The 57,671-nt window shown below is 71.9% G+C and carries 49 protein-coding genes and 4 pseudogenes (2 of these 53 running past the window's edge); 11 read left to right on the top strand and 42 right to left on the bottom strand.

The genetic code is table 11. The features are described from left to right. From Athai_RS13745 to Athai_RS13715, 7 genes and pseudogenes are all read right to left on the bottom strand, one after another. Positions 1-213, bottom strand: the 5' portion of a protein-coding gene (locus tag Athai_RS13745) for a hypothetical protein (protein WP_203961850.1). The gene continues 36 nt to the left of window position 1, outside the view; 213 of the gene's 249 nt are visible here — the first part of the coding sequence; the start codon lies at positions 211-213; the stop codon falls past the left edge of the window. A 140-nt stretch (positions 214-353) separates the two neighbouring features. Then, a pseudogene (locus Athai_RS13740) lies at positions 354-785 on the bottom strand (DUF948 domain-containing protein); the annotation flags it as partial. Positions 786-862: 77 nt separating this feature from the next. Continuing rightward, complete coding sequence (locus Athai_RS13735; RefSeq protein WP_239157403.1) at positions 863-2,350, bottom strand: replication-associated recombination protein A; 1,488 nt, start codon at positions 2,348-2,350, stop codon at positions 863-865. Between the two features lie 89 nt (positions 2,351-2,439). Beyond that, positions 2,440-4,818: a dihydroxyacetone kinase phosphoryl donor subunit DhaM gene (gene dhaM, locus Athai_RS34795; RefSeq protein ID WP_203961848.1), complete on the bottom strand. Its 2,379-nt coding sequence runs from the start codon at positions 4,816-4,818 to the stop codon at positions 2,440-2,442. Further along, entirely contained in the window at positions 4,803-5,435 is a 633-nt protein-coding gene (dhaL, locus tag Athai_RS13725) for a dihydroxyacetone kinase subunit DhaL (protein WP_239157401.1), read from the bottom strand. Before dhaL ends, dhaM begins: the two co-directional genes overlap by 16 nt. 2 nt (positions 5,436-5,437) lie before the next feature. Then, positions 5,438-6,442 (bottom strand): dihydroxyacetone kinase subunit DhaK, encoded by a 1,005-nt coding sequence (dhaK, locus tag Athai_RS13720; protein WP_203961846.1) that lies wholly within the window; start codon positions 6,440-6,442, stop codon positions 5,438-5,440. Positions 6,443-6,577: 135 nt separating this feature from the next. Then, on the bottom strand, positions 6,578-7,639 hold the full coding sequence (locus Athai_RS13715; RefSeq protein WP_203961845.1) for an FAD-dependent monooxygenase: 1,062 nt from the start codon (positions 7,637-7,639) through the stop codon (positions 6,578-6,580). Positions 7,640-7,693: 54 nt separating this feature from the next. Between Athai_RS13715 and Athai_RS13710 the strand changes: the two genes are divergently transcribed. The 3 genes from Athai_RS13710 (at position 7,694) to Athai_RS13700 (ending at position 9,828) form a co-directional block, all read left to right on the top strand. Next, the gene (locus Athai_RS13710; RefSeq protein ID WP_203961844.1) at positions 7,694-8,260 is read left to right on the top strand and encodes a TetR/AcrR family transcriptional regulator; all 567 of its coding nucleotides are present in this window, start codon (positions 7,694-7,696) and stop codon (positions 8,258-8,260) included. Between the two features lie 117 nt (positions 8,261-8,377). Continuing rightward, positions 8,378-9,202: a sulfotransferase family protein gene (locus Athai_RS13705; RefSeq protein WP_203961843.1), complete on the top strand. Its 825-nt coding sequence runs from the start codon at positions 8,378-8,380 to the stop codon at positions 9,200-9,202. 71 nt (positions 9,203-9,273) lie between these two features. Beyond that, positions 9,274-9,828, top strand: coding sequence for a hypothetical protein (locus Athai_RS13700; RefSeq protein ID WP_203961842.1), 555 nt, complete (start codon positions 9,274-9,276; stop codon positions 9,826-9,828). 96 nt (positions 9,829-9,924) lie between these two features. Here the strand turns inward: Athai_RS13700 and Athai_RS13695 are convergent, their stop codons facing one another. From Athai_RS13695 to Athai_RS13665, 7 genes are all read right to left on the bottom strand, one after another. Then, a complete protein-coding gene (locus Athai_RS13695; RefSeq protein WP_203961841.1) occupies positions 9,925-10,770 on the bottom strand; it encodes an SDR family oxidoreductase in 846 nt (281 codons plus the stop codon). Between the two features lie 57 nt (positions 10,771-10,827). Continuing rightward, positions 10,828-11,490, bottom strand: a complete 663-nt coding sequence (locus tag Athai_RS13690; protein WP_275422436.1) for a response regulator — start codon at positions 11,488-11,490, stop codon at positions 10,828-10,830. Positions 11,491-11,503: 13 nt separating this feature from the next. Continuing rightward, on the bottom strand, positions 11,504-12,718 hold the full coding sequence (locus tag Athai_RS13685) for a sensor histidine kinase (RefSeq protein WP_203961839.1): 1,215 nt from the start codon (positions 12,716-12,718) through the stop codon (positions 11,504-11,506). A gap of 54 nt (positions 12,719-12,772) precedes the next feature. Further along, on the bottom strand, positions 12,773-13,264 hold the full coding sequence (locus Athai_RS13680) for a hypothetical protein (protein ID WP_203961838.1): 492 nt from the start codon (positions 13,262-13,264) through the stop codon (positions 12,773-12,775). A gap of 124 nt (positions 13,265-13,388) precedes the next feature. After that, positions 13,389-15,224, bottom strand: coding sequence for an aspartate--tRNA ligase (aspS, locus tag Athai_RS13675; protein ID WP_203961837.1), 1,836 nt, complete (start codon positions 15,222-15,224; stop codon positions 13,389-13,391). A gap of 105 nt (positions 15,225-15,329) precedes the next feature. Then, on the bottom strand, positions 15,330-16,664 hold the full coding sequence (gene hisS, locus Athai_RS13670) for a histidine--tRNA ligase (protein WP_203961836.1): 1,335 nt from the start codon (positions 16,662-16,664) through the stop codon (positions 15,330-15,332). 84 nt (positions 16,665-16,748) lie between these two features. Further along, positions 16,749-17,486, bottom strand: coding sequence for an MBL fold metallo-hydrolase (locus Athai_RS13665; protein WP_203961835.1), 738 nt, complete (start codon positions 17,484-17,486; stop codon positions 16,749-16,751). 392 nt (positions 17,487-17,878) lie between these two features. Here Athai_RS13665 and Athai_RS13660 point away from each other — a divergent pair, with 392 nt between their 5' ends. Continuing rightward, complete coding sequence (locus Athai_RS13660) at positions 17,879-18,748, top strand: peptidylprolyl isomerase (RefSeq protein ID WP_239156918.1); 870 nt, start codon at positions 17,879-17,881, stop codon at positions 18,746-18,748. Between the two features lie 109 nt (positions 18,749-18,857). Here the strand turns inward: Athai_RS13660 and Athai_RS13655 are convergent, their stop codons facing one another. From Athai_RS13655 to pgsA, 16 genes and pseudogenes are all read right to left on the bottom strand, one after another. After that, entirely contained in the window at positions 18,858-19,028 is a 171-nt protein-coding gene (locus Athai_RS13655) for a hypothetical protein (protein ID WP_203961834.1), read from the bottom strand. A 94-nt stretch (positions 19,029-19,122) separates the two neighbouring features. Then, positions 19,123-21,501 carry a RelA/SpoT family protein gene (locus Athai_RS13650; protein WP_203961833.1) on the bottom strand — a complete coding sequence of 793 codons (2,379 nt, stop codon included), beginning with the start codon at positions 21,499-21,501 and terminating at the stop codon, positions 19,123-19,125. Positions 21,502-21,696: 195 nt separating this feature from the next. Continuing rightward, entirely contained in the window at positions 21,697-22,296 is a 600-nt protein-coding gene (locus tag Athai_RS13645; protein WP_203965657.1) for an adenine phosphoribosyltransferase, read from the bottom strand. Positions 22,297-22,346: 50 nt separating this feature from the next. Beyond that, positions 22,347-23,561, bottom strand: a complete 1,215-nt coding sequence (gene secF, locus Athai_RS13640; RefSeq protein WP_203961832.1) for a protein translocase subunit SecF — start codon at positions 23,559-23,561, stop codon at positions 22,347-22,349. 1 nt (position 23,562) lies between these two features. Continuing rightward, positions 23,563-25,464, bottom strand: coding sequence for a protein translocase subunit SecD (secD, locus tag Athai_RS13635; protein WP_203965655.1), 1,902 nt, complete (start codon positions 25,462-25,464; stop codon positions 23,563-23,565). A 398-nt stretch (positions 25,465-25,862) separates the two neighbouring features. Then, positions 25,863-26,147 (bottom strand): annotated as a pseudogene (yajC, locus tag Athai_RS13630) (preprotein translocase subunit YajC); the annotation flags it as partial. Positions 26,148-26,303: 156 nt separating this feature from the next. Further along, positions 26,304-27,377 (bottom strand): Holliday junction branch migration DNA helicase RuvB, encoded by a 1,074-nt coding sequence (ruvB, locus tag Athai_RS13625; protein WP_203961830.1) that lies wholly within the window; start codon positions 27,375-27,377, stop codon positions 26,304-26,306. Between the two features lie 34 nt (positions 27,378-27,411). Then, on the bottom strand, positions 27,412-28,038 hold the full coding sequence (ruvA, locus tag Athai_RS13620; RefSeq protein WP_203961829.1) for a Holliday junction branch migration protein RuvA: 627 nt from the start codon (positions 28,036-28,038) through the stop codon (positions 27,412-27,414). Then, entirely contained in the window at positions 28,035-28,577 is a 543-nt protein-coding gene (gene ruvC, locus Athai_RS13615; protein ID WP_203961828.1) for a crossover junction endodeoxyribonuclease RuvC, read from the bottom strand. The genes ruvA and ruvC overlap by 4 nt, the downstream gene beginning before the upstream one ends. A gap of 91 nt (positions 28,578-28,668) precedes the next feature. Continuing rightward, complete coding sequence (locus Athai_RS13610) at positions 28,669-29,418, bottom strand: YebC/PmpR family DNA-binding transcriptional regulator (RefSeq protein ID WP_203961827.1); 750 nt, start codon at positions 29,416-29,418, stop codon at positions 28,669-28,671. A gap of 135 nt (positions 29,419-29,553) precedes the next feature. Further along, positions 29,554-30,168 carry a pyridoxal 5'-phosphate synthase glutaminase subunit PdxT gene (gene pdxT, locus Athai_RS13605; RefSeq protein ID WP_420829829.1) on the bottom strand — a complete coding sequence of 205 codons (615 nt, stop codon included), beginning with the start codon at positions 30,166-30,168 and terminating at the stop codon, positions 29,554-29,556. Positions 30,169-30,218: 50 nt separating this feature from the next. After that, positions 30,219-31,142, bottom strand: a complete 924-nt coding sequence (gene pdxS / locus Athai_RS13600; RefSeq protein ID WP_203961826.1) for a pyridoxal 5'-phosphate synthase lyase subunit PdxS — start codon at positions 31,140-31,142, stop codon at positions 30,219-30,221. 236 nt (positions 31,143-31,378) lie between these two features. Further along, positions 31,379-31,915: a hypothetical protein gene (locus Athai_RS13595; RefSeq protein WP_203965651.1), complete on the bottom strand. Its 537-nt coding sequence runs from the start codon at positions 31,913-31,915 to the stop codon at positions 31,379-31,381. 259 nt (positions 31,916-32,174) lie between these two features. After that, positions 32,175-33,281: pseudogene (locus tag Athai_RS13590) on the bottom strand (glycosyltransferase family 4 protein); the annotation flags it as partial. A 2-nt stretch (positions 33,282-33,283) separates the two neighbouring features. Continuing rightward, the gene (locus Athai_RS13585; RefSeq protein WP_203961824.1) at positions 33,284-34,318 is read right to left on the bottom strand and encodes a phosphatidylinositol mannoside acyltransferase; all 1,035 of its coding nucleotides are present in this window, start codon (positions 34,316-34,318) and stop codon (positions 33,284-33,286) included. Positions 34,319-34,446: 128 nt separating this feature from the next. Further along, positions 34,447-35,070, bottom strand: a pseudogene (gene pgsA / locus Athai_RS13580) (phosphatidylinositol phosphate synthase); the annotation flags it as partial. 314 nt (positions 35,071-35,384) lie between these two features. Between pgsA and Athai_RS13575 the strand changes: the two are divergent. Further along, the gene (locus tag Athai_RS13575; RefSeq protein ID WP_203961822.1) at positions 35,385-37,580 is read left to right on the top strand and encodes an elongation factor G-like protein EF-G2; all 2,196 of its coding nucleotides are present in this window, start codon (positions 35,385-35,387) and stop codon (positions 37,578-37,580) included. 72 nt (positions 37,581-37,652) lie between these two features. On the opposite strand, the gene Athai_RS13570 is transcribed toward Athai_RS13575, so the two are convergent. Next, the gene (locus Athai_RS13570) at positions 37,653-38,138 is read right to left on the bottom strand and encodes a MarR family winged helix-turn-helix transcriptional regulator (RefSeq protein ID WP_203961821.1); all 486 of its coding nucleotides are present in this window, start codon (positions 38,136-38,138) and stop codon (positions 37,653-37,655) included. A 45-nt stretch (positions 38,139-38,183) separates the two neighbouring features. Beyond that, the gene (locus tag Athai_RS13565; protein ID WP_203961820.1) at positions 38,184-39,920 is read right to left on the bottom strand and encodes an MFS transporter; all 1,737 of its coding nucleotides are present in this window, start codon (positions 39,918-39,920) and stop codon (positions 38,184-38,186) included. A gap of 156 nt (positions 39,921-40,076) precedes the next feature. Here Athai_RS13565 and Athai_RS13560 point away from each other — a divergent pair, with 156 nt between their 5' ends. Beyond that, positions 40,077-40,790 carry a potassium channel family protein gene (locus Athai_RS13560; RefSeq protein WP_203961819.1) on the top strand — a complete coding sequence of 238 codons (714 nt, stop codon included), beginning with the start codon at positions 40,077-40,079 and terminating at the stop codon, positions 40,788-40,790. Between the two features lie 9 nt (positions 40,791-40,799). Here the strand turns inward: Athai_RS13560 and Athai_RS13555 are convergent, their stop codons facing one another. The 3 genes from Athai_RS13555 to Athai_RS13545 all read right to left on the bottom strand — a co-directional run bounded on the left by Athai_RS13555 (position 40,800) and on the right by Athai_RS13545 (position 43,835). Then, positions 40,800-41,282 (bottom strand): HIT family protein, encoded by a 483-nt coding sequence (locus Athai_RS13555; RefSeq protein WP_203965649.1) that lies wholly within the window; start codon positions 41,280-41,282, stop codon positions 40,800-40,802. Positions 41,283-41,349: 67 nt separating this feature from the next. After that, positions 41,350-42,471: a serine hydrolase domain-containing protein gene (locus Athai_RS13550; protein WP_203961818.1), complete on the bottom strand. Its 1,122-nt coding sequence runs from the start codon at positions 42,469-42,471 to the stop codon at positions 41,350-41,352. A gap of 89 nt (positions 42,472-42,560) precedes the next feature. Continuing rightward, a complete protein-coding gene (locus Athai_RS13545) occupies positions 42,561-43,835 on the bottom strand; it encodes a glycoside hydrolase family 18 protein (RefSeq protein ID WP_239156916.1) in 1,275 nt (424 codons plus the stop codon). Positions 43,836-44,345: 510 nt separating this feature from the next. Here Athai_RS13545 and Athai_RS35260 point away from each other — a divergent pair. Then, positions 44,346-45,098 carry an RNHCP domain-containing protein gene (locus Athai_RS35260; RefSeq protein WP_203961817.1) on the top strand — a complete coding sequence of 251 codons (753 nt, stop codon included), beginning with the start codon at positions 44,346-44,348 and terminating at the stop codon, positions 45,096-45,098. On the opposite strand, the gene Athai_RS13535 is transcribed toward Athai_RS35260, so the two are convergent. The 3 genes from Athai_RS13535 to Athai_RS13525 all read right to left on the bottom strand — a co-directional run bounded on the left by Athai_RS13535 (position 44,979) and on the right by Athai_RS13525 (position 47,290). Next, a complete protein-coding gene (locus Athai_RS13535; RefSeq protein ID WP_203961816.1) occupies positions 44,979-45,962 on the bottom strand; it encodes a hypothetical protein in 984 nt (327 codons plus the stop codon). The two genes, Athai_RS35260 and Athai_RS13535, sit on opposite strands and share 120 nt — an antisense overlap. Positions 45,963-46,030: 68 nt before the next feature. Continuing rightward, positions 46,031-46,471, bottom strand: a complete 441-nt coding sequence (locus Athai_RS13530; RefSeq protein ID WP_203961815.1) for a hypothetical protein — start codon at positions 46,469-46,471, stop codon at positions 46,031-46,033. A gap of 15 nt (positions 46,472-46,486) precedes the next feature. Then, positions 46,487-47,290, bottom strand: a complete 804-nt coding sequence (locus Athai_RS13525; protein WP_203961814.1) for a hypothetical protein — start codon at positions 47,288-47,290, stop codon at positions 46,487-46,489. Between the two features lie 307 nt (positions 47,291-47,597). On the opposite strand from Athai_RS13525, the gene Athai_RS13520 reads away from it, so the two are divergent. The 3 genes from Athai_RS13520 to Athai_RS13510 all read left to right on the top strand — a co-directional run bounded on the left by Athai_RS13520 (position 47,598) and on the right by Athai_RS13510 (position 50,918). Beyond that, positions 47,598-48,320, top strand: coding sequence for a hypothetical protein (locus tag Athai_RS13520; protein WP_203961813.1), 723 nt, complete (start codon positions 47,598-47,600; stop codon positions 48,318-48,320). Then, a complete protein-coding gene (locus Athai_RS13515; protein ID WP_203961812.1) occupies positions 48,317-49,540 on the top strand; it encodes a hypothetical protein in 1,224 nt (407 codons plus the stop codon). Before Athai_RS13520 ends, Athai_RS13515 begins: the two co-directional genes overlap by 4 nt. Before the next feature lie 70 nt (positions 49,541-49,610). Then, a complete protein-coding gene (locus tag Athai_RS13510; protein WP_203961811.1) occupies positions 49,611-50,918 on the top strand; it encodes a S8 family serine peptidase in 1,308 nt (435 codons plus the stop codon). Between the two features lie 103 nt (positions 50,919-51,021). Here Athai_RS13510 and Athai_RS13505 read toward each other — a convergent pair whose 3' ends face one another. Further along, the gene (locus Athai_RS13505; protein ID WP_203961810.1) at positions 51,022-51,252 is read right to left on the bottom strand and encodes a winged helix-turn-helix domain-containing protein; all 231 of its coding nucleotides are present in this window, start codon (positions 51,250-51,252) and stop codon (positions 51,022-51,024) included. A gap of 178 nt (positions 51,253-51,430) precedes the next feature. Between Athai_RS13505 and Athai_RS13500 the strand changes: the two genes are divergently transcribed. Beyond that, on the top strand, positions 51,431-51,673 hold the full coding sequence (locus tag Athai_RS13500) for a hypothetical protein (RefSeq protein ID WP_203961809.1): 243 nt from the start codon (positions 51,431-51,433) through the stop codon (positions 51,671-51,673). Between the two features lie 169 nt (positions 51,674-51,842). Here the strand turns inward: Athai_RS13500 and thrS are convergent, their stop codons facing one another. From thrS to Athai_RS13480, 3 genes are all read right to left on the bottom strand, one after another. Next, entirely contained in the window at positions 51,843-53,876 is a 2,034-nt protein-coding gene (gene thrS, locus Athai_RS13495; RefSeq protein WP_203961808.1) for a threonine--tRNA ligase, read from the bottom strand. 326 nt (positions 53,877-54,202) lie between these two features. Then, positions 54,203-56,884, bottom strand: coding sequence for a VIT domain-containing protein (locus tag Athai_RS34115; RefSeq protein WP_239156915.1), 2,682 nt, complete (start codon positions 56,882-56,884; stop codon positions 54,203-54,205). Continuing rightward, positions 56,881-57,671, bottom strand: partial view of a hypothetical protein gene (locus Athai_RS13480; protein ID WP_203961807.1) — the 3' portion only. The gene runs 160 nt beyond the window's last position; only the last 791 of its 951 coding nucleotides appear in the window; its start codon lies off the right edge, out of view; its stop codon occupies positions 56,881-56,883. The genes Athai_RS34115 and Athai_RS13480 overlap by 4 nt, the downstream gene beginning before the upstream one ends.

Below are 57,671 nucleotides of genomic sequence, written 5' to 3'. Positions count from 1 at the left end.
CGCGACGGCGTCGAGGATCTGCTCTTCGCGCTCGGCCATGGAAGCTCGCACGTCGGACACGAACGACCGAACCTCGTCCAGCGCGCCCACCGCCGAGGACTGCAACGACGCGGCGACGCCCTGCGGCGAGTACGCCTGCGCGGTCTGACTGATCTTGCGCACGGCGACGGCACCGACCGCGACGCCCAACCCCAGCCAGAACAGTCGCCGCATCACACGTCCCTTTCCCCGACTCCCGCCCCGACGGCCGGCCGCTTGGCCAGCACCCGCCGGAACAACGCGCGGCCGGCCGACGCCGGGATCGACCCCCGGCCCGTCGGCGCCGCGCTGGCCCTACGCTGCCTCACCAGCCTGCCACGCCCGCCCTGCCGGCCCGCACCGGACCGGGTCCCGCCGGTGCGACGGGCCGCGGTGGTCTTGCGCACGCCGTACCCGAACGCGGCGGCCTTGACCAGCGGGCTGCGGGTGGCGCCGGTGACGATCGTGGAGACCTCGGCGACGTTGCCGGACACCTGCGCCAGATGACCGCTGATCACATCCAACCGGGCCAACTGCGCGTTCACCCCGTCCAGCGAGGTGTGCACCTGCTCGACCGCGGTGCTCATCCCGTCCAGGGTGCGCTGCGCGTCGGACAGGATCGGACCGCTGCGATCGGCCAGCTCGGTCAACGCCCGGGTAGCCGCGTCCACGGTGTGCCGCAGTTTCAGGATCGGCACCAGCAACGCACCCACCAGCAGCACAAACGCCAGCGCCGCGATCAGCGCCGCGAGTTCGGTCCCGGACACCTGTTCCCCCTCGTTGCGATTCTCGCCGGACCGGATCGACCGGCGGCGTCGCCCCGGCGCCTGCGACGGAACAGACCCTACCGCCCGGCGCCGCCGGTATCGGGACTGGCGTCCGGCTTGGGCGAGTCGGCACCGGCCGCCTTCGCGTCGGGCTCGCGCACCTCGCTCAACGACCCGGCGCCGGGCGGCGTCGCGGCACCTCGGACGATCTGCCGGATCTTCGGCAGCCGGTCGGCCACCGCCCGCTCGGCGCCGTGCCGGGTCGGCGTGTAGTAGTCCCGACCCGCCGCCTCGTCCGGCGGGTACTGCTGGGTGACCACGCCGCGCGGATCGTCGTGCGGATAGCGGTAGCCGGTGCCGTGCCCCAGGCCCCGGGCTCCGGAGTAGTGCGCGTCGCGCAGCGCCCGCGGCACCAGCCCGGTGCGACCGGACTGGACGTCGGCGATCGCGGCGCCCACCGCCGCGGTCACCGAGTTCGACTTCGGCGCGGTCGCCAGGTGGACCACCGCCTGGCCGAGGTTGAGCTTCGCCTCCGGCAACCCCACCCGGTCCAGCGCCTCGGCCGCGGCGACCGCCACCGGCAGCGCCTGCGGATCGGCCATCCCGACGTCCTCGCTGGCGAAGATGATCAACCGGCGGGCGATGAACCGCGGATCCTCCCCGGCCACGATCATCCGGGCGAACCAGTGCAGTGCCGCGTCCACGTCCGACCCGCGCAGGCTCTTGATCAGCGCGGACGAGATGTCGTAGTGCCCGTCGCCGTCCCGGTCGTAGCGCACCGCGGCGGTGTCCACCGCCGCCTCGGCGGTGTCCAGATCGATCTCCACCGGCTCGACCGGCTCGGTCCCCGCCGGATCCGTCGTGGCCGGCCCGGACCCGCCCGCCGACGTCGCCAGCGCCGAACCGGCGGCCGCCTCCAACGCGGTCAGCGCCTTGCGCGCGTCGCCGCCGGACAGCCGGACCAGATGGTCCTCCGCCTCCCGCGCGAGCCGGACCCGGCCGGCCAGACCACGCTCGTCGACGACCGCGCGGCGAACCAGCTCGCGCACCGACTCCGAGCCCAGCTGTTGCAGGGTGAGCAGCACGCACCGGGACAGCAGCGGCGAGACGACCGAAAAGTACGGGTTCTCCGTCGTCGCGGCGAGCAGCGTGACCGTACGGTCCTCCACCGCGGCGAGCAGCGAGTCCTGCTGCGTCTTGGTGAAGCGGTGCACCTCGTCGATGAACAGCACCGTCGGATCGCCGCCCCGGCGGCGCGCGGCCCGGGCGGTCGCGATGACCTCCCGCACCTCCTTGACCCCGGACGAGAGCGCCGACAGCGCCACGAACCGCCGGTTGGTCGCCGCCGCCACCAGGTGCGCGATCGTGGTCTTGCCGCTGCCCGGCGGACCCCACAGGATCACCGACAGCGGCGCGTCGCCCTCCACCAGCCGGCGCAACGGCGCCCCCGCCGCGCGCAGGTGATCCTGACCCACCAGCTCGTCGATGTCGCGCGGGCGCATCCGCACCGCCAGCGGCGCGTCCGCCGACGGCTGGGCCGGTTCGGGCTGCGCCGAACCCGGCACCGCGTCAAGATCGAAGAGGCCGGCCGATTCCACACCGCGACCCTACCCGGGCCCACCGACAGTCCCGAAGCAGCGCGAACCGGCACCCGTCAGTCGGCCAGGGCGGCGCGGACGCCGGCCAGCAGCGGCGCGGCCATGCTCAGCTCGGCGACACCGGCGGTGCGCAACAGCGCCGCACACTCCGGGTCGCCGGCCAGATCACCGCACACCGCGACCGGCACCCCGGCCGGACCGGCCGCCGCGACGAGACCGGCCACCAGACCGGGCACCAGCCGCTCGCCCGACCGGTACACCCCCGCCACCTCCGGGACCGTGCGGTCCGCCGCGGTCAGGTACTGCACCAGGTCGTTGCTGCCGACCGAGACGAAGTCGACGTCCGGCAGGAACGGCTCCGGCCGCAGCGCCGCGGTCGGGATCTCCACCATGATCCCCACCCCGGCCGGCTCGGCGAACGGCGTCGCGTCGGCGCGCAGGCTCTCCGCGGCCGACGCCAGTGCCGACCGGGCCGCGGCCAGCTCGGCCGGCTCGGTCACGAACGGGAACATCAGCTCGATCGGGCGCGACACCGCCGCCCGCAGTACCGCACGCAGGTGGGTACGAAACAGCGCCGGCCGGGCCAGACACAGCCGCAGCCCGCGCTCGCCCAGAAACCCGTGCCGGACCTGGTCCAGCCGCAGCCCCGGTACCGGCTTGTCGCCGCCCAGGTCGACCGTGCGCACCACCACCGGCCCGTCCGGGCACGCCGCGAGCACCGCCGACAACCACTCGACCTGCTCGTCCTCACCCGGCAGCGCGGAGCGGCCGGTGAACGCCAACTCGGTACGCACCAGCCCGACGCCGGCCGCTCCGGCCGCCACCGCCGCCCGCGCGTCCGCCACCGACCCCACGTTCGCCGACAGCCGCAGGTCCCCGCCGTCGGCCCGCCGCACCCGGGCGGTACGCGGCACGGTCCGGGCCGGCGCCACCGGAGCCGACGCCGCCTCGTCGGGCGACACCAACACCTCGCCGGTACCGCCGTCGACCAGCACCGGGGTACCGTCCGGCACCGCATCCAGCGCGTCGCCGGCCGCCACCACCATCGGCACCCCGGCCGCCCGGGCCAGCACCGCGGCGTGCCCGCGCACCCCGCCGGCGCGCAGCACGAAACCGACCACACCCGCCTCGACCAGCTCCGGCACCAGCGACGGCGCCAGGTCGTCGGCGAGCAGTACCGCACCGGCCGGTACCTCCGGACGCACCGGCCGGCCGAGCAACGCGCCCAACACCCGCTGGCCGACGTCGACCACGTCCACCGCCCGGCCGGCGATCACCGCATCACCGCTCGCCGCCAGCTCCTCGGCGGTCCGGCGCACCACCCGCCACCACGCCGTCGCCGCCGGCACACCGGTACCGATCAGCTCGTCGGCGGCGCCGGTCAGTTCCGGATCGGCCAGCAGGACCCGGTGCGCCTCGGTGATGTCGCCACCGCCGACCAGCTGCTCGCCGGCCTGCCGCAGGGCGGCCGCCAGCCGCCCCCGCTCGGCCGCCGCACCGGCGAACGGCTCCGCCGGCGGCTCGATCCCGGCCGCGCCGGGGCGCCGCAGCGGCCCGGACCGGCGCCCGGGCGCCGCACCGACGCCACCCGAACGGTTCGCCGCCACCACCGGTACGGCGTCCTCGGCACCCGCCGCCGACAGCGCCGCCACCACCCGCGGTACCGCGAGCGCCGCATCCGGGCCGGACCCGGCAACCCGCACCTCGGTACCGGCCGAGGCGCCGAGCCGCAGCAACGCCGACAGGCTGGCCGCCGACGCCTCGACCGCACCGGCCGCCACGGTGACCGTCGCGTCCAGGCCGGCGAGCGCGCGGACCACCGCGGCCGCCGGCCGGGCATGCAGGCCGGCCGGGTCGGTCAACACCACCCGCGCCGTCACCGCGTCCGCCGCCGGCACCAACCCGTCCGAACCGGCCGCCGGCTGCTCCGGCGGGCCGCCCGAACCCGCGCCCACCGACCCGGCGCCCGGTCCGGCCGCACCGATCGGCCCGGCGCCCGCACCCAGCTGAGCGGCGTCACCCGGTTCGGCACCCGCGGCCGGCTCGGCGGCGCCGCTCTGCCGGGCCGCCGCGGCCACCTCGCCCAGCGACTGGCCGCCCGCCGCGGCGGCGCCGGCCGCGACCGCACCCTCCACGAACGACGCGTCCACCAGCCTGGTTCGCTCGCCCAGCTCCGGTTCGACGAACTCCAGCGCCAACTCGGCCGCCATCCGGGCGCTGCCCAGGTCGTACAGGACGACCACCCCGGCGCCACGGTCGGCCGCGGCGAGCGCGTCGGCGACCCGGTCCGCGCTGGTACCGAGGCCGCCCTCGACATCACCGCCGGCCGGCACCACCGGCACCTCCGGCGCCATCTGGGCGACCAGCTCGGCCAGGCCGGCGGCGAGCGCCGCGCTGTGCGAGACCAGGACCAGACCGATCACGCGTCCGCCCACGCCGCGAAGCACCCGAACAGCAGGCGGCTGGAGACCGCGCCCGGGTCCCGATGGTCCTTGCTGCGCTCCCCCAGGTAGCTGGCCCGGCCTCGCCGGGCCTGCCACGGCACCATCTCCTGCTCGGCGGCGCCGGCTGCGGTCGATGCCGCGGCCAGCAGGGCCGGCAGCCCGTCGCCCGCCGCGGCCGCCGCGGCGGTGCTGGCCGCCATCCAGACGTCGTACATCGTCTTGTCGCCGGTGGCGCACTTGCCGCGCTCGGCGATGCCGGTCGTCGCGTCCCGCAGTACGGCGGTGCACGTTGCCGCATCCAGCGCCTCGGCCGCGCCGGCGGCCCGCGCGGCCCGCAGGAACGCCGTCCCGTACAACGCGCCGGACGCGCCACCCACCGTGCTGACCAGCCGCCGGCCGACCAGGTTGAACACGCCGCCCGGGGTGTCCTGCGGGATGGCGGCCAGCGCCTCGACGGCGGCGCGCATGCCGCGGTCCAGGTTCGTCCCGTGGTCGCCGTCGCCGACCGCCGTGTCCAGCTCGGTCAGCAGGTCGCGGTCGCGCTCCACCGCCCGCTGGAAGTCAGCGAACACCGCCGTCAGGTCCGTCGCGGAAAGCCGGTCGGCCATCGTCACCGCCCCCATCGCAGCGCCGCGGTCCGCACCGGGGCGTCCCACAACTCGGCGAGCTGTTCGTCGAGCACCAGTACCGTCAGCGACACGCCGAGCATGTCCAGGGAGGTCATGTACGACCCGACCAGGTTGCGGGCCACCCGCAGCCCCCGCCGGTCGAGGTCCTGCACCGCCCGGCGGGCCACGATGGAACACTCCAGCGGCGTCGCCGAGCCCAGTCCGGTGACGAACAGCAGCACGTCGCCGGCCAGCTCGTCGGCGCCGAAGTCGGCACAGATCGCCGCCATCGCCCGGTCGACGAGCGCGTCGACCGGCTGCATCGGCCGGCGCTCCCGCCCCGGCTCGCCGTGGATGCCGACACCGAACTCGATCTCGTCGTCCGGCAGCTCGAAGCTGCGCCGGCCGGTCGCCGGCACGGTACCCGCCGACAGGGCGAACCCGAGCGACCGGCTGCGCGCGCAGACCCGCCGGCCCAGTTCGGCCACCTGCGCCAGCGAGTCGCCGCGCTCGGCCGCCGCTCCGCACACCTTCTCCACCAGCACCGTCGCGCCGACGCCGCGCCGCCCGCTGGTGTAGGTGGAGTCCTCGACCGCGACGTCGTCGGCGACCAGCACGGTTTCGGTGGCGACCCCGTCGGCGGCGAGCAGCTCGGCGGCCATCTCGAAGTTCATCACGTCGCCGGAGTAGTTCTTCACCACCAGCACCGTGCCGGCGCCGGCGTCGACCGCGCGTACCGCCGCCTCGACCTGGTCGGCGGTGGGCGAGGTGAACAGCTCGCCCGGGCAGGCGGCGGACAGCATGCCGGGGCCGACGAACCCGACGTGCATCGGCTCGTGGCCGGAGCCGCCGCCGGAGACCACCGCGACCCGGCCGGCGACCGGCGCGTCGACCCGGGCCAGGTACGTCGGATCGTGGGCCACCCGCAGCAGTTCGGGATGGGTCAGCGCGATGCCCTCCAGCGCTTCGGACACCACCGTGTCGGGCGAGTTGTACAGCCTCTTCATCGGCCCACCTGCCTGTCGCCAGCTCCGTGGCTGTCCATCATTCCAGCCCCGGGCGTCCCGATCGGCGCGCGGTGTGCCGGCGGGCACTGCTCGCAATGCTTCCTAGGTAGCTGGACTGAAAGAAGGGCGCCGACCTCAGCCCGCAGCGGGTGGGCCGGAGCGGATCGCCAGCCGCAGCGCGGCGTTGCGCAGCCAGACCAGCCGGCGCACCTGCCCGAGCCGGCCCGCCAGCCGGGACATCCGCACGATCCGCTGCGTGCGGCGGCGGCGGAGCCGCTCGTAGCCGGCCAGCCCGGCCGCGATGTCGTCGCCGGTGCCGAGGCAGTCCGCGAGCGTCACCGCGTCCACGATCGCCTGACAGCCACCCTGCCCGAGGTCCGGCGTCATGGCGTGCGCCGCGTCGCCGAGCAGCACCACCGAGCCCGCCACGTACGACGGGAGCGGCGGTCGCAGGTCGACGATCTCGTGCCGCAGCAGGCCCGCCGGGTCGATCCCGGCGACGATCGTGGGCACCGGCTCGGCCCAGGAGCCGAACAGCCGCGTCAGTTCGGCGAGGTCGTCGGCGGGGCGCCACCCGGCCGGCGCCCGGGTCACCGCGTAGAAGTTCGTCCGGCCGTCCTGCTGCGGGGTGTAACCGAACTTCGTCCCGCTCCCCCACACCTCGGCACCGGACGGCAGCCGCAGCGGCACCGACCCGCGCCAGGCGACGCTGCCGACCGGACGCGCCCGGTACCGCGGGCCGAACGCCGCCGCACGCACCGCACTGTGCACCCCGTCGGCGCCCACCACCAGGTCGTACTCGGCGCGCAGCGCCCCGAGGTCGGTGACCGGACGATCCAGCCGGACGGTGCCGGCCGGCAGCGCGGCGAACAGCAACCGCAGCAGCGTCGGGCGGTTGATCAGCCGGACCGGCTCGCCGACCCGGGCGGTCAGCGCGTCCATGTCGATCTCGGCGAGCGGCCGCCCGTCCGGCCGCAGCAGCGCGCCGGACGGTTGTGGCCGGCCCACCGACCGGGCGTCCACGCCGATCCGCTCCAGCGCACGCAGCGCGGCCGGCCAGATGCCCAGCGCGGTGCCGGTGGCGGGCAGCGCCGCGGCCCGCTCGAACCCGGCGACCCGCCAGCCGGCCCGATGCAACGCGATCGCCGCGGTCAACCCTCCGATGCCGCCTCCGACGACGGCCGCCGTTCTCGCCATGCCCCGACCGTACTACAGATGTAGTGCTCATGACTACTGCTGTAGTGTCGGCCCGTGGCGACCGACCGACGACAGCGCATCTGCGACGCGGCGATCGACGTGCTCGGCGCCGGCGGCTCCCGTCGGCTCACCCACCGTGCCGTGGACGCCGCCGCCGGCCTGCCGCTGGGCTCGACCTCCAACGTGTTCCGCAGCAGGGACGCGCTGCTGGCCGGCGTGCTGGACCGGCTGCTGGAGCGCGAGACCGAGGGCTGGCGGCAGCTCGCCACGGCGGACCCGCCGCACGACGTGGACACCTTCGCGGCACAGCTCGCCGGGCTGATCGAGCAACTCACCGGGCCGCAGCGGATGCTGGCACTGGCCCGGCAGGCGATCTTCCACGAAGCGGCGTTCCGGCCCGAGCTGCAGCGCCGGATCGACGTCGCCCAGCAGGAGCTGCTCGGCTGGGGCGGCGGCTGGCTGGCCGCGCTCGGTTCGAACCGGCCGGAACGGGACCTTCGGGCACTGCTCGCACTCATCGACGGCGTCCTGCTGCTGCGGCTGGCCAACCCGCACGACACGCCGCCGACGGCACCGGTGTTCGCCGCGCTGCTGCGCGGGCTGCGCACCGAGACCACCTGAAGGGGGACACCAAACGGGCGACCGATACTACCGAGTTGCCTGTTGTGAGGTAAATCATGGCTGTATCTTGGTTACAGCTCAGCAAATTCTTAAACTCTCTCCTTACCGTGCGGCTCGATGAAGGTGAAGCAGAAGATCAACACGGCATTGGGTCGCACCACCGGTTTCGAACTGGTCCGGGTCCGCGGCCCACGTCGACGACGCCCGGTGATCCGCGGCGAACGGCTGCTGAAGCAGCCGGTGTTCCTGCTGTCCTCGGTGCGCTCCGGCTCCACCCTGTTACGCGTCATCCTGGACAGCCACTCCCAGCTGTTCGCGCCGCACGAGCTGCACCTCGGCGACATCGAGGCGAAGGCCAAGGGCTGGTTCGCCGAGCACGCGATGAGCGACCTGGGGTTCGACAACAACGAGCTCACCGCGCTGCTGTGGGACCGGCTGCTGGACGAGGCGCTGCGCCGCAGCGGCAAGAAAGTCCTGGTCGAGAAGACGCCCAACCAGGTGTTCCGGACCAAGCGGCTGCTCGACATCTGGCCGGACGCCCGGTTCGTCTTCCTGCTCCGTCACCCGGCCTCGATCCTCGCATCGTGGCGGGAGGCCCGGCCCCAACTGTCCCGGGACGAGGCCATCACCGACATCCTGCGGTACCTGACCTCGCTGCAGGAGGCGCGCGAGCAGCTGACCGGCGTCGACGTGCGGTACGAGGACCTCACCGAACGCCCGGAGGAGGAGACCCGCCGGCTGTGCGAGTTCCTCGGCGTCGAGTGGGAAGCCTCGATGCTGGAGTACGGCGACAACGGGCACACCAAGTTCCGCCGCGGCCTCGGCGACTGGAGCGAGAAGATCAACTCCGGCCGGTTGCAACCGGCCCGGCCGGTGCCCGACGACGTGCCGGACGAGTTCACCTCGTTCTGCACCGCCTGGGGCTACGACCGGTCGGACTGACCGTCGGATGCGGGCACGCCCGGGATGACCGATGATGGACGAGACATCCGGTCCTTCCGCGGAGGTGGCACGTGACCTGGTACGGCTCGGCAACCCCTGAACCGCCCCGGCCACCGACCGACGAGGCGGTCGGCCCCCGCGGGTACGGCGAGCCCGAGCCGGCCCGCCCACGGAGCGCGGCGACGTTCTCCGCGACCCGGTTGTGGACCGGCGGCGTCGTCACCGCGGTGATCGCCGCACTGCTCGCCGTGGTCGGGTTCCTGATCGTCGGCAACGTGCTCGGACAGAGCGTGCTCGGCGTCAAGCCCGGCGGTGATCCGTTCGCGCCGTCGATGCTCGCGTACGCGTTCTCCGGCGCGGTCGCCGCGCTGCTGGCCACCGCGGTGATGCACCTGCTGCTCGTCGGCACCCCGCGGCCGCTGTTCTACTTCGGCTGGATCGGCGCGCTGTGTACGGCGATCCTGGTGTTGATCCCGCTCGGCGTGCACAACCGGGAGGGCGGGTACCTCACGGTGCTGCCGACAGTGATCATCAACCTGATCGGCGGCATCGCCATCACCGCGATCGTGCGCGGCACCGCCGCGGCCAGCCTGACCAACCGCCGCGGTCTGCCCCCGGTCCGCTGACCGACCGCCGCGCCCGTCCACGGCCGCCGGCCCGCGAACCGGCCGGCTCGATCCGCGCACGGGGCCCGGACACCGGTCCCCGTCGGGCCAGCCCGGTCAGGCGAGAAACTCGCGCACGCCGCGCAGCCTGATCGTCAGCAGGCCGGTGGCAAGGCTCGTGTCGAGACGGGTGTCTCGTGGGATCACGACATCGAGTTCACCCGCTCGGGCGCTCGGGACCAGCGCCGGGTCGAGGCCCTGCCGGCGCGCGATCAACATGCCGAGCTGATGAAAGCTGATGGTCTCCGGCCCTGCCACGTTCAGCACGCCGGCATGCTCGCCGGCGGCGGCACCCGCGGTGGCGAGCTCGAGCAGCGCCTCGCTCAGGTCGTCGACGTGGATCGGCGAGCGGTACGAGTCGGTGAACAGCGCACCCGGCTCCCCCGCGATCAGCGCCGGCGTCATCCGCTCGTACTTGCTGTCGCCGTCGGTCCCGACGATCAGCGGTGCCCGGACGATCGCCGCGCCGGGCGCCACCGCCTTCACGACGGTCTCGGCCGCGGCCTTCCCCGCGCCGTACCGGTTGACCGGGTCCGGTAGCGCCGACTCGTCGTACGGCGGTTGCCGCCCGGACAGGACGGCGTCGCTGGAGACGTGCACCAGCCTGGCGCCCACCGCGGCCGCGGCGACCGCGACGGTACCGGTGGCGTCGGCGACCGCGGCCCAGTCACCGCGATCCCGGCCGGTCGCGGCGTGGATCACCGCGTCGGGCCGGATCCGGTCCAGCAGCGCGGCGGTGGCCGAACGATCGACCAGATCGATCCGTTCGACCTGGACCGCAGCGACCGAGCACCGTCCAGCATGAACCGTGCCGACGACCGACCAGCCCCGGCGAACGGCCCGCGCGGCCAGCCGGCCACCCAGATATCCCGACACGCCGGTGACGATCATCGTTCCCACCATGGCGGGAAGCGTACAAGCGGGCCGGCACCGCCTCGGCCCACCGGCAAGCCGGCGTGGTCAGCCGGCGAGGCCGTGCCGGTAGGCGTAGGCGACGGCCTGGGCGCGGTCGCGCACCCCGGTCTTGGCGAAGACGTGGTTGACGTGGGTCTTGACCGTCGCCTCGCTGACCACCAGGGCCTGCGCGATCTCGGTGTTGGACAGGCCCGCCGCGATCAGCGACAGCACCTGCGCCTCCCGGTCGGTCAGGCCGTCCGGCGCCGGCCCGGTCGGTACCGGCCGGGCCGGCTGGTGAGCCGGCAGCAGCTCCAGCAGCCGGCGCTGCACGTCCGGATCCAGGTCGGCCTGGCCGGCGGCGACCCGGTGCACCGCCCGGGCCACCTCGTCGGCGCCGGCGTCCTTGGTCAGGTAGCCGCGCGCGCCGGCACGCAGCGCGGCCAGTACCGACTCGTCGTCGGCGAACGTGGTCAGCACCACGACCTGGGAGCGCGGATGGTCCCGACGCACCCGCCGGGTCGCCTCGACCCCGTCGCAACGCGGCATCCGCAGATCCATCAGCACCACGTCCGGGTCGTGCCGGGCGACCGCGGCCACCGCCTGCTCGCCGTCGGCGGCGGTGGCGACCACCTCGACCCCGTCGGTCAGCGACAGCATCAGCTCGATGCCCTCGCGCACCACGCGCTGGTCGTCGGCCACCACGACCCGGATCGGCCGCTGCTCCACCGCACCCCCTCGTTCAGGTCGGAATGCGCAGCCGGACCCGGAATCCGCCATCCGCGAGCGGCCCCGCGGTCAGCGCTCCGCCGAGCAGTTCGGCGCGCTCCCGCATCCCGGCAAGACCGTACCCGCCGCCGGTGCCGGCGAGTTCGTCGGCGGCCGGCACGCCTCCCCCACCGTCGACGACCTCGACGGTGGTCGCGTCCGGGGCGTACCGCAGCCGTACCGTCGTGGCGGCGCCGCGCGCGTGCTTGCGTACGTTGGTCAAGGCTTCCTGTACGGTCCGCACGATCGCGAGCGACGCCTCCGGTCCCAGGTCCCGCGCGTCGCCCTCGCTGGTGTAGCCGGCGCCGGCGTCCGCGGCGAGCGCCGGCAGCGTCTCGGTCAACGGCCGGGACCGGCCGCGCAGCGAGTCCAGCGCGCGGCGGGTCTCGTCCAGGCCGTCCCGGGCCAGCCGTTGCGCCTGCTCGACCCGGGCCAGTACCGCGTCGGTGTCGGCCCCGTGGCGCAGCAGCATCCGGGTCCCCTCCAACTGCACCACCTGCGCCGAGAGCGTGTGCGCCAGGATGTCGTGGATCTCCCGGGCCAGCCGCTGCCGCTCGGCGAGTACGCCGGCCCGCTCGGTCGCCTCGCGCGCCGCGCGTTCGGAGGCGAGCAGCCGCTCGGCGTCCGTGGCGCGCTGCCGGGCGGTACGCATCGAGTACGCCAGCACCGCGACGCCCATGCAGGTACCGAGCTGCCCGACCACCGCGGCCGGCCCCAGGGCGAACCAGCCGACGACGATCATGCCGGCGGTCAGCGTCGCCGAGGCGAAGACCGCGAAACGAGCCGGCAGCCGGATGATCGACCAGAACAGCGCGAAGACCACCGGCGCCCAGCCGACCCAGCTGGGCCCGATCGCCGTCAGCACCAGCCCCATCGCCGCGAACAGCTGCACGCCGAGCGCCGACAGCCACCAGTGCCGGCGGCGCAGTACGGTCGCGCTCACGATCACCACCGCACCGGCGACGGCGACCAGCACGGTGGTCAGCGGGCGGTGCGCGACCGGCACGCCGAGCACCGACAGCAGGATCCAGGAGGCCAGCGCGGTGATCCGAAACGCGAGCCGGGCCGGGCTCCCCGGGCTCCCGGGCAGCAGCACGCCGCCGTCCCGCAACCCGCTCACGTCCGGGTCGGCGCCGCGGGCCCGCCCGCCGCCCTGCAGCGGCCCGCCGCCCTCGGACGAGCCGCCCACGTCGCGCAGGCCGTCGTCCTCCCCGGACTGCTGTCGGTCACCGCCGGGCCCCGCTCAGACCCGCTGCGGCACCGCGCCGAGCAACCCGCCGCGGCGGGCGACGACCAGGTTCTGCGCGCCGATCGTGACGGCGGCGAACAGCATCGCCTCGGCCATACCCTCGGGCGCGCCGAGCGAGGACGCGCCGAACGCGAGCCCCACCCGTACCGCGATCGAGACCAGCCACAGGCCAATCGTCCACCCGTTGCCGCGGGTGACCACCGAATTGTCCGAACCAGGCCGGACGGCCATCGTGGCGGACCGGGCCAGCCCGAGCAGGACGGCGAGCACCAGACCGGCCACGAACAGACCGACCGCCAGCCCGGTGGACAGATCGTGCCCGAGCGTCTTGCCGTTCACCACCGCGGCGACCACGAAGATCAACGGCATGATCGCCAGCCGGCGCGGCGTCCAGGTGCGCTCGCCGACCTGGCGGGAGATGATCCAGATCAGCAGGACGAGCCCGAGCAACCCGTAGAGCAGGTAGGACGTGGTCTGGGAGGACATGCGCCGCCAACTTCCGTGGAGAGCCGATCGTCAACGAACTCGACGCTACGGAAACCGGCCGTGGCGGCGCATCGGCGCCCGGATGGGTTCGGCGCCTCCACCCCGGGGTGGAGGCGCCGCCCGGTCACTGCGCGGTCGCCGGCTTCTCCGCTGCCTCGGCGGCCTTCGGCTTGGGTTTCGCGTCCACCCCGGCCTCGCGCCGCTGCTGCGGCGTGATCGGGGTCGGCGCACCGGTCAGCGGGTCGAACCCGCCGCCCGACTTCGGGAACGCGATCACCTCACGGATGCTGTCCAGCCCGCCGAGCAGCATGCACACCCGGTCCCAGCCGAACGCGATGCCGCCGTGCGGGGGCGGCCCGTACTGGAAGGCGTCGAGCAGGAAGCCGAACTTGTCGGCCGCGTCGTCCGGGGTGATGCCGAGCAGGTCGAAAACGCGCTTCTGCACGTCCGCCTGGTGGATACGGATCGAGCCGCCGCCGATCTCGTTGCCGTTGCAGACGATGTCGTACGCGTGGGCGGTGGCGCGCTCCGGGTCCTGCTCGAAGGTCTCCAGCCACTCCCCGGCCGGCGAGGTGAACGGGTGGTGCACGGCGGTCCAGGCGCCGGAGCCGACCGCCACGTCGTCACTGGACTCCACCGGCAGGAACATCGGCGCGTCGGTCACCCAGCAGAACGCCCAGGCGTTCTCGTCGATCAGGCCGCAGCGGCGGGCGATCTCGTTGCGGGCCGCGCCGAGCAGTTCCTGCGCGCCGATCCGGTCGCCGGCGGCGAAGAACACCGCGTCGCCCGGCTTGGCGCCCACCGCGTCCGGCAGCGCGGCCAGGTGTTCGGCGGACAGGTTCTTCGCCACCGGGCCCTTCGGCGCGCCGGTCTCCGCGTCGAACAGCACGTACGCGAGGCCCTTGGCGCCGCGCGCCTTCGCCCAGTCCTGCCAGCCGTCCAGCTCCTTGCGGGTCTGGCCGGCGCCGCCCGGCATCACCACCGCGCCCACGTAACCGCCGGCGGCGATCGCACCGGCGAACACCCGGAACTCGGTGCCACGCAGCACCTCGGTCAGCTCGGTCAGCTCCACCTCGTAGCGCAGGTCGGGCTTGTCCGAGCCGTACCGGTCCATCGCCTCGTGCCAGGTGATCCGCGGGATCGGCCGCGGAATCTCGTAGCCGGCCAGCTGCGACCACAGCGCCGCGGTGATCGCCTCGCCGACCTCGATCACGTCGTCCTGGGTGACGAACGACATCTCGATGTCGAGCTGGGTGAACTCCGGCTGCCGGTCGGCGCGGAAGTCCTCGTCCCGGTAGCAGCGCGCGATCTGGTAGTAGCGCTCCATCCCGGCCACCATCAGCAGCTGCTTGAACAGCTGCGGCGACTGCGGCAGCGCGTACCAGGAGCCGGGCTGCAACCGCACCGGGACCAGGAAGTCGCGGGCGCCCTCCGGGGTGGAGCGGGTCAGCGTCGGCGTCTCGATCTCGACGAAGTCGCGCTCGGCCAGCACGGTACGGGCGATCCGGTTCGCGTCGCTGCGCAGCCGCAGCGCGTGCGCCGGGCCGGACCGGCGCAGGTCCAGGTAGCGGTACTTGAGCCGGGCCTCCTCACCGACCGACAGGTGTTCGTCGATCGGGAACGGCAGCGGCGCCGAGGCGCTGAGCACCGTCAGCGCGGTGACGGTCAGCTCGACGTCGCCGGTGGGCAGCTCCGGGTTCTCGTTGCCGGCCGGCCGGGCCTCGACGGTGCCCTCGATGCGCACGCAGTACTCGCTGCGCAGCACGTGCGCGGCGGCCTCCGCGGCGTCCGCCTCGGCGGTACCGCCCCGGAACACCACCTGGACGACGCCGGAGGCGTCCCGCAGGTCGACGAAGATCACCCCGCCGTGGTCGCGGCGGCGGGCCACCCAACCGGCCAGCGTGACATGGTGCCCGACATGCTCGGCGCGCAGCGTGCCTGCCCCGTGGGTGCGGATCACGAGCGTTCTCCTTCGACAGATCGCGGTTCCGGGCCGGGTGTTTCCGAGGGCCCGAGACGATTGTTTCAGCCGCCGGCCGGTGCACGACCGGCGGCCGGGGTCGGACTATTCGGTACCGATCCGGGCGTGCAGGTCGGCGGCCGGCGGCTGCCAGCTCTCCAGCACGGCCGGCGCCTGCTCGCCGGAGCGGATGTCGCGGATCTCGACAGCACCGTCGGCGTCCGGGAACAGCACGTACGGGATGCCGCGGCGCTGCGCGAACCGGATCTGCTTGCCGTACTTCTGCGCCGCCGGAGCCACCTCGGTGGCGATGCCGCGCCGGCGCAGCCCGGCCGCGATCCGGTCGCACGCCGGCCGGGAGGCGTCGTCGGGCAGCGCCACCAGTACGCAGGTCGGGACGGTCCGGGTGGCGGTCAGTTCGTGGCGACCCAGCAGCCGGCCGAGGATCCGGGAGATCCCGATCGACAGCCCGACACCCGGATAGCTCTCGGTGCCGGCGGTGGCGAGGTTGTCGTAGCGGCCACCCGAGCAGATCGACCCGAGCGCCTCGGCTCCGTCCAGGAACGTCTCGTACACGGTGCCGGTGTAGTAGTCCAGCCCGCGGGCGATCCGCAGGTCCGCCACGACCAGCCCGGGCGCGTGTTCGGCGGCCGCCTCGACCACCCGGGTCAGCTCCTCGATGCCCTCGTCGAGCAGCGGGTCGGCCACCCCGAGCGCGGCCAGCCGGTCGGCGAACGAACCGTCCGTGGTGCGGATCTCGGCCATCGCCAGGCACGCCTTGATCTGCGCGTCGGACGCGCCGAGCTCGTCGGCCAGCGTTGCGCCGACCCCGCCCGGGCCGATCTTGTCGATCTTGTCGACGATCCGGATCGCCGCCATCGGGTCCGACAACCCGAGGCCGGTGTAGAAGCCCTGGGACAGCTTCCGGTTGTTGACGTGCATGGTCGCCTTCGGCAGCGGCAGCGCGCCCAGCGCGTCCGCGATCACCAGCGGCAGTTCGACCTCGTAGTGCGGCGACAGGGTGTCCCGGTCGACCACGTCGATGTCGGCCTGCCAGAACTCGCGGTAGCGGCCCTCCTGCGGCCGCTCGCCGCGCCAGCACGGCTGGATCTGGTACCGCCGGAACGGGAACTGCAGCTTGCCGGCGTTCTCCAGCACGTACCGGGCGAACGGCACGGTCAGGTCGAAGTGCAACCCGAGCCCGGAGTCCGAGGCGTCGTCGGCGTCGGCCTGCAGCCGGCGCAGCACGTACACCTCCTTGGAGGTCTCGCCCTTGCGCAACAGCTGGTCCAGCGGTTCCACCGCGCGGGTGGACAGCGGCGCGAACCCGTGCAGCTCGAAGACACGGCTCAGCGTGTCGATCACCTGCCGCTGCACGATCTGCCCGGCCGGCAGCCACTCGGGGAAGCCGCTGAGCGGGGTCGGTTTGCCCTGGCTCATGGTGTGTTCAACGCTCCTCGGCGTACGACGCGACCCGGCCCGGCTGATCGCCGGTGGCGCGCGAAACGGATCTTCGACGACGTGTCAGGTGGCCGCGAGCACGCCCGGATCCAGCAGGTACGGATTGGTGCGCCGCTCGCGGCCGATCGTGGTGTGCGGCCCGTGCCCGGGCAGGACGGCGACGGTGTCGGCCAGCGGCAGCACCCGGCGCCGCAGGCTGTCGGCCATCGCCGCGGCGGACCCGCCGGGCATGTCCACGCGTCCTACCGAGCCGGCGAAGAGCACGTCCCCGGTCAGGCAGACCTCGCTGGCCTCAGCCAGCTCGGCCTGCTCGGGAGGCAGCTGCGCACCGACGCGCCGCACCCCACCGGGCAGACGGAACATCACCGACCCCTCGGTATGGCCGGGCGCATGGTCGACGGCCAGGGTCAGCCCGGCCAGCGACAGCGTCGCACCGTCGGTGAGCTCCGCGACATCGGCGGGCTCGGTGTCGACCATGCCGTCCGGCAACTGGTGCAGCGCGGCGACCAGCTCCGGGGACAGCCCCACGGTCGGATCGGCGAGCATCGCCCGGTCGGCCGGGTGCACGTAGGCGGTGACGTCGTTCGCCTTGCAGACCGGCACCACCGAGAACGTGTGATCGAGGTGGCCGTGCGTCAACAGCACCGCGACCGGACGCAACCGGAACTCGGCGACCACCTCGGCCAGTTCGTCGGCCACCTGGTAACCGGGGTCGACGATCACGCACTGCTCGCCGACGGCCGGGGCGAGCACGTAGCAGTTCGTGCCGAACGCGGCGGACGGGAACCCGGCGACGAACATGACGTCCTTCCTGTACCCGCGGCGCGGCGCCGCGTGGGCGACCACGCCCGGGGCCCGCGGCGCGGCACCGGCCGGATGCGCGCGGACGCGGGATGGGCGATGCGATACCCGACCAGCCTACCCAGCGACGACGCCGTACCGAGCAGCGGTCCGGCGGGCCGCCCAGCCGTCTTCGGGTGATCCGTTACGTATTTGTTCCGCCCGGTCCGCGCGCGCTCCGATCACAGTTGGTTAACCTTTGACGCTGGGTCCCACCGCCGTGCGCGGCGACACCCACGGGTACACCCGGCACAACCTCCTCGTTCGGCCCTTCCGCCGGCGGCAGACGCGCCGTTTCGTACCATCCGAGTCCCGTATTGTCCTTGCAGTCCGACCGGGGAGGGGAGCTGACGTTGGCTTCCAGTAGGAACCGCCAGCGCGCGTTGGCCCGCGCCAAGCTCGAACGCCAGATGGCCCGTCGCGCCGCGGCGGCGCGCAAGCGCCGGCAGGTCCTGGCGATCGTCGGGATCGCGGCGGCCGTGATCGTCGTCGGCGGGCTGACCGGCGTCGTCGTCTGGGCCAAGAGTGGCAAGGACAACGGCAGCGCGAAGGCGAAGGCGAAGCCCAGCGCCACCGCCGCCGCGGCCGGCAGCTGCTACACCAAGGCGACGGCGAAGTCCGGGCAGAAGCTCAAGGACGTCGGCATGCCGAGCAACAGCGACGTGCCGAAGACCGGCACCCAGACGATGACGATCAAGACCAACCGGGGCGAGATCGACGTCAAGCTGGACACCGCCAAGGCGCCCTGCAACGTCAACAGCTTCGCCTACCTGGCGAGCAAGAAGTTCTTCGACAACACCACCTGCCACCGGCTGACCACCAAGGCGTCCGGGCTGGAGGTGCTGCAGTGCGGCGACCCGTCCGGCACCGGCTCCGGCGGCCCGACCTACACGGTCAAGGACGAGAACCTGCCGACCGGCAAGAAGCCGACCTACCCGGCCGGGACCGTCGCCGTGGCGAACACCGGCCAGGCGGGCAGCGGCTCCAGCCAGTTCTTCATCGTGTACGGCGACAGTGACCTGCCCGCCTCGTACTCGGTGATCGGCACCGTCAGCAAGGGCCTCGACAAGGTCCAGGCGATCGCGAACAAGGGCGTCACCGGCGCCAACGCCAGCAAGGGCGACGGCGCGCCGAAGGAGAAGGTGAAGATCTCCTCCCTGCGGGTCTCCGCGCCGGCGACCTCCTCGCCGACCCCGTCGACCTCGGCCAGCAACAAGAGCTGACCACCCGCGACGAAGAACGGGCCGGTGCCGCTGCTGCGGCGCCGGCCCGTTCGCTGTCCGCGGCTGGGCGGGTGGCGGGGTGCCGGCCCGGACCGGGTGGACCGCCGGGTCAGAGTTCGGTGTGCAGGTGGCGCAGGATCGCGGCGAGCTCACCCTCGTCCGGGCCGTCCAGGTCCGGCGCGCGATGGTTGCCGGTCCGGGTCGGGGACCGCCGCGGCAGGGCCGGGCGGGCCGTCGGGTCGGCAGGACCGGGAGTGGACTGCTCACGGTCCTCACTCATGCTCGCCTCCGAAGTCCACCGATGGTCACGGATCGTCCATGGTAGGTGGTCGGCGCAGGTCAAGCGAGCGCACACGCTGTGACGGACGGACCGATCAGGCGCCGGAGGTGACCCGATAGGCGTCGTACACCCCGTCGACCTTGCGCACCGTCTTGAGCAGGTGACCGAGGTGTTTCGGGTCGGCCATCTCGAAGGTGAAGCGGCTGACCGCGACCCGGTCGCGGGTGGTGGTGACCGTTGCGGACAGGATGTTGACCTTCTCCTCGCTCAACACCTTGGTCACGTCGGCGAGCAGCCGGTGCCGGTCCAGCGCCTCGACCTGGATCGCCACCAGGAACGTCGACGCGGCGCTCGGCTTCCAGGCCACCTCGACCAGCCGGTGCGGCTGGCGACGCAGCTCGGCGGCGTTGGTGCAGTCGGTGCGGTGCACGCTGATGCCGCCCGAGTGCGTGACGAACCCGAGGATGTCGTCCCCCGGCACCGGGGTGCAGCAGCGGGCGAGCTTCACCCACACGTCGCTGATGCCCGACACCATCACACCCGGGTCGTACGACCGGCCCCGGTTGCGGGGCGGCCGGGTCGGCACCGCGGTCTCGGCGATGTCCTCGACCGCGCCTTCCTCCCCGCCGTACGCCGCGACCAGCCGCTGCACCACGGCCTGCGCCGAGACCTGGTTCTCCCCCACCGCCGCATACAAGCTGGACACGTCGGTGTGGTGCAGGTCGCGGGCGATCGCGGTGAGCGCGTCGGCGGTGAGCATCCGCTGCAGCGGCAGCCCCTGCTTGCGCATGGCGCGGACGATCTCGTCCTTGCCGGTCTCGATCGCCTCTTCCCGGCGCTCCTTGTTGAAGTACTGCCGGATCTTGGTGCGGGCCCGCGGGCTCGCCACGAATCCGAGCCAGTCGTGCGACGGGCCGGCCGTCTCCGACTTGGAGGTGAAGATCTCCACCACGTCGCCGTTGGACAGCTGCGACTCCAGCGGCACCAGCTTGCCGTTGACCCGGGCGCCGATGCACTTGTGCCCGACCTCGGTGTGCACCGCGTAGGCGAAGTCGACCGGAGTCGAGCCCTTCGGCAACGCGATCACGTCGCCCTTCGGCGTGAAGACGTACACCTCCTGGCTGGACAGGTCGTAGCGCAGCGAGTCGAGGAACTCGCTCGGGTCGCTCGCCTCCCGCTGCCAGTCGAGCAGCTGGCGCAGCCACGCCATCTCGTCGATGTGCGCCGGCGGACCGACGATGGTGGCGTCCTTGTTCTCCTTGTACTTCCAGTGCGCGGCGATGCCGTACTCCGCGGTGCGGTGCATCGCGAAGGTGCGGATCTGCAGCTCCACCGGCTTGCCGGTCGGACCGATCACGGTGGTGTGCAGCGACTGGTACATGTTGAACTTCGGCATCGCGATGTAGTCCTTGAACCGGCCCGGGACGGGCTGCCAGTTCGCGTGAACCACACCGAGTGCCGCATAGCAATCACGCACCGTGTCGACCAGCACCCGAACCCCGACCAGGTCGTAGATATCGGTGAAGTCGCGGCCGCGCACGATCATCTTCTGGTAGACGGAGTAGAGGTGCTTGGGCCGGCCGACCACCTGCGCCTTGAGCTTCGCGCCGCGCAGATCGGTCTTGACCTTCTCGGTGACCTCGTTGAGCAGTCCGTCGCGCTGCGGGGTGTGGTCGGCGACCAGGCGCGCGATCTCCTCGTACCGCTTCGGGTAGAGGGTCGCGAAGGCCAGATCCTCCAGCTCCCACTTGATCGTGTTCATCCCCAGCCGGTGCGCCAGCGGAGCCAGGATCTCCAGCGTCTCCCGGGCCTTCTGCTCCTGCTTCGGGCGCGGCAGGAACGTCAGCGTGCGCATGTTGTGCAACCGGTCGGCCAGCTTGATCACCAGCACCCGGGGATCCTTGGCCATCGCGATGACCATCTTGCGGATCGTCTCCGCCTTCGCCGCATCGCCCAGCTTGACCTTGTCGAGCTTGGTGACGCCGTCGACCAGCAGCGCCACCTCGCCGCCGAAGTCGCGCTGCATGTCGGCGAGCGTGTAGCTGGTGTCCTCGATGGTGTCGTGCAACAACGCCGCCACCAGCGTGGTCGTGTCCATGCCCAGCTCGGACAGGATCTGCGCGACCGCCAGCGGATGCGTGATGTACGGATCGCCGGACTTGCGGAACTGACCGCTGTGGTAGCGCGCGGCCACGTCGTAGGCGTGCTGCAGCTCCCGCACGTCGGCCTTCGGGTGGCTCGCCCGATGCGTGGCGACCAGCGGCTCCAGCACCTCGGAAACCTGCGGAGTCTGCCAGGGCGCGTTGAACCGGGCCAGCCGCGCCCGCACCCGCCGGCCGGTCGGCGCGCTGGACAGCGCCGACGACGAAACGGCCGGCTCGTCGGCTGGCGCCCCGCCCGGAGTGGCCGGCGGCGAGGCGGCGGGGCCGGCCGCTTCGGTGCTGCGGTCCGGCCGCACGCTGCGCTCAGACACCTGGCTCTCCTGAGCTCTGCTCGGTCAACACACACCCCTGGGAAGGCGACGCGGCGCGGCCCACGGTCTGTTCCGCGGATCCGAGTGCCCATCGTATCCCGCGGCTCGGTCGACACCACGAGGTCGGCGACAAGCGGGCCGGGACGGCACTCGGGCGGGCGTCACCGGCATGCCGGGCAAGCCCGACGAGCCCGCTCAGAGGGTCAGCAGGGCGTGCACCGGACGCGGCGCGAGCCGTTGTCGGCCCTGCAGGAAACCCAGCTCCAGCAGCACGCTGAAGCCCGCGACGCTGCCACCGGCCCGTTCCACCAGGTGCAGCGTCGCCTCGGCGGTACCGCCGGTGGCGAGCACGTCGTCGACCACCAGGACCCGCTCGCCGCGGTGGAACGCGTCCTCGTGCACCTCCAGCGTGGCCGTGCCGTACTCCAGCGAGTACGAGGCGGAGATGGTGCGGCGGGGCAGCTTGCCGGCCTTGCGCACCGGCACCACACCGGTCCCGGTCGCGTAGGCGACCGCGGCGGCGATGACGAACCCGCGCGCCTCGATCCCGGCCACAACGTCGAACGAGTCCGGTCCGTGATGTTCGACGACCGCGTCGATCACGTGCCGGAACCCGTCCGGGTCGGCGAACAGCGGGGTGAGGTCCTTGAACGTCACCCCGGTTTCGGGAAAGTCCGGTACGTCCAGAACGTGCTTGGCCACCGCCGCGGCCACCGCCGCGCCGCTGTCCCCGTGTGGCGCGGCGGCGTCGGTCGGCGTACCGACACCAGCGTCCGGCCCGTCGCCGGGCTCGATGCCTGGGTCAACCCGGGTCACCTGGCGTACCTACCCTCGTGCCGTCGTCGTCAGGACTTGCGCTTGGTACCGGGACGGTTGCCACCGGAGGAGCCGCCTCGGCCGCTGCGCCGACGCGCCGCCGGCCGGTTGGTCGGCCGGGCACCCGGACGCGGCGCCGAGCCGGCGAGCACCCGATCGGCGCCGGGCTTGTCCTCCGACTTCTCGTCCGTGTCCGCCGCCTCGTCGCTCGCCGACTCCCCGTCCGCCTTGGTCTTGTCGGCGCGCCGGCGGCGGCCGCCGGTGTCGCCGGCAGCCCGCCGGGCGAGCACCCGCGCCGCGTGGGCCCGATAACGCGAGTCGCGCATCTTCAGGTCCACCAGGACCGGCGCGGCCAGGAAGATCGACGAGTAGGTGCCGGAGAGCATGCCGACGAACAGCACCAGGCCCAGGTCCTTGAGCGTCCCGGCGCCGAGCAACCCGGCACCGATGAACAGCAGGCCCGCGACCGGCAGCAGCGAGATCACCGTGGTGTTGATCGAGCGCATCAGGGTCTGGTTGATCGCCAGGTTGGTGGCCTCGCCGTAGGTCATCCGGCTGCTCGCGGTGATGCCCCGGGTGTTCTCGTGCACCTTGTCGAACACCACGACCAGGTCGTACAGCGAGAACCCGAGGATGGTCAGCAGCCCGATGACGGTGTTCGGGGTGACCTCCCAGCCCACGATCGAGTAGACGGTCGCCGCCACGAACAGGTCGTGGATGAGCGAGGCGAACGCCGCGACGGCCATTCGCCACTCGAATCTGAAGATCAGATAGACGACCACCAGGGCCAGGAACACGATCAGCGCGATGCCGGCCTTCTGGGTGATCTGCGCACCCCAGGCGCCGGACACCGAGTTCTCGCTGATCTGGTTCGCCGGGATGTTCAGGTCCTGGCTGATGGTCGTCTTGACCTTCTCCGCCGCGCCGACGCTCAGGCTCTCGGTCTTGATCAGGTACGTCGGGTGCGTCCCGCCGACCGACTGGCCGGTGATGACCACCGCGCCGCCGTCGGTGACCGCCTTCTTCGCGTCCTCCAGGCTCACCGACGACGTCTTCGGGATCTGGAACTGCTCACCACCGCGGAAGTCGATGCCCAGGTGGAAGCCGCGAACGAAGAAGCTCGTCAGCCCGACGATCAGGATCACCAGCGTGACCAGGTAGAACCACTTGCGATGGCCGATGATGTTGAGGCCGGCCTGCCCCATGTACAACCGGTGCGCGAGGCCGTGGCGTTTCTTGCTCATCTCAGGCCTCCTTCGTCTCGGTGCGACCGGAGCGGCGGCGGGTCGGCTTCTCCTCGGACCGTTGCTGGTCGAGCACCCGACCCAGGCCCGACACCCGCGGCGACAGGAACGCCTTGCTGCGGGCGAACAGGGTCATGATCGGGTGCCGGAACAGGAACACCACGATCAGGTCCAGGATGGTGGCGAGCCCCAGCGCGAACGCGAAACCCTTCACCGACCCGGCGGACAGGAAGTAGAGCACCGCGGCACACAGAATGGTGATCGCGTTGGCCGAGATGATCGTCCGGCGGGCGCGCGCCCAGGCTCGAGGCACCGCGCTGCGCGGACTTCGGCCGTCCCGGATCTCGTCCTTGAGCCGTTCGAAGTAGATGACGAACGAGTCGGCAGCCACACCCAACGACACCACGAATCCCGCGAAGCCGGCAAGGGTCAGGGTCAACCCGGGGTTGCGGCCGAGCAGGATCAACGCCGCGAACACCAGCAACCCGGACAGCACCAGGCTCAGGAAGATCACGATGCCGAGCAGCCGGTAGTAGAACAGCGAGTAGATGATCACGATCAGCAGGCCGATCGCGGCCGCGATCAGCCCGGCCTCCAGTTGGCTGGTCCCCAGCGAGGCCGAGACCTGGTTCGCCTCGCCCTGGTGGAACGTCAGCGGCAGCGCACCGAACTTCAACTGGTTGGCCAGCAGCGTCGCCTGCGACTGGCTGAACCCACCGGTGATCTCCGCGTCACCCGCGATCACCGAGGTGATCTGCGGGGACGACACGACCTTGGTGTCCAGCACGATGGCGACCCGGCAGTGCCCCTCCGCACCCAGCGCGGCCTGCTCGCACTTGGTCTTGCCGGAGTTGTCGTAGGCCTCCTTGGTCAGGTTCGTCCACTTGGACTGACCCTTGCCCTTGAACGACAGGGTGACCTTCCAGCCGCCGGCCTGGTTGTCGTAGGTGTAGTCGGCGCTCTTGACGTCGGTCCCGAGGACCTTCGCCTTGTCCAGCAACAGCTTCTGCCCGGAGTCGCAGGAGACGACCTGCGCGTTCTCGTTGTCGATCGAGCCGGCCGGGCGGTTGTTCAGCTGCTTGCAGCTGATCTGCGGGATGTTGAACTGCATCGTCGTCGGCAGCACCGAGACCTCGGCCGGGCTGAGCTTGCGGAACCCCTTGAGCGCCTGTTCCGCCTGCGCGCCGCCCTGGGCCACCTGGTCCGGGCTGGTCACCTGCTGCGCCAGCTGGTAGGTCGCCCCCAGCTTCTTCTGCACCTTCGCCAGCAGCTTCTTCTGGGCCGCCTTGTTCGTACCGACGTTGGTGTTGTCGGTGCTCGGGCTGGCCGCCGCGGACGGCGTGCTGCTCGCCGACGGGCTCTTGCTGGACTGGGCGCTCTTGCTCGCCGACGGGGTCGCCGACGGCGTCTTGCTCGCCGACGGCTTCACGCTGCCGGACGGGGTCGCGCTGCCGGACGCCTTCGGCTTGCCGCTGGAACTGGCGCTCGGCTTCGGGGTGGGCGAAGCGGTCGGGCCCTGGTCCTGCGTCGCGTTGATGACCTTACGGAACCGCAGCTGGGCCGGCTGCCCGACCTGCTTGATCGCGTCGCTGTTCTGGCCCGCCACCGAGACGACGATGTTCTGGTTTCCCTCGGTGACCACCTCCGGCTCGGCGATACCGAGGCCGTTGACCCGCTGCTCGATGATGTTGCGAGCCTCTTCGAGACTGGTCTTCGGCGGCGGCTTGCCGTCGGTGGTCTGCGCGATCAGCGTCAACGTCGTGCCACCGACCAGGTCCAGCCCGAGCCGAGGCTTCAGCTTCTGATGCACGTCGCCGATGGAGCCCGGCCCGGTGAAGAACACCAGCGCGTACAGAACGACAAAGATGCCGCCAAGCACGGCCAGATAGCGGGACGGATGCATCCGACCCTTCGGAGGTGGTGCCACGACGTGATGTCTCCTACCTAGGTCCCCAGATGGTCATCCGGCCCCCGTCCACCCCGAGCGGGGACCGGCCGGGCACGCGCCGAAAGTTGCCCGGCGCGACGTTCAGAGCTGATTGTGCAGTATCGCGAACAGCGCCCGCGCACCGACCGGGCTCGCCGCGCAGCACCCGAGCGCCGACGTCGGCGCTGGACGCGGCGGGCCGGATCGGCGGGTCAGTTGGCGGTCGGGTCGCGCGGCAACCCCTGGTTGCTGGCGGCGACCTCCTCCTTCTTCTTGGTCTTCTGCACCGACGCGTCGTCGTCGGCCGGCTCCTCGACGGTCTCGGCCAGCTCGGGCTCCACCGCCTCGTCCGACTCCTCGACGTACTCCTCGTCGATCTCGTCGTCCTCGTCCGCCTCGTCGGCGACCTGGTCGGCCGGCGTGACCACGCGGGCGATCGCACCCTTGGCGTACCGGTTGGTGACGCCGGGGGCAACCTCGATGGTGATCGACTCGTCGTCGGTGTCGACGATCGTGCCGTAGAGCCCGCCGAGCGTCATGATCTCGGCGCCGATTCCGGCGTTGGACTGCATCTGCTGCTGTTCGCGCTTGCGCTTCTGCTGCGGGCGAATGAGCAGGAAATACATGGCAACGATCATCAAGACGAACAGCAGGATCATCGTCCAGCTGCTGCCACCGCCGCTGCTAGATGCCGCCAAGGGCTGTGCGAAATGCACTGGTGACCTTCCCCATAATTCTTTGGTGTAGACCGGCCGGAGTCTAGCCGGTCAGACTTCGGGAACCCTGAGCGGCGTAGGTCACGGTCCGATCACGGCTCACGTATCGAACAGATCTGGTTGTTCGTCCGGCGCGTCCTGATCCGGCGCGGTACCGAACGTGCCCGGCGGCGGTGTGCGGCCCAGATGAGTCCAGGCCGCCGGAGTCGCCACCCGGCCTCGCGGTGTCCGGGCCAGCAGGCCCGCACGGACCAGGTACGGCTCACACACCTCCTCGACAGTATCCGGTTGCTCGCCGACCGCCACCGCCAAGGTGGTCAGTCCCACCGGACCGCCGCCGAACGAGCCGACCAGCGCGGTCAGGACCGCCCGATCGAGCCGGTCGAGGCCCCGTTCGTCCACGTCGTAGACCCGGAGCGCGGCAAACGCCACCTCGCGGGTGATCACCCCGTCCGCCCGGACCTCGGCGAAGTCCCGGACCCGGCGCAGCAGCCGGTTGGCGATGCGCGGGGTACCCCGGGAACGGCCGGCGATCTCCACCGCGCCCTCCGGGGTGAGCGCGACACCCAGGATCCGGGCCGAACGGACGAGCAGCGCGTCCAGCTGCGCCGGAGTGTAGAAGTCGAGATGTGCGACGAACCCGAACCGGTCGCGCATCGGGCTGGTCAGCAGGCCCGACCGGGTGGTGGCCCCGACCAGCGTGAACGGTTCCACGTCCAGCGGGATCGCGGTGGCACCCGGCCCCTTGCCCACGACCACGTCGACCCGGAAGTCCTCCATCGCGCTGTACAGCAGCTCCTCGGCTGGACGGGCGATGCGGTGGATCTCGTCGATGAACAGCACGTCGCCCGGGCCGAGGCTGGTCAGCAGCGCGGCAAGATCACCGGAGCGTTCGATGGCCGGACCGCTGGTCACCCGAAGCGCCGCGCCGAGCTCGGCCGCGACGATGTTCGCCAGGGTGGTCTTACCGAGCCCCGGAGGACCGGCGAGCAGGATGTGGTCCGGCGGGTCGCCGCGGCGGGCCGCGCCGGCCAGCAGCAACTGGAGCTGCTCCCGGACCCGGTCCTGGGCGATGAACTCGGCCAGCCGCCGGGGCCGCACGTTGACCTCGGCGTCGTGCTCCTCGTCCGCCGCATACGCCGAGACCGGGCTCGACTCGCCGTCGGCGCTCATCGGCGGCACCCGCCGCGACGGGCCACGGCGGCCGTCACTTGGTCCGCCCCAACTGGCGGATCGCCTGGCGAAGCAGGACCGGCATCGCCGGAACCGGCTCGCCCTCGGGCAGCGACTCGGCCACCGCCGCGATCGCGGCGGCGGCGTCCCGGCCGGACCAGCCGAGGCCGACCAGCCCCTGCGTGACCTGGTCCTGCCAGGCGGCGGCCGGGGCGGCGGTCGCCACGGCCGCCGGTTCGGCGGACGGGACCGGCCCGATCCGCTCGCGCAGCTCCAGGATCATCCGCTCGGCCGACTTCTTCCCCACCCCCGGCACCCGGGTCAGGGTGGCGACGTCACCGCTGGCCAGGGCGCGCCGGACGGTCAGCGGGTCGAGCACCGCGATGATCGCCTGGGCGAGCTTCGGCCCCACCCCGGACGCGGTCTGCAACAGCTCGAACAGGCCGCGCTCGGCGGGCGCGGCGAACCCGTACAGGGTGAGCGAGTCCTCCCGGACCACCAGGCTGGTGTGCAGCGTGGTCTCGGTGCCGACCTGCAGGGTGGCCAGGGTCGCCGGGGCGCACTGCACGGCGAACCCGAGGCCGCCGGCGGCGCCGCCGATGTCGACCACCGCCTCGTTCGGCCCCACCGCGGTGACCCGCCCGCGAACACTGGAGATCATCTCCGCCCTCCCCATCCCCGACTCGGCCGTACCCCGCCACCGGCCGCCGCGGCCAGCCGGGCCTTCGCGCTGCCCCGCCAGATGTGACAGATGGCCAACGCCAGCGCGTCCGCCGCATCCGCCGGCCGGGGCGGATCGGCGAGCCGCAGCAGCCGGGTCACCATCGCGGTGACCTGCGCCTTGTCTGCGGTACCCGAGCCGGTGATCGCCGCCTTCGCCTCGCTCGGCGTGTACGTGGTGACCGGCAGGCCGGCGCGCGCCCCGGCCAGCACCGCGACCGCGCTGGCCTGCGCGGTACCGATCACGGTCTGGGTGTTGTGCTGGCTGAACACCCGCTCGACCGCCACCGCGTCGGGCGCGTGCTCGGCGACCAGCTCGCCGAGTCGACGATCCAGCGTGAGCAGCCGGTGGGGTAGCTCGGCGTCGGACGGGGTGCGGACCACCTCGACCGCCACCAGCGAGCAGGACCCGCCGGGTCGCCCGGTCACGACACCGACGCCACACCGGGTCAGGCCGGGGTCGATCCCGAGCACCAACACGACCAGTCCTCCTCGAACGAACGTTCGAGGAGGACTGTACCGGTTGCGGCGGGGACGGCCGCCGCTGCGACACGCGGTCGCTCGGCGCAGGTCAGTCGATCGCCGCCAGCACCTCGTCCGGCACGTCCGCATTGGTGTAGACGTTCTGCACGTCGTCGCAGTCTTCCAGCGCGTCGACCAGCTTGAACACCTTGCGCGCGCCGTCCGCCTCCAGCGGCACGTTGACACTGGCGAGGAAGCTCGCGTCGGCCGACTCGTAGTCGATGCCGGCCTCCTGCAACGCGGTGCGCACCGCGACCAGATCGGTCGCCTCGCTGACCACCTCGAACTCCTCGCCGAGGTCGTTGACCTCCTCGGCGCCGGCGTCCAGCACCGCGACGAGCACGTCGTCCTCGGTCAGCTCGCCCTTGCCGACGATCACCACACCCTTGCGGTTGAACAGGTACGACACGCTGCCGGCGTCGGCGAGGTTGCCACCGTTGCGGGTCAGCGCCGTGCGCACCTCACCGGCGGCCCGGTTGCGGTTGTCGGTCAGGCACTCGATCAGCAGCGCGACGCCGTTCGGGCCGTACCCCTCGTACATGATCGTCTGCCAGTCGGCGCCGCCGCCCTCCTGGCCGGAGCCGCGCTTGACCGCACGGTCGATGTTGTCGTTCGGGACCGAGTTCTTCTTGGCCTTCTGGATTGCGTCGTACAGCGTGGGATTGCCGGCCGGATCACCGCCACCGGTGCGCGCCGCGACCTCGACGTTCTTGATCAGCTTGGCGAACATCTTGCCGCGCTTGGCGTCGATGACCGCCTTCTTGTGCTTCGTCGTGGCCCACTTGGAGTGCCCGGACATTCACCTCTCCGTCCCCGACGGCGCCCACCGTCTTCGCGCGCAACAGCATGCCATATGCCGCTCGCACGGCGTTTCCGCCCTCGTGATCATGCACGCCACCGCGCGCCTCGGCCACGTCGGAGGCCGGGCCGCGGGTCAGTGCGTGCGTGCCGCCCGCGCCAACTGCACGAAGTGCCGGTGCACCCGCAGGTCGCCGGTCAGCTCCGGATGGAATGCGGTGGCGAGCAGATTGCCCTGTCGTACCGCAACGATCCTACCGTCCGCGGCACCGCCGGCCACCCGGGCGAGCACCTCGACCTCGGGCCCGACCGATTCGACCCACGGCGCCCGGATGAACACCGCATGGAACGGTGCACCGCCGATGTCGGCGAACTCCACCGAGCTCTCGAACGAGTCGACCTGCCGGCCGAACGCGTTACGCCGCACCACCATGTCGATGCCACCGAAGGTCTGCTGGTCCGCCCGGCCGTCCAGCACGGTGTCGGCGAGCATGATCATGCCGGCGCACGAGCCGTAGGTGGGCATCCCCGCGGCGATCCGTTGCCGCAACGGGTCGAGCAGGTCGAACGCGATCGCGAGGTTCGACATCGTGGTCGACTCGCCGCCGGGGATCACCAGCGCGTCCACCGCGGCCAGCTCGGCCGGCCGGCGCACCGGCAGCGCGGTGACCCCGTCACCCGCGATCGCCCGAAGGTGCTCGCGGACGTCGCCCTGCAGCGCGAGCACGCCGACGACCAGCGGTGCGTCGATGTCACCGGCACCGAGATCGGCGTGCAGGCTGGTGCTGGTCACCGGCTGGGTCACCAGCCGCGCTCGGCGAGCCGGTGCGGCTCGGGGATGTCGTCGACGTTGATGCCGACCATCGCCTCACCGAGCCCCCGGGACACCTTCGCGATCACGTCCGGGTCGTCGTGGAAGGTGGTGGCCTTGACGATCGCCGCGGCACGCTTGGCCGGGTCACCGGACTTGAAGATGCCGGAGCCGACGAACACGCCCTCGGCGCCGAGCTGCATCATCATCGCCGCGTCGGCCGGGGTGGCGATGCCGCCGGCGGTGAACAGCACGACCGGCAGCTTGCCGGTCCGGGCGACCTCGGCGACCAGCTCGTACGGCGCCTGCAGCTCCTTGGCCGCGACGAACAGCTCGTCGGCGCTCATCGAGGTCAGCCGGGCGATCTCGGCCCGGATCCGGCGCATGTGGGTGGTCGCGTTGGACACGTCGCCGGTGCCGGCCTCGCCCTTGGAGCGGATCATCGCCGCACCCTCGGTGAGCCGCCGCAGCGCCTCGCCCAGGTTCGTCGCGCCACACACGAACGGCACGGTGAACTGCCACTTGTCGATGTGGTTGGCGTAGTCGGCCGGGGTCAGCACCTCGGACTCGTCGATGTAGTCGACGCCGAGCGACTGCAAGACCTGCGCCTCGACGAAGTGCCCGATCCGGGCCTTGGCCATCACCGGAATCGACACCGCGCCGACGATGCCGTCGATCAGATCGGGGTCGCTCATCCGGGCCACGCCGCCCTGCGCGCGGATGTCGGCCGGCACCCGCTCCAGCGCCATCACCGCCACCGCGCCGGCGTCCTCGGCGATCTTGGCCTGCTCGGCGGTCACGACGTCCATGATCACGCCGCCCTTGAGCATCTCCGCCATCCCGCGCTTGACGCGGGCGGTACCGGTGCCGGGCGCGCTCGTCGCGCCGCTTTCGGAAGTGGGCTCGGTGGTCACGACCGACGCGCTCCTTTTCCTGATCGTCCATGTCTGCCGGGGTCCGACCTGCGCCGGACGGCTGCCCTTCCGCCGCCACCCGGGCACCGGGGCCGCGCGAGGCGATGCCGGGGCCTGGTCGGCCGCGCCGACAGCACCTTCATCCTACCCATCGGGGACGGTTGCCCCAGCGGTGAGAGGCGCGCCTCACAAGCTGCCCGACCGGGCGCTGAACAGGACGAACCCCGCCGGCCAGGTCACGGCGTCGGCAGCGGGGTGGCCGGAGCGACCGGTCCGGGGTCGTCGATGTCGAAGTAGCTGGGCCGCGGATGGCGGCGGGCCAACCGCAGCAGCCGGACGATCCGCCGGGTGCGCACCGCGAGCGCGTCCCGGACCAGATCGGTGTGTACCTGGCGGGCCAGCGCCACCCGTCGCGACGCGGCGTCCAGCGCCGTCACGTCGGGTTCGTCCGGCGCCAGCGGCAGCTCGCGCAGCAGCCGGGTCAGATCGTTCTCGGCGGCCTCCCGGTCTGGCGGCGCGCTGTCCACCGCGACCCGGGCGGCACCCCGCACCGTGGCCGCCTGGCCCGCCCACGCGTCACCCCGCTCGCGCAGGGCCGCCTCGGCGAGACCGGCGGCGAGCACGGCCCGACGGCGCAGCTGCGCGTCCAGCGCCGAGCTGGCACCGGCGGCGCGGGCATGCAACCTGTCGACCCGGGCCGCCAGCCAGGTCAGGTAGGTGGCGACCAGGACCACCAGGACGACGACTCCGACCAGCCACCACACGTCGGGAATGGTAACCGGCCGGCAGGTACGGGCACCGCTCGCGGCCCGCCCAGCCACCCGTCGGGGCGGCGATCTCGACTCAGCGCTGCCGGCTGGTCGCCCCGCGCAGCCTGCGGCGGGGACCGCGCCGGCTGCCTTCCGGCCACGGCTCGGCGACCGGCGGACCGTCCGGCGGCGACCCGCCGGCCTCGTTGCCGGTGTCTCGCAGTACCGCGGCGAGCCGCTGCGCCAGCGTCGGGTCGTCGCCGCGCACCGTCGGCGCGTTGCTGGTGGCCTCGATGGCCGAGTTGTACACCTCCAGCACCCGCTGGGCCACGACCGGCCAGTCGTAGCTGGCGACGATCTCGGTACCGCGAGCGGCGAGCGCGGCCCGCCGGGGCGCGTCGTCGAGCAGCGGTCCGAGCTCGGCGGCCAGCGAGCCGGAGTCGCCGGTTCGGAACAGCGCGCCGGCGGTGCCGTTGTCCAGTACCCGCCGGAACGCGTCCAGATCGCTCGCGAGCACCGTGGTGCCGGCCGCCATCGCCTCGGTGAGGATCATCCCGAACGACTCGCCGCCGGTGTTGGGCGCGCAGTACACGTCGACCGAGCGCAGCATTCGGGCCTTGTCGTCCTCGCTGACCCGGCCGAGGAAGGTCACCCGGTCGCGCAGCACCTCGGGCAGCCGCTGGTACAGCTCGTCCTCGTCACCCGGGCCGGCCACCAGCAGCCGCAGCCTGGGCCGCTCGGCAACGAGGCCGGCCAGTGCCGCGACGAGGATGTCGAACCCCTTGCGTGGCTCGGTGAACCGGCCGAGGAAGCCGACGGTCGTCCCGTCGTGGTCCCAGCCGGGCAGCGGCCTGGCGTGCGCGTACCGCTCGATCAGCACCCCGTTGGGGATCTCGACCGCGCCACCGCCGAGGTGTTCCACCTGGGCGCGGCGGGCCAGCGCGCTGACCGCGATCCGGGCGGTGATCTTCTCCAGGACCAGTTGCAGCGCGCCCTGCGCGGCGGCCAGCGCCTTGGACCGGCCGCCGGTGGCGAAGTGGAACGTGGCGACCACCGGGCCGCGCGCCGCCAGGCAGGCCAGCAGCGACAGGCTCGGCGACATCGGCTCGTGCACGTGCAGCACGTCGAACCGGCCGGCCGACAGCCACCGCCGGACCCGGGTGGCCGAGATCGGCCCGAACGACACCCGAGCCACGGATCCGTTGTAACGCAACGGAACCGCCCGACCGGCCGGTACGACGTAGTCGGGCAGCCGGGTCTCGTCCTCGGCCGGCGCGAGCACGCTGACCCGGTGACCGAGCGCGATCAGCGTCTCGGCGAGGTCGCGCACGTGCCACTGGACTCCCCCGGGTACGTCGAAGGAGAACGGGCAGACGATGCCGACGCGCATCCTCACCGCACCCCGGTCGAGGTGTCCCGGCCGGACTCGCGGGCCACCGGCCCCGCCGGCTCGGCCGTGGTGGCGTCGGCGGCCGGGTCCGCACCGACGGGAGCGCTGGCGGCCGGGTCGGTGTCGACGGGAGCACCGTCGGTGGGCGGCGAGGTGGTGCGGTGGCGGTCGTCGAGCCACAGCCGGGAGAGCATGTGCCAGTCGGCCGGGTGCGCGGCGATGCCGGCGGCCAGCTCGTCCGCGACACGCTGGGTCAGCATGGCGACCCGCTCCGGCAGGGTGCCCTCGGCCGGCACCGGGAGCGGGCCGGTGAGCTTCGCGTACGTCCCGTCGTCGCCGAACCACAGCGACACCACGATCAGCGGTCGGCCGGTCTGGATCGCGAGCAGGGCCGGGCCGGGTGGCATCCGGGTGGGGTGGCCGAAGAAGGTCACCGGGACGCCCCGGCTGGACATGTCGCGGTCGGCGAGCAGGGCCACGACCCCGCCGTCGCGCAGCCGGTCGGCGAGCGTGTCGATGGTGGCGCGATCCGGCCCCCGGGTCGGCAGGATCTCCATCCCGAGGCGCTGCCGGTAGGCGACGAACCGCTGGTAGAGGCCCTCGGGCTGGAGCCGTTCGGCGACCGCCGTGAGCCGGATGCCCTGCGAGGTCGCCCAGACGCCGGCGTGCTCCCAGTTCGCCGCGTGCGGCAGGGCGAGTACGCAGCCGCCGGTGACGGTGTCCAGCAGCTCCGGCGTGGTCAGGTGGAAGGTCCGCGTCATCGTCTCCGGGGACACCGCGGGCAGCCGGAACGCCTCCAGCCAGTACCGCGCGTAGGAGCGCATGCCGTCGCGGACCAGGCCGGAGAGTTCCTCCTCGCTGGGACCGGGGCCGACGACCCGGCGCAGGTTGCGGGTCAGCTGCCAGACGCCACGGCCGCCGCGGCGGGTCAACTGGTCGGCGACGGCCCGGAAGACCCACCTGGCCAGGCCCGCCGGCATCAGCCGGACCAGCTTCCACCCGGCCGCGTACGCCAGCTCGACGCCGCGGCCGCTCACGTGCCTGCCCCGCGCCCCGGCGAGGGCACCGGATCGCTGGAGTCGCCGTCCCCCTCGCCGGTCCTCGGGGCGTCGCCGTCCCCGGCGGTCGCCGAGTCAGCCGCGGCCGGCCCGGGGCCGTCGGCGTTGCCCAGCGGGGTGCGCATCCCGGCCGCCTGCCGGCGCACGTACAGGATGCGCTGACCGACGGTGATCAGCGACAGCACGGCGAGCACCCAGATCGCGATCCAGAAGACCAGGTCGAGGCCGAAGATGTAGAACAGGCCGCCGACGCCGACGATGATCAGCCGCTCGGCCCGTTCGGCGATGCCCACGTTGCACTCGAAGCCGACGCTCTGCGCCCGGGCCTTCGCGTACGAGATGACCTGGCCCGCGCCGAGGCAGATCAGCGCGCCGATGGCCGGCAGCGGATGGCCGGTGTTGCCGAGCCAGAACGCCAGCGAACCGAACACCGCGGCGTCGGCGATGCGGTCCATCGTCGAGTCGAGGAACGCGCCGAACGGGGTGGAGTACCCGCGGGCGCGCGCCATCGCGCCGTCGAGCATGTCGGTACTCACGCTGAGGGTGATGATGATCAGGCCGGTGAGGATGTGCCCGCGGGCCACGAACCCGAGCGCGCCGGCGAGCACCGCACCGGTGCCGATCAGGGTCACGACGTCGGGGGTGACCCCGGCCCGCAACAGGGCCCTGGCGACGGGGCTGACCACCCGAGCGGCACCGGCCCTGCCCACCACGCTGAAGATCTTCGCCATGCTCCCGCCAGGATGTTGGGATATCCGCCCCGGCGCACCCGCTCCGGCCGGACGCCCGCACCCGCCGGCGGGCGCGACATCCCACCTTAACGGGTTGTCGACCATGGCGTGCAGCGCACCGTACCCGGCACTCAGCGTGTTGCCAGCCGGGCCGGCGGCATCCGGTGCGATGGTCCACCCGTACCGTTACGGCGCCGGTGTCCGCCAGGCGCGTCGGGGTTGTGTCGGTAGTGGTGTGGGTGTGTGATCGGCGGCAGGCGGTGCGTGAGCATCCGCCACGGCGACGGTGACGGCCCGGCACGGGAGGTAGCAGGATGGCACAGCGAGGCACGGGCCCGCAGAAAGGGTCCGAGAAGGGAGCCGCCGGCCCTGGGCCGGTGGTCGATGATCCGCGCAACCTGCGCAACGTGGTGCTGGTCGGGCATTCCGGAGTCGGGAAGACGACGCTGGTGGAGGCGCTGCTGCAGGCCACCGGCACGATCGAGCGGGCCGGCACGGTCACCGACGGGAGTACGGCCTGCGACGCCGACCCGGCGGCCGTGCGCCAGCAGCGTTCGGTCAACCTCGCGGTGGCACCGGTCGTGGTCGGCGACACCAAGATCAACTTTCTGGACACGCCCGGCTACTCCGACTTCGTCGGTGAGCTGCGGGCCGGGTTGCGGGCGGCGGACGCGGCACTGTTCGTGGTCTCCGCGGTCGACGGGATGGATGCGGCGACGATCGCACTGTGGGACGAGTGCGCCGCGGTCGGCCTGCCTCGCGGCGTGGTGGTGACCCGGTTGGACGCGCCGCGCGCCGACTTCGACGAGACCGTCGCGCTGTGCCAGCGGGTGTTCGGCGAGGGCGTACTCCCGCTGTACCTGCCGGTGCACGGTGAGCGAGCCGCCGATGCCCCGGAGGACGCCGGCGAACCGGTCGTTGGGCTCATCGGCCTGCTCACCCAGACGGTGTTCGACTACAGCAACGGGTACCCGCCGGCCGAGCAGCCGGCGCAGGCCGCGCACGTCGAGGCGATCGAGGAGGCGCGCAACGCGCTGATCGAGGGGATCATCGCCGAGAGCGAGGACGAGACCCTGATGGACCGGTACCTCGACGGCGAGGCGATCGACGAGGCCACCCTGATCACCGACCTGGAGAAGGCGGTGGCGCGCGGATCGTTCTACCCGGTGATTCCGGTGGACGCGCCGAGTTCGGTCGGGCTGGACTCGGTGCTGTCCGGCATCGTGCGCGGTTTCCCCGGCCCGACCGAGCACAACCTGCCCGCGGTCACCGACCTGGACGGCTCGCCGCGCGACCCGCTGACCGCGGATCCGGCCGGTCCGCTGGTCGCCGAGGTGGTCAAGACGACGATCGACCCGTACGTCGGCCGGGTCTCGCTGGTGCGGGTGTTCTCCGGCACGCTGACCCCGGAGGTGGCGGTACACGTCGCCGGGCACGGGTTGGCCGAGCGCGGCCACCCCGACCACGACGCGGACGAGCGGATCGCGCACCTCTACTCCCCCCTCGGTACCGCGCTGCGCGAGGTGCCGCGCTGCGTCGCCGGCGACCTGTGCGCGGTGACCAAGTCCGGCACCGCGGAGACCGGCGACACGATCTCGGCGAAGTCCGATCCGCTGCTGATCGAGCAGTGGCAGATGCCCGAGCCGCTGCTGCCGGTGGCGATCGTCGCGCACACCCGCTCGGACGAGGACGCGCTGGCCCGCAACATGGCGCGACTGGTGGCCGGCGATCCGACGCTGCGGCTGGAGCGCAACGCCGAGACCCGGCAACTGGTGCTGTGGTGCATGGGCGAGGCGCACGCCGACGTGGTGCTCGACCGGTTGCGGGCCGGCGGCGCCGAGATCGACACCGAGCCGGTCCGGGTGGCGCTGCGCGAGACGTTCGCCGCCACCGGCGTCGGGCACGGCCGGCACGTCAAACAGTCCGGCGGGCACGGACAGTACGCGGTGTGCGACATCGAGGTGGCGCCGCTGCCGTCCGGCAGCGGCTTCGAGTACCTGGACAAGGTGGTCGGCGGCGCGGTGCCGCACCAGTACATCCCGAGCGTGGAGAAGGGCGTGGTCAACCAGCTCGCCGCGGGTTTGTCGGCCGGGTTCCCGGTGGTGGACGTGCGGGTCACTCTCACCGACGGCAAGGCGCACTCGGTCGACTCGTCGGACGCGGCGTTCCAGACCGCGGGCGCGCTGGCGCTCAAGGACGCGGCGGCCAAGGCCGGGGTGACGCTGCTGGAGCCGCTCGACGAGGTGGCGGTGCTGGTACCGGACAACCACGTCGGTACGGTGCTGTCCGATCTGTCCGGCCGGCGCGGCCGGGTGCTCGGGACCGAGCAGGAGCCGGGCGAGCGCACCCTGGTGCGGGCCGAGGTGCCGGCGACCGAGCTGTTGCGCTACGCCATCGAACTGCGCTCGATGACCAGCGGCACCGGCAGCTTCACCCGCCACTTCGTCCGGTACGAGCCGATGCCGGCGCAGCTCGCGGAGAACATCCGCGCCGAGCACGCGGCGCGCTGACAGCCCCCGGGCGCTGGAACACGGGCCCGGCGCATCGGTCGCCCGGGCCGGGGACCGCGGGGTGCCGCGCCGTCAGTCGTCGCCGGACAGCGCCTGCAACGCCGGCAGCGCGGCACGCAGCGCCGCCCGCTGCTCGTCGGACAGGGCGGCGATGCGTTCCTGCAGCACCCGGGAGCGCGCCGAGCGGTTGCCCTGGACCAGCGCGGCGCCCTCGGCGGTGGCGCGCACCAGGCTGGCCCGGCCGTCGGCCGGATCGGGTTCCCGCACCGCGTAGCCGCCGGCCTCCAGACCGGACAGCACCCGGGTCATGGTCGGCGCGCTGACGCCCTCCCGCGCCGCGAGGTCGCTGGGTCGCAGCGGACCGGACCACACGACCGTGGCGAGCACCGCCACGGCGGAGTGCCCGAGCTGTGCCGGGGCCTTGCGGCGCACCAGCCGGTTGAGCCGCGCCATCGCGACGAACAGCCCGGCGGCGTCCGCCGCGTACGGCGCGGTGGGGTCGGCGGCGGGCACCGGGTCGGCAGCGGCGGCCGCCGCAGGCTTCTCGGACACTGCCATTCCCCTCGTCCTCAGCGCGGATGCCCCACCCTATCCACCGGCACGTTACGCATCGGCCCTGGTCGGGTCGCTTTCGGTGCGCCGGTTCCGGCGGCCGTCGAAGGTCGACGCGACCGCGCCGACGAGCATCATGATCGCCGCGGCGGTGAACACCACGACCAGTCCCTGATGTACCGGGCCGGAGATCAGGTGCGGGAAGAACTCCTTGCCGAGCAGGGTGTCCTGCTGGTGCTGGGTCAGCTGGTGCAGCACGCTCGGCGGCACCAGGCTGCGGATCGGGTTGTACCCGAGGAACGCGGCGAACAGGCTGCCCACCGGCGGCAAATCGCCCACCTGCTGCGCGGTGGCGGCCGGTACGCCCTGCTGCTCCAGCCCGTGGGTGAGCGCGGTCGGCAGCGTGGCGGCCAGCCCGACGATCATCAGCGAGAAGAAGATGCCGATCGAGAGTGCCTGGCCGGAGTTCTGGAACGTGCCGCGCATGCCGGCGGCGGCACCGCGCTGGTGGGCGGGCACGCTGCTCATCACCCGCGAGGTGTTCGGCGAGGAGAAGATGCCCGAACCGACTCCGTTGACGAACAGCAGCAGGGCGAAGATCCAGTACGGGAAGTCGACCGGCAGCAGCATCATCCCGAGGAACGTGCAGGCCACGATGACCAGCCCACCGGAGGCGAAGACGCGCTGCCCGAACCGGTCGGACAGGTACCCCGACACCGGGCCGGCGAGCAGGAAGCCGATGGTCAGCGGCAGCATGTAGATGCCGGCCCACAGCGGCGTGTCGACGAAGTCGTAGCCGTGCAGCGGCAGCCAGATGCCCTGCAGCCAGATGATCAGCATGAACTGCAGGCCGCCGCGGCCGATCGCGGACAGCAGCACCGCGAGGCTGCCGGCGGAGAACCGCGGGATCCTGAACAGGCTGAGCCGGAACATCGGCTCGCGCACCTTGCTCTCGATGATGCAGAACGCGACGAGCAGGGCGACGCCCAGGGCCAGGCCGGCATCGACCTTCGGGTTGGTCCAGCCGGTGGCGTGCGACCGGTACGGCTGGATGCCGTAGGTGATGGCGGCGAGCAGCACGGACAGCCCGGCGGCGAAGGTGATGTTGCCCGGCCAGTCCAGCGACTCGCGTTTGCGCTGCCCCAGCTCCCGCAGCGAGGTGTACGACCAGATCGTGCCGATCACCCCGATCGGGACGCTGACCAGGAACACCAGCCGCCAGTGGTACTCCGACAGCACGCCGCCGATGACCAGCCCGACGAACGAGCCGGCGATCGCGGCGACCTGGTTGACGCCCAGCGCCATGCCGCGCTGCTTCTCGTGGAACGCGTCGGTCAGGATCGCGGTGGAGTTGGCGAACAGCATCGCGCCGCCGACACCCTGCACCACCCGCCAGGCGATCAGCCACAGCGCACCGGAACTGGCGTGGAACGGATCCAGCGACAGTGCGATGGACGCGACGGTGAACACGACGAAGCCGCCGTTGTAGATCTTGACCCGGCCGAACATGTCGCCGAGCCGCCCGACCGACACCACCAGCACGGCCGAGACCAGCAGGAACCCCATGATCATCCACAGCAGGTAGCTGACGTTGCCGGGTTCGAGCGGGTTGAGACCGATGCCGCGGAAGATCGCCGGCAGCGAGATGATCACGATGGACGCGTTGATGGTGGCGAGCAGCATGCCCACCGTGGTGTTGGACAGCGCCACCCACTTGTAGCGCGGGTGGTCCCGATCGAACCGGTTCCGACGACCTGATGCGGCCTGCGACACGGCAGCCTCTGACATGCGTGCACAACCTCCCGCACGCCATGCTAGTTGCTTGCTGCTAACTAATATAGTCGCGGTGATCGATCCCGCTCGATCGGGACGCACCTCACGCCAGCGCCGGCGAGCCTGCGCCGAACGCGAGATCCGTACCGGTCGCGCTGGGATGCTGGAGCCATGTCGGACACGCCGCAGCCCGTCGTACCGGCCGGTCGGCTGCGCCGGCTCTGGCGGCGAACCCAGCAGCCGGACGCCTACGGGGTCGTCCTGCTCGCGGTGCTGCTGTCCCTGATCGGCACCGGATTCGGCGGGGTTGGCGGTGCCGGCGCCGTCGTCCTGTTGACGCTCGCCCTGCTGTTCGCGATCCACACCGCGGGCTACCCGACCCGGCTGGTCCGCGCGGCCGCGCCGGTCGGCGCCGCGGCGGTGGCGGCGCTACTGGCCGCGGCCGTCACCGGATCCCAGCCGCTGGCGATCATCGGCGACATCCTGACGCTGTTGCTGGTCGCCGCCACCATCGCGCTGGTACTGGCCCGGGTCGGGCGGTCGCCACGCATCACGCTGGCCACCATCACCGCCGCGCTGAGCGTGTACCTGCTCGTCGCCGTCGGCTACGCGGACGCGTTCGGGCTGATCGGCGCGGCCCGGCCACCGTTCTTCGCCGGAACCGGCGGCGAGCGCGCCGTGGACTACCTGTACTTCAGCCTCGTCACGATCACCACGACCGGCTACGGCGACCTGGTGGCACGCGGCGACCTGGGCCGGATGGTCGCCGCCTCCGAAGCGGTCCTCGGCCAGCTGTACCTGGTGACCGTGGTGGCGATGGCGGTCGCCAACCTCGGCCACGCCCGCCGCCACGACCTGCGCCGTCCCCCGCCGCCCGAGCGGTGAACGGACCGATCAGCCGGTGATCGCGGCCCAGGCGTCGGCGAGCAGGGTCCGGGTGTCGGCGAGCAACTGCGGCAGCACCTTGGTGTGCCCGATCACCGGCATGAAGTTCGTGTCGCCACCCCACCGTGGCACCACGTGCTGGTGCAGGTGGCCGGCGATGCCGGCACCACCGACCGGGCCCTGGTTCATCCCGACGTTGAAGCCCTCCGCGCCGCTGGCCCGGCGCACCGCCCGCATCGCGGTCTGCGTGAAAGTACCGAACTCGGCCAGCTCCGCGCCGGTCAGATCGGTGTAGTCGGGCACGTGCCGGTACGGGCAGACCATCAGGTGCCCGGTGTTGTACGGGTAGAGGTTGAGCAGCGCGTAGACGCTGGAGCCACGCGCGATCACCAGGCCCTCGGCGTCCGGCAGCGTGGGCACCCGGCAGAACGGACAGCCGGCCGGGTCGTCGGCCGGGCCGGTCGGCTTGTTCTCGCCCTGGATGTAGGCCATCCGGAACGGCGTCCAGAGCCGTTCCAGCTCGTCCGGATCGCCCGCCCCGTCCTGCCGGATCACCTGCTCATCGCTCACGGCCACCGATCCTACGGCCGCCGTCCACCGCCGCCAGCACGGCGTCGGAGACCTCGGCGAGGTAGCGGGCACCCTCGTGCCCGGCGGTGAACACGTTCCCCAGGTGCACGAACACCAGGTCACGGGTCGGGTCGGCCCAGGCCAGACAGCAGTTGGAGCCGTTGTGGCCGAACGCGTCCCGGTGGCTGGCCTGCCCCAGCGGGTTCGCCGCCGGCGAGCCCGGCGTCGCCGAGCCGAGCTGGAACCCGTGCGCCCAGCGCACCGGCACGTGCAGCAGCCGGTCCAGTTCGGTGTCGGAGGTCGACGGTTCCCGGGCGGCGGCGATGCTGTCCGGTGCGAGTACCCGCGACCCGGCCAGGTCGCCGCCGCGCAGCAGCATCCGGTAGAACAGCGCCACGTCGTGCGCGGTCGCCGAGACACCCGCCGCCGGGATCGGCGCCGCCCGCAGCGCGTCCCGGTTGAGCCAGTACCGGGCGGGCAGGGTACGGCCGCGGGTGTGCACCGGCACCGCCCGGTGTCGCTGCGGCTCCGGCAGGCCGAGGTGAATGTCGCCCAACCGCAACGGATCCAGCAGCTCGTCCCGCAGCACCGCACCGACCGGCCGGCCCGTCACCCGGCGGACCAGCTCGCCGAGCAGGTAGCCGTAGCTGATGATGTGGTACGCCGGGACCGCGCCGGCCGCCCACCGCGGCCGGGACCGTTGCAGGGCGCGGACGAAGCGGGGACCGTCCACCATCGCGAGCGAATCCGCGGCGATGCTGCCGTGCGCGAGCGGCACGCCGGACCGGTGCGCCAGTACGTGCCGCACGGTGACGTGCTGCTTGCCGCGCGCCGCGAACTCCGGCCAGTACCGCGCGACCGGCTCGTCCAGGCCCAGCAGCCCCTGCTCGGCCAGCCGGTGCACCAGCAACGCCACGAACGGTTTGCTGGTCGAGAACAGCCAGAACAGCGAGTCGGGCCGGCAGCCGAAGCACCGGTCCACCAGCACCCGGTCACCGTGCAGCACGCACAGCTGGGCCCGGCCACCGCGCCCGGCCACCAGCCGCACCGCCCGGGCCAGCGGAGCCGGATCCACCCCGGCCCGCCGCGTCAGGTTCTCCGTCCAGTCCATCCGCGCACCTCACCGTCGCCGCTCTCGATGATGCGCCGGCTTCCCACGGTACGAAGCCAGATCGGCGAGGTGCGCGGTGCGGCCCGGCGTCAGTCCTGGCGCAGGGCGGGCATCGGGACCGGCACCGAGTACGCGGTGGCGCCGGCTCCGACGCCACCCTCGCAGGTGTTCGGCGGGTCGGTGGTCACACCGCGGGTGGACGGGCGTTCGGCGGCCCAGAACATGTACCCGAGCATGCCGGTACTGGCGCCGGCGCCCTGCGGCGCGGCGTTCCGGACGAAGTCGCCGGTCGAGCTCTGCAGCGAGTCGGCGAAGTCGGTGCACTCCGGGCGCACCTTGGAGCCTTCGGCGATGTAGAGACTGCCGGTGAACTTGGCCGGCGCGAGCGGCGGGATCGGCGGACTGTAGGTGGCCTTGCCGACCAGATGCTCGGTCCAGTTCGATTCGGCGGTACCGGTGGACGGCTGCCGGCTGGGCACCATCGCGTTCGCGTAGTCCAGTACCGGCGTGTCGGTGCGCAGCCAGTCGGCCGTCGCCTTCCGCGTCAGGCCGATCAGCCAGCGGTCACCGGCGGCAAGGTCGATGGTCAGCCGGGCCGCCGGATCGGCGCCGGACGCGTCGTACGGCACGGCCGCCCGGTAGGCGTCGACGAACGCCTGCAGGCCGGTCAGGTTCGGGTTGCTGCTCTCCTCGTAGTCGATCTCGATGCCGACACCCAGCCGGCGCGCCACCGCGGCGGCGTTGCGCCCGAGTTGGGCGCCGTTCGTGGCCAGTGCCGTGTTCCAGTCGTCGACGTAGGTGATGCCACCGATCGACAGCATCACCCGCACCCCGTGGCTGGTGAAGTAGTCGACGACGGCCTGGTCCATACCGACCGGAACCCCGCCGGCGGTCTGCGCGTCGGTGGTCTGGTTCAGCAGCCGCAACGGATTGACGAAGCTGAGTACGACCAGGTTGACCGACGGCCGACCGTCCCCGCGGTCGATCAACCAGTGGTTGTTCGCGTCGAACTGGGTCATGTCCCGCACGGTGCCCCACAGGCAGGCGTCGTCGGAACAGTGCCAGGCCCCGTACACCGACACCGACCCGGCCGCGTCCGGCTGTACGGCGCCTTGGCCGGACGTCGCGGTGGCGGGGGCGCCCGGCCGCGCCGTACCGGCAGCGCCGGAGGTCGACCTCGCCGCGGCGGCAGCGGCGACCGGGGTCGGCCGGTCCGCGGCGGGAGTGGCGGCCGGGGTCGGCCGGTCCGCGGCGGGAGTGGCGGCCGGGGTCGACTGGGCCGCGGCGGGAGTGGCGGCGAGCAGCGGAAGCAGGGCGACGAGGACGGCGGCGAGCATCGACCGCCGGAGGGCAGGAACGGCCATCACGGCCTCCGAGGACAGAAGGGGAAACAGTAAAGAATCCGGGCTGTCGGATCCAAGATCCCGCCGGTCGCCCGGATTGTCAACGCAGGATCCGGCCCCGCCGCCCTCGCGGCTCCGTCGGCAGCTCGGCTGCAGGCGCCGACGCCGGATCGGGCGCGATCTCGAGGCGGATGCCGACATCGGCGGGCTCCCACGGGGGTCGGCGCGGCGGCGCGTACCCGAAACAGCCGAGCCATCCGGCTGACCGAGCGGTAGCCTCATCGCCGCACCAGACCGTTCCACCGCGCTGGAGGAGGGATGACCCGAACCGCTGCGATGGCTGCCTGATCAGGGGAAGACGCCGATGCCGGTGCGGGTGCGCTGACACCTACCGGTGGCGCGCGGGAGTCCCTTCGCGACAGTGGCCGGTACAGCGGCGCCGCCCGACGGGCGCCGGAAAGCCGGTCGTGGTCCGGATCCGCGGAGACGCGGTGAAGCCGGAACCGGAAGTAATCGCCGCAGCAGACGGCGGTGAATCGCGTCCCTCGCGCACCCCAGCCCGGAACCCGCACGCCCAAAGCACCCGGGCGCGGGAAGAACGAACGTAACCCTGCCCCGTCGAGTCCTCGACCACGTCGACTCGCCGGAGGCGGCACCATCGCCACGCACCGCACCAACGCCAAGAAGAAGGCCGCGCGCAACACCGCATTCCGGTGTGTGCACTGCCATGCCCAGGTACCGCTGCACACCGGCGGCGGTTTCCGCAACCACTGCCCGTTCTGCCTGCACTCCGTGCACGTCGACGTGCTCCCGGGAGACCGGGGCGCCGACTGCGGCGGACTACTCGTACCGATCGCCGTCGACTACCACAGCAAGAAGGGCTACCAACTGGTCCATCGGTGCACCCGCTGCGGCGCCACCCGCCGCAACCGCACCGCCACCAACACCCGCTCCCCGACAACCTGGACCGCATCATCGACCTCATGCACCGCTGAGAGCGCCGCGCCGCCCGGCCGACACTGTTCGGCCAGGTGGTACCGGCTCCACCGAACCGAGTCGTTGACGGCCCACGCAGCCGCGCACGGACAACCTGGTTATCGCGACCAGATTCGCCGACGAATTCGGGCGTTGATGCGTCCCCGGGCCGTCGTCGAGTCCAATCTGTCAAGAATCGTAGAAGCCATCCCACTTCTCGAGATGGGTGAGATCGGCCGTCGCAACGCCATACAATGGTTTCGGGCTCGGAATAGTCAACGAGTCACGAGCTTGCCGTGCCTGCGATAAAACGCGGTCAAGAAGCTTGTTGATCATACCGTTCTCTTCTTTCATCACAGAGATCAACTTCTCGATCGCATTCTTCATGTTCGAGACTATTTGAGGGACGCTTGACCCATTAAGATCTATGCTCGCGAATGTTCCTGCCAGTCCGGCGGTGGCCGACCCAATTGCGGCACCAGCTCCCAGCAACTCCGGCGTTGCGGCGCCCAATGTTGCAATCTCGGACACTACGGCCGCCAACACCCCAACAATACTCAGTGACACAACCGCCGATGTCCCCTTATCCCAGGTCCCCCACGACTTCAACACATCCCGCGTCTTGGTTCCGATGTTCCAGATATCCGCGTAAGCGGCGGAGAGCAACCTCTGCGTACATGCCAGAGCAGCGGCTATCGAGATAGCTACACCGCTTTGCAGCCTAGCCGCGGCTGGGAGCGCGGCCATGTATCCAGCAAACGCCCCAGCGGCCGTACCATCCCAGCCCTCTAATAGATGGTTGATCTTGCCAATTCTCGTCGCGATCGGCTCATCTGGCATCTGGAAATTACCAGGGACCGCGTAGCTATCCCCGCTGCTTGCGCGATCCGGCCCCAGATCCATGTGGACACAGTAGGCCGCCTCCGACAGGTTGTTGATCGCCGGCTCAAAATCATGAGGGTTTGCTCCTGCGAACTGAACGAAGAGGCCCGGAACATCCTTCCACATCTGGAACGCTATGTCGGAAAAACCGCTGAGCGTGTCTGCACCTCGGTTTCTTTCTTCAAGGATATCAATACCGGTCTCGGCGTAGATTCCTCTAGCAGATGCCAGCCGGTCGGCCGACGTCAGATGAGCGCTGTAGTGATTGTACGAGCGAATTTGCGCACTCATCGCCGCCTTTTGAACGTCAAATCCGAGAGAATACAGAGAGTCCCTATCATGGTAGGTTAGGTCTGACATCAGGATTCCCCATGATCGCTCATAACAACACCCGGGACGTTGAAATCGACGACATTCTCGTGCACCAGGCCGTACGTAGGGTCATTTTTTACATAACTACGCATGGCTGCTTTGGCTTCGTCATCGGTAGCTGCGTAAGTATTGGCCACATGCACGATGACGCGGCCGGAGTGTTCCAAAGCGTCCGCCGTCTTGCCCATGGCATCCTGTACGAGATCTCGCAACTCACCGAACAGTCGATGACTCTCGCTCATCGAATGCTCCAGACCATCGGGCACCATCCCCGTATTGAACATTTCCTGGTCATGATGCGCCGTCCGTGCGACTGCCCTGTTCGCAACAGCAAAAGATGATGCGAGACGAGGTAGCTGAATCTGCCCAACGGACATCAGCTCACCAAGATCCGTCCAGAACTCCCAGCCTTTTGTTTTCATACTCAACTCTCACTCGTTTTTTCAAGACAGGCCAGAGGCTTTTTGATTTACGTAGATCTGCGTCTTGCTTGGGTCGGTCGCGGCCGGGGTCCAGATCCCGGTTTGCTCGTGCTCATACACGTCGGCGTCCAGCTGGATACGGGTCCCAGAGATGATCTTTCCTTCATGATCTCGGAGTACAACAACACCAAACGGGTCGTTGAGCACCGTTGTCCGGCCAGTATCCGCCCGAAGATCGAAGTCGAGCCCGACGTATCCTTTCTCGTCGCGGGCACTAAGATGCACGTTCACGGCATGCACACGCGGCCAGTGCGGGTACAACCTCGTGAATTCACTTTCAGTCATCCAAGCAGGCTCATCAGCCCACTCCTCTCCGCCGGTCGTTATTTTCAGCGACTTCACGTCGTCAGCCGTAAAGGGATCGTCTTTCTCCACGTCGATCGTGCCTGCGACGGCTAGCTTCTGCTTCGACAGAAGAGTCGGCAGATCCTCACCGCCGCCAACGAACACACCGTGAGCTTCAATCTCTTTTCCGCGGCCGTCGAGTGCCGAGGCGCCAACACGGACTCCGTACGCAACCCGATCGCAGGGGTTCTCAACCACGGCCGCCCACTCGATCACCCCGGAGCCAGCAATCGTGTGCGCCGAGAACCCGCTGGCAACAGCCTTCAACCGACACGGTGGCGCACTCCTAGGCGAAGCCACAGACGACTTGCCTACCCCGGGATGATCTTCCGGACTTTGAGTACATCCGGCAGCAAAAATGGCGATCGTTGATCCAAGAATCAACGCCAACGGGCAATGGCGGAACCGCGAATAGTTCATTCTTCCATACCCACTGCTTCGTAAGTTCCGAACATGAGGCGGGCACCGGGTGATCTCGCCTCGATGCCCGAGCCGGCCGCGCGTTGCGCAATGTCCACGTTGCTCCCCTGTTCGATGGCAAACACTGATTCGGAGCAGATGCTGGCAGATGGTCGCAACCGGCCAGGGCGCCGCACCCGGCACAGCAGGGCGGTCGGCAACGGACCGGCGCTCACCACGTGTTGTGTCGTGGCGGCGACATGAGGGGTGGTGGGGGTTCGGTAGGGTCGCGGCGGTCGGTTTTCGGGAGTTGCGGGGTGTTTGCCGGATGGCGTTGGACGGGGCGGCGGGGCCGAGCGACGGGCCGCAGCACGCAATCGATGGCGAGGGCACGGCGACGACGCCGGACCTGGCCGTGGGAGACAGCGGGCGGCACCTGCAGGCGGACGCCAAGCATCTGGCGGACGTCGCGCGCGAGCTGAGCAACCTGGCCGACTACCTGGACCGGGACCTGGGCAAGGCGGCGAAGCAGATCGTCGAGCTGTCCGGCCGGCATGCCCAGCACCACTACGGCGGTGCGATGAAGGACTGGAACAACCCGTCCGGCCGGTTCTCCGACGCCGACTACCTGTGGGGTCGCTACGGCGCGGCCGCCGCGTCGACGCGCGACTTCGGTACGAGCCTCGCTTCGGCGGTCCAGCAGCTCGCGGACGGCACCGAGCTGATCGCCAAGCGGTACAGGTCGACCGAGGCACGGAACCGACTGCTGGCCAAGCAGGTCGAGTCGCTGCTCGCCTCCAGCGGCGCCTCCGGCGGCAGCGCCACGGCGGCCGGCGCGTACGGCACGGCGGGCGCCGACCCGGCCGGCGACGCGCAGGGCGGAGCCAGCGGTACCGGCGGGACCGGCGCCGACGGATCGGGCGGGACCGGGGCCGGCGACTCAAGCGGCGCGGACGGCGGGTCAGGGACGAACGGCGGGTCGGATACGAGCGGGGCGGGCGATGGGGGCGCTGGGTCGACCGGTGGATACGGCGGAGGCGGTGGGGCGTGAGCGACGATGCGGACGGGTTCACGTGGGAAGGCATCATCCGCGCCGTGACGATGGCTGGTCGGCCGGACCGGGTCTTCGAACTGCAGCTCGCCTACAACAAGTACTTCCAGATCCTCGACGCGGCGTCTCGTACGCTGCGCGACATCCGCGGCAGGCTCAGCGAGAAGGACTGGTCGGGTACCGGCGCCGACGCGTACCGCAAGCACTACGACAGCCTGGTCATGGCCATCGACACGTTCTACGAGAAGACATCGAAGGTGGTCGAGCTGTCCGGTGACACCGGCGGCGCGCTGGCCCGCGCGATCGCCGACATCCCGCTACCCGACATGGGCGACGGCGAACACCCCGCCACGCACACCATCCAGTACTCCGACGCCGAGTCCGGCAATCAGGTGCAGTACCACTTCTTCCGCACCCACCGCGACCGCTACGACGACGGCGGCTTCCTCAAGTACATGTACGACCACAACGGGATCACCGCCGACACCCACGGCCGCCCGGCCGGCAAGGTCCCCAACGATCCCTACGGCCACAAGAAGAAGGCGATCGACGACTGGTACGTGCGCGGTACCCGCCAGGCCCGCGCCGCCTTCGGCACCCTGCTCGCCGCCTACAGCGAACAGACCTACGCCATCCCGACCGGGACCTTTGGCGTGGCCGGTGCTGAGGATCCCTTTGCGACGGGCGATGGAAGCGGCGCGGGCGCCCACGGCGGTGGAGATTTCGGGGGTGCTGGCTACAGCGGCTATGGCGGCTCGACCGGGCCGAGTATCGGGTCACCTCCGCCAGCAGCGCCGGACTGGCACGCTACTTCCTGGCGCTCCGATTTAGACCAGGCGAACGACGCCCGAGCATCTGGTGGATCGGCCGGTTATTCGCACCGGGCCGAGGCTCCCGGATCGGCGCTGGCCGGTGGTGCTGCTTCGGCCGCGCCTGGCGGCGGTCCCGGCAGTGGGCTCGGAGCTAGCGGAGGCGCGGGAGCCGGCAGCTTCGGTGGCGTCAGCGGTGGCTACGGTGCAGGCATCGGCGGTTCGGATCCGGCAACCGGATCCGGAGCGGCCGTCATGCCCCCGCTGGTCCCGCAGCGGACCGGCCGAGAGGCATCGCTGCTGGTAGAGGCGGGGCGGCCACGGCGGGCCGATCGAACATGTACGGCGCCATGCCGCACAACGGCGGTACCGGCGGTAACAAGGAGCGCGACGAGCGGCGCAGCTGGCTGACCGAGGACGATGACGAGATTTGGCGTCCAAAGAACCCGGCGCCGAAGACCAACAGCGCAGGGGCGATCGAGTGATCGACACAGGCAGCGCGGGGACAGCGCACCGCTCAGGCTGGCGGCGGCGCGCGGCGATCGTGGCGCTCGGCGTGATCGGACTCTTGGCGATTCCCACGGCGGCCCACGCCGACACTGTGCGCCATGGCCAGTGGTATCTCGACTATCTGCACGTGCCGCAGGCACAACGCGTCAGCACCGGCGCCGGGGTCACCGTCGCGGTGATCGACACCGGAGTCGACGCGAACCACCCAGATCTCTCTGGGCATGTACTGCCCGGTCGGTCGTTCGGCGTAGCGGCGGGGTCGTCCGCCCGGCAAGACACGAACGGCCACGGCACCGCGATGGCTGGAATTATTGCCGCGCAAGGGGGTAACGCGCAGCACGCGCTTGGCGTGGCGCCCGGCGTCGAGATCCTTCCCGCCCGTGTTGCTGCGGATGACGGCGCCGACCTCGACTACAACGCAGTCGCGGACGCCATTCGTTGGGCAGTCGACCGGCACGCCACCGTCATCAGCATTTCGTTGAGTAGCAATTCATCCACGCCACGGCTCGTCTCCGCGATCCACTATGCCGAGGTCCACGACGTGCTCGTCGTGGGCAGCGCCGGCAACGTCGATATGGGCATCACTTCGGTCGGGGCTCCGGGCCGTTTGAAGGGTGTCCTCAACGTCACGGGCGTTAACCAAGGAGGTGATTTCTGGACAGGATCGGCACAAGGCGAGTATGCGACGCTCGCGGCGCCTGCGGTGAAGATCGTTGGCCCGTCACCAGCAAGCGACAGTGGTTACGCACAGGGCACGGGCACGAGTGACGCAGCGGCGATCGTGTCGGGGGTGGCGGCGTTGGTGCGGGCCAAGTTTCCGCACCTGGACGCGGCGAACGTGATCAACCGGATCATCAGGACCGCCACGGATCGCGGGCCGAAGGGGTGGGATCAGCAGTACGGGTTCGGGATCGTCAACCCGGTCGCCGCGCTCACGGCGAACGTACCGACGGTCGACAAGAACCCACTGGGCGGCATCGTCGCCGATCCCCTCGCCTCGTCGGCGCCGGCCAAGGCGTACTCGCCGACGACCGCGGGGCGCCCCGGCACCAGCGGGCCGCTGGTCGTCGCGATCGTGATCGCCATCCTCGCTCTTCTCGCCATCATCGTGATCACCATCGTCGTGGTGGTACGGCGGGGCCGCGGCCCGGGTACGGGCGACAGGGCCGGAGGCAGGCAACCGGCGCCCTGGGCTGTTCCTCCGACGAACCGGGCTCCGGGCGGATCGGTTGGCGAGCCGAGTCTTGGCGCTCCCCCGCCGCCTGACAAGAATCGGTGACCAGCAGCCTTCCCGAGCCGCCGAAGAGCGCCAGTGACACGCAGGATCGGCGATGGCTCCGTGCCGCGCCCGCCGCCGGCACTCCAGCGGTGACGTCCAACTGCTAGGCGTCGCGTTTCACGAAAGTGCCGCGCTGCGGGATGGTGACGACCAGGCCCCGCTCGCGGAGATCTTCCATGGCTCGCCGCACCGTGTTGCGGGCCAGGCCGAACTCCTGGCTGAACGAGGACTCGGACGGCAGCCGCCGGGTGTACTTCCCGGAGGCGATCCGGTCCTCGATCACCGCCGCGAGCTGCTGCCAGGCGTACTCCGGCGCGTCAGGATCGATCGACATGAGCCGATCATGACAACCCGGCATGCTGCATGTCTGGCCGGTACACTGCTAACCATCCCTAACCTGCACTAGACTAGTACCTATCTGTTCAGCTAACGTAGCCGGCAACCCATCGACAGGGCCGGGTGGCGTCCAGTCCACGCCGCCCGGCCCCTGACCGCTCGCGAAGGGAGCGGCTATGACGAACCTTATCCGGCGGCCCGATCGACTCCCCCGCGCCGGACAGCTCGTGCACATCAGCCCGGCCGCCGGCGTGTACGGGGCGGGCGCCGCCTGGTGGCACGTGATCACCGCGGAAAAGGCACTCACCGAGGGAATGTGTTACCTGACCGCGGGGCCGCTCGACCCGAACGACAAGGAGGGACGGGCCCGAGTCTTCTTCTGCCGCCTCGACGGGCTGCTGGTCCAGGACGTGCGGTGAGGCTGGCCTACCTGGGCTGGTGCGTGGTCGTGCTGCTGATCTGCCTGGCGATCCTGCTCTTCGGCCAACGCCGCTGACCGCCCGCCTGGCACCGGGCGGCAGGATGTGCCGAGCCGGGTTTCCTTGGTACACAAGGAAATCCGGCGTCAGGCAAGGAAACCCGGCGGGACTACTCCGCCTCGGCCGCCTCGGCCGCCTCGGCGGAGGGGCCGACGTTGGTACGGGAGCGGACCACCTCGACGACGTGCGCGACGGCATCGTCGAGCGGGACGCCGTTGCGCTGCGAGCCGTCCCGGTAGCGGAACGACACCGTACCGGCGGTCACGTCGTCGTCGCCGGCGATCGCCATGAACGGGATCTTCTGCTTCTGGGCGTTGCGGATCTTCTTCTGCATCCGGTCGTCGGCGGTGTCCACCTCGGCCCGGATGCCCTGCGCCCGCAGCAGGTCCACGAAGGACTGCAGGTAGTCGGCGTGGTCGTCGCGGATCGGGATGCCGACCACCTGTACCGGCGCCAGCCACGCCGGGAACGCACCGGCGTAGTGCTCGGTCAGCACCCCGAAGAACCGTTCGATCGAGCCGAACAGGGCCCGGTGGATCATCACCGGCTGCTGCCGCGAACCGTCCGCCGCCTGGTACTCCAGGCCGAACCTCTTGGGCTGGTTGAAGTCGACCTGGATGGTGGACATCTGCCAGCTGCGGCCGATCGCGTCCCGCACCTGGACCGAGATCTTCGGACCGTAGAACGCCGCGCCGCCCGGATCCGGCACCAGCTCCAGCTTCGACTCCTCGGCGGCCAGTCGCAGCGCCTCGGTGGCCCGCTCCCAGTCCTCCGGCGAGCCGATGAACTTGTCCGAGTCGTCGCGGGTGGACAGTTCCAGGTAGAAGTCGTCCAGACCGTAGTCGCGCAGCAGATCCAGCACGAACGCCAGCAGCGTGCGCAGCTCGCCGTCCATCTGCTCGGCGGTGCAGTAGATGTGCGAGTCGTCCTGCGTCATGCCGCGCACCCGCGTGAGCCCGTGCACCACGCCGGACTTCTCGTACCGGTAGACGGTGCCGAACTCGAACAGCCGGAGCGGCAGCTCCCGGTACGACCGGCCCCGGGACCGGAAGATCAGGTTGTGCATCGGGCAGTTCATCGCCTTCAGGTAGTACTCCGCGCCCTCCAGCTGCATCGGCGGGTACATGGTGTCGGCGTAGTACGGCAGGTGGCCCGAGGTTTCGAACAGGTTGCTCTTGGTGATGTGCGGCGTGTTGACGAACTCGTACCCGGCCTGCTCGTGCCGGGTGCGCGAGTAGCCCTCCATCTCGCGCCGGATGATGCCGCCCTTGGGATGGAACACCGCCAGGCCGGAGCCGATCTCGTCCGGGAAGCTGAACAGGTCGAGCTCGGCGCCGAGCTTGCGGTGGTCGCGCTTGGCGGCCTCCTCCAGCAGCTTCAGGTACGCCTTGAGCTCGTCCCGGGTCGGCCACGCGGTGCCGTAGATGCGCTGCAGCTGCGGGTTGGCCTCGCTGCCGCGCCAGTAGGCGGCGGCGCTGCGCATCAGCTTGACCGCCGGGATCAGCCGGGTGGTCGGCAGGTGCGGCCCGCGGCACAGGTCGGTCCAGGCCAGGTCGCCGGTCTTCGCGTCGAGGTTGTCGTACATGGTCAGCCCGCCGGCGCCGACCTCGACGCTGGCTCCCTCGGCCGCCTCGCCCGCCGAACCCTTCAGGTCGATCAGTTCCAGCTTGAACTTCTCGTGCGCGAGTTCCGCGTGCGCGTGCTCGTCGGAGATCGGCCGCCGGTGGAACCGCTGCCCCGACTTGATGATCGCGCCCATCTTCTTCTCGATGGCGGCGAGGTCGTCCGGGGTGAACGGCTTCTCCGGCAGGAAGTCGTAGTAGAAGCCGTTCTCGATCGGCGGGCCGATGCCGAGCAGGGTGCCGGGGAAGATCTCCTGCACCGCCTGCGCCATCACGTGCGCGGCCGAGTGGCGCAGCACGTTCAAACCGTCCGGCGAGTCCATCGGCACCGGCTCGACCACCGTGTCGGTCGCCGGCACCCACTCCAGGTCCTTCAACGCGCCGTCGGCGCGCACCACCACGATCGCGGTCGGGCCGGACGTCGGCAGCCCGGCCGCGCCGATCGCCTCGGCCGCCGTCGTACCGGCCGGCACGAGGACGGAGGCGGTCGCACTCCCCTGGGCGGCGGTCGCTGCGGGCACGATGACTCCTCGTCAAGAAGGCTGCGGGACGCCGGACCGACGACTCGGCCGGACCCGTTCGATGCTATCGGTCGCTCTGCCGGCGACGTGCGCGGCCACCTGGCCATACCACCCATCGGCGACGCGTCGGCCCGGCCCGGGCCGAACCGGCCGGGGACGCCCGGGCCGGTCCGGGCCGCCACCCGAAGCCACCGCACCGGCACGGAACAGCCGCCCCGGCCGGGTCGGCGCCAGCAGCCCGGAGCGGCCCGGTCGACGTTGGCCGTGGCCGCGAGCACCCTGCACACCGCGCCGGTAGCCCGGAGCGGCCGGGTCCGCCCGAGGGGTCAGCGCCAGAAGGAGTCGCGGCGGTCGGAACCGTCTCCGCGGCGCTGGCGCCGGCCGGACCGGCGCGGCGCGGGCCGCTCCCCGACGAACGCGGCGAGCAGGTCGACCGCCCGCTGCCACAGCTCGTCCAGGTCGGTGCCGCGCGGCGGTTCGTCGCCGTCGCAGGCCCGCAGGTCGGCCGCCAGCGCGGCCAGCTCGGCGCGGCCGGTGGTGCGGTCCGGCAGGCCGTCGACCAGCGCGGCGAGCCTGGTACCCAGGTCGGCCAGTGCGGTCCGCCGGTCGTCGGCCGGGCCGAGCGCGCGCAACCGGCGCAGCTCGATCGCCGCCTGCTGGTGCGCACCCTCCATCGGATCGGCCGAGGGCTGATGAGCGGGCGCGAACCCGGGGCGACCGAACACCGCCGGCCGGGAGCGCCGGGCGGACACCCCGGGGCCGCCCGACGGGGCGGCACCGCCGGGTGCCGCCGGGGCGCCGGGGGCCGGCGCGCCACCGGACGCGGCCAGCTTCATCGCCATCGGCCGCATGCCGCCACCACCACCGGCCGGCATCGACGGCGGCTCCCAGCCGGACGGCAGCTCCACCGGCTGGGTCACCCGGCGCCGGGCACCACCTTCGGTGACCACCCGGCTGTCGACCGCCACGTACGCGGTGAACCGGCACAGCACGCCGAACCGCAGCGAGGTGGCCACGATGTTCGCCTCCACGGCGGCGCGGTCGGCGGCGCCGATCGCGTACCTGTCCTCCAGGTCGCGCAGCCGGCCGCGGGCCCACACCGCCGCCGCGGCCGGGTCCTCGGCCGCCGCCAGCTCGGTGGTCGTCGACCACGCGGTACCGTCCGGGCGCCGCGCGTGCACCCGGACCCGACCGGCACCGGTGGTGCGCAGCCGGGCGGTCAGGACCACCGGCGCGCCGGGGAACAGATCAGGCATCCGGGCCGGGGTGAGGGTGCCGTCGACCGGCTGCGGGCCGTCGAACTCCAGCCGCAGGTCGCGCAGCACCGGGGTGGAGATGCGCCGGTGGATGGCGGTCATCGCCTCGTCCAGCCGGTCCATCGACTCCACCAGCTCGCACCGGCCGCCGCCGAGCGTGGCGAGCCGGCCGAGGAACCCGGCGTTGACGGCACGGTCGATGCCCACGGTGTGCACCCGGACGTCGGCGAGCCGGTCGGCGCTGGCCGCGACGATCTGGTCCTCGTTGCCGACCTGGCCGTCGGTGACGAGCACCAGGACCCGGTCCCGGCCCGGCTCGGACAGCAGCGACAGCGCCTCGGTCAGCGGGGCGAGCAGCTCGGTACCGCCGCGGGCATCGGTGCGGGCCAGTTGCTCGACCGCCGCGTACCGGTGCCGGTCGGTCGCGGCGACCAGCCCTTCCGGCAGCCCGGCGGCGTGCTCGACTAGGTGGTCGAACAGCAGCACGGTGAACCGGTCGGCGTCGGTGAGCGTGTCCACGATCCGGGCCGCGGCCCGCCGCGCGGCGACCATCTTCCAGCCGTTCATGCTGCCCGAGCGGTCCAGCAGCAGGACCACGTCGCGCGGGCGCGGCGGCACCGCGTCGGTCGGCGGCAGCAGGGTGAGCCGCACCGTACCCGCGCCGTACTCGGAGTCGGTACCGGAGCCGGTCGGGTCCGGGCCGGTGCCGGCCGGTCCGGGGTCGGCTGGTTCGGGGTCGGCTGGTCCGGGGTCGGCTGGTCCGGGGTCGGCTGGTTCGGCGTCGGCTGGTCCGGCGTCGGCTGGTCCGGCGTCGGCTGGTCCGGCGTCGGCTGGTCCGGGGTCGGCCGGTTCGGCGTCGGCTGGTCCGGTGCCGGCCGGCTCGGGGGCCGGCCGATCCGGAGCGACGCTCGCCGCGGTGGCGACGGCCTTCGCTCCGTAGCCGAGCCGCAACACGAAATCGCGGTCGGCGCGCTCCCCCGGCTCGACGGACAGCCGGACGCCGTCGTCGGTCTGCTCGGTCTCGACCGCGTGCAGGCTGGAGCGGACCTGGCCCAGCGGCAGCCCGGCGGCGTCGATGCGCACCGTGACCGACAGGTCGATCGGGTTCGGGAACCCCGGCAGCAGCACCGGCGGGGTGATCCGGGACGCGTCGGGCACCGCGTCGGTGTCCGGGACCGTACCGTCGCCGACGGAGCCACCGGGCAGCGGCGTGCCGGGGATGTAGCGGGGCGCGACCACCAGCGGGAAGCGGAACGTCGCGGCATCGTCCACGTACGGCAGCAGCCCCTCGGTGGTCAGCTCCACCTCGACCCGCTCGCCCGGCAGGATGTTGCCGACCCGCATGGTGAACACGTCCGGCCGCTCCTGCTCGGCGATCGACGCCCGGTGACCGCTCTCGACGGCCTCGTCGTACCGCTTGCGGGCGGCCGCGCGCTCCTGCAGTTCGGCGACCACCACCCGGTCGGCGGCGGTCATCCGCATGCCGGTCACCGCGGCCCGCGGCGGCAGCGGGAAGACGTACGTGGCCTCCAACGGTTCGTCGTACGGATTGCGGAACGTCTGCCGCAGCACCGTGTGCGCGGTCAACCCGACGATGCGCGCGTCGACGGCGAGCGCGGCCAGCGGCAGGTTGCCGCGCGGGGTGGTCAGCGCGCCGGCGCCCGGTTCCTCGTCGGTGGCCGCCGCGCCGGTACGGCGAGCGCCCACCCGGTCGAACTCGGTGTCGCCGAGCGGCGTCAGCTGCACTGTCATCGCGGTTCCTCCTGCGGGTCGCTGCGGTCAGTGTCGTCCTTCGCGGCGTCAGCCGCCGGACCATCGCCGCGCTGCGCGGCGAGCGCGGCGAGCAACGGTGCCGCGGCGGCGCGCAACGCGGCGGACTGCGCCGCGGTCGGCGCCGCATCCCCCGGCGGCAGCAGCAACACCGCCCCGCCGCCCAACGGCAACCCGTGCACGAGGCCGGCCGGCTCGTCAGCCGGCCACCCGCGCGGGGCGGCCACCGCCGGACGATGCCACCCCGAGCCGCCGTCCCGGGCCGAGCCGCCATCCTGGGCCGCATCACCGTGCCGGATCGATCCGTCGTCCTGAGCCGGGCCGCACTCGCGGGCCGAACCCTCGTCCAGTACGGCGCCGCCGTGGGCCGGGTCGCCGCCGTGGGCCGGGTCGCCGCCGTGGGCCGCGCCGCTGGCGTGGGCCAAGTCGCCGCCGTGGGCCAGGTCGCCGCCGTGGGCCGGGTCGCCACCCTGCGGCGGCGCAGCGGTGCGGGTGCCGGCGCGAGGCGGCGGCACCGCGGCGGGCACGTCGAGCCAGAACCGTGGCCGCACCGGGACCTGCTCCGACGGCGCGGCGGCGGTTTCGCCGGCCAGCAGGTCGGGCGGCACCGCGGCGATCGCGGCCAGCTCGGCGTCGCCGGCGCCGGCCAGTTCGGCCTGGATGTCGGCGAGTCGGGCACCCTGCGCCTGCCGGCGCTTGACCGCGACCAGCTGCAGCAGTTGCCGGCGACCGTAGAGCGCGACCCGGCCGCGCATCACGCCGGGCCGGT

The organism is Actinocatenispora thailandica (assembly GCF_016865425.1).
Classification (GTDB): domain Bacteria; phylum Actinomycetota; class Actinomycetes; order Mycobacteriales; family Micromonosporaceae; genus Actinocatenispora; species Actinocatenispora thailandica.
This window is presented reverse-complemented; position numbering and strand designations above follow the sequence as displayed.

Coding starts and splice junctions, on each gene's coding strand:
- dhaL (WP_239157401.1), bottom strand. CDS start 5,435: ATGGCCGACCGGCTTTCCGCGACGGACCTGACGGCGGTGTTCGCTGAC.
- dhaK (WP_203961846.1), bottom strand. CDS start 6,442: ATGAAGAGGCTGTACAACTCGCCCGACACGGTGGTGTCCGAAGCGCTG.
- Athai_RS13715 (WP_203961845.1), bottom strand. CDS start 7,639: ATGGCGAGAACGGCGGCCGTCGTCGGAGGCGGCATCGGAGGGTTGACC.
- Athai_RS13705 (WP_203961843.1), top strand. CDS start 8,378: ATGAAGGTGAAGCAGAAGATCAACACGGCATTGGGTCGCACCACCGGT.
- Athai_RS13695 (WP_203961841.1), bottom strand. CDS start 10,770: ATGGTGGGAACGATGATCGTCACCGGCGTGTCGGGATATCTGGGTGGC.
- Athai_RS13680 (WP_203961838.1), bottom strand. CDS start 13,264: ATGTCCTCCCAGACCACGTCCTACCTGCTCTACGGGTTGCTCGGGCTC.
- hisS (WP_203961836.1), bottom strand. CDS start 16,664: ATGAGCCAGGGCAAACCGACCCCGCTCAGCGGCTTCCCCGAGTGGCTG.
- Athai_RS13665 (WP_203961835.1), bottom strand. CDS start 17,486: ATGTTCGTCGCCGGGTTCCCGTCCGCCGCGTTCGGCACGAACTGCTAC.
- Athai_RS13655 (WP_203961834.1), bottom strand. CDS start 19,028: ATGAGTGAGGACCGTGAGCAGTCCACTCCCGGTCCTGCCGACCCGACG.
- secF (WP_203961832.1), bottom strand. CDS start 23,561: ATGAGCAAGAAACGCCACGGCCTCGCGCACCGGTTGTACATGGGGCAG.
- secD (WP_203965655.1), bottom strand. CDS start 25,464: ATGCATCCGTCCCGCTATCTGGCCGTGCTTGGCGGCATCTTTGTCGTT.
- ruvB (WP_203961830.1), bottom strand. CDS start 27,377: ATGAGCGCCGACGGCGAGTCGAGCCCGGTCTCGGCGTATGCGGCGGAC.
- ruvA (WP_203961829.1), bottom strand. CDS start 28,038: ATGATCTCCAGTGTTCGCGGGCGGGTCACCGCGGTGGGGCCGAACGAG.
- Athai_RS13610 (WP_203961827.1), bottom strand. CDS start 29,418: ATGTCCGGGCACTCCAAGTGGGCCACGACGAAGCACAAGAAGGCGGTC.
- Athai_RS13575 (WP_203961822.1), top strand. CDS start 35,385: ATGGCACAGCGAGGCACGGGCCCGCAGAAAGGGTCCGAGAAGGGAGCC.
- Athai_RS13570 (WP_203961821.1), bottom strand. CDS start 38,138: ATGGCAGTGTCCGAGAAGCCTGCGGCGGCCGCCGCTGCCGACCCGGTG.
- Athai_RS13565 (WP_203961820.1), bottom strand. CDS start 39,920: ATGTCAGAGGCTGCCGTGTCGCAGGCCGCATCAGGTCGTCGGAACCGG.
- Athai_RS13560 (WP_203961819.1), top strand. CDS start 40,077: ATGTCGGACACGCCGCAGCCCGTCGTACCGGCCGGTCGGCTGCGCCGG.
- Athai_RS13555 (WP_203965649.1), bottom strand. CDS start 41,282: ATGGCCTACATCCAGGGCGAGAACAAGCCGACCGGCCCGGCCGACGAC.
- Athai_RS13550 (WP_203961818.1), bottom strand. CDS start 42,471: ATGGACTGGACGGAGAACCTGACGCGGCGGGCCGGGGTGGATCCGGCT.
- Athai_RS13545 (WP_239156916.1), bottom strand. CDS start 43,835: ATGGCCGTTCCTGCCCTCCGGCGGTCGATGCTCGCCGCCGTCCTCGTC.
- Athai_RS13535 (WP_203961816.1), bottom strand. CDS start 45,962: ATGAGTGCGCAAATTCGCTCGTACAATCACTACAGCGCTCATCTGACG.
- Athai_RS13525 (WP_203961814.1), bottom strand. CDS start 47,290: ATGAACTATTCGCGGTTCCGCCATTGCCCGTTGGCGTTGATTCTTGGA.
- Athai_RS13520 (WP_203961813.1), top strand. CDS start 47,598: ATGGCGTTGGACGGGGCGGCGGGGCCGAGCGACGGGCCGCAGCACGCA.
- Athai_RS13505 (WP_203961810.1), bottom strand. CDS start 51,252: ATGTCGATCGATCCTGACGCGCCGGAGTACGCCTGGCAGCAGCTCGCG.
- Athai_RS13500 (WP_203961809.1), top strand. CDS start 51,431: ATGACGAACCTTATCCGGCGGCCCGATCGACTCCCCCGCGCCGGACAG.
- Athai_RS34115 (WP_239156915.1), bottom strand. CDS start 56,884: ATGACAGTGCAGCTGACGCCGCTCGGCGACACCGAGTTCGACCGGGTG.